Source organism: Streptomyces sp. NPDC050263, assembly GCF_040655955.1.
Taxonomy (GTDB): Bacteria; Actinomycetota; Actinomycetes; order Streptomycetales; family Streptomycetaceae; genus Streptomyces.
Genome location: NZ_JBFAKW010000081.1, coordinates 1 through 41,771, shown reverse-complemented (window position 1 = coordinate 41,771; position 41,771 = coordinate 1). Strand labels below are relative to the sequence as shown.

40 protein-coding genes and 1 pseudogene are annotated in these 41,771 nt (G+C 72.7%); 19 read left to right on the top strand and 22 right to left on the bottom strand.

The window, feature by feature from the left end; translation table 11 throughout:
* Nucleotides 1–51 precede the first annotated feature (51 nt).
* The 5 genes from AB0J04_RS30005 to AB0J04_RS29985 all read right to left on the bottom strand — a co-directional run bounded on the left by AB0J04_RS30005 (nt 52) and on the right by AB0J04_RS29985 (nt 5,842).
* Complete coding sequence (locus AB0J04_RS30005) at nt 52–2,454, bottom strand: M4 family metallopeptidase (protein WP_363171705.1); 2,403 nt, start codon at nt 2,452–2,454, stop codon at nt 52–54.
* 258 nt (nt 2,455–2,712) lie between these two features.
* Nucleotides 2,713–3,279, bottom strand: coding sequence for a hypothetical protein (locus tag AB0J04_RS30000; RefSeq protein WP_363171704.1), 567 nt, complete (start codon nt 3,277–3,279; stop codon nt 2,713–2,715).
* A 67-nt stretch (nt 3,280–3,346) separates the two neighbouring features.
* A complete protein-coding gene (locus AB0J04_RS29995) occupies nt 3,347–4,021 on the bottom strand; it encodes a response regulator transcription factor (protein ID WP_363171703.1) in 675 nt (224 codons plus the stop codon).
* On the bottom strand, nt 4,018–5,223 hold the full coding sequence (locus AB0J04_RS29990; RefSeq protein WP_363171702.1) for a histidine kinase: 1,206 nt from the start codon (nt 5,221–5,223) through the stop codon (nt 4,018–4,020). Before AB0J04_RS29990 ends, AB0J04_RS29995 begins: the two co-directional genes overlap by 4 nt.
* 40 nt (nt 5,224–5,263) lie before the next feature.
* Complete coding sequence (locus AB0J04_RS29985; RefSeq protein ID WP_363171701.1) at nt 5,264–5,842, bottom strand: hypothetical protein; 579 nt, start codon at nt 5,840–5,842, stop codon at nt 5,264–5,266.
* Nucleotides 5,843–6,049: 207 nt separating this feature from the next.
* Here AB0J04_RS29985 and AB0J04_RS29980 point away from each other — a divergent pair, with 207 nt between their 5' ends.
* From AB0J04_RS29980 to AB0J04_RS29970, 3 genes are all read left to right on the top strand, one after another.
* The gene (locus AB0J04_RS29980; protein WP_363171700.1) at nt 6,050–6,889 is read left to right on the top strand and encodes an MHYT domain-containing protein; all 840 of its coding nucleotides are present in this window, start codon (nt 6,050–6,052) and stop codon (nt 6,887–6,889) included.
* A gap of 119 nt (nt 6,890–7,008) precedes the next feature.
* A complete protein-coding gene (locus AB0J04_RS29975) occupies nt 7,009–8,514 on the top strand; it encodes a metallophosphoesterase (RefSeq protein ID WP_363171699.1) in 1,506 nt (501 codons plus the stop codon).
* A gap of 92 nt (nt 8,515–8,606) precedes the next feature.
* Nucleotides 8,607–9,635: an LLM class flavin-dependent oxidoreductase gene (locus tag AB0J04_RS29970; protein WP_363171698.1), complete on the top strand. Its 1,029-nt coding sequence runs from the start codon at nt 8,607–8,609 to the stop codon at nt 9,633–9,635.
* 2 nt (nt 9,636–9,637) lie between these two features.
* Here AB0J04_RS29970 and AB0J04_RS29965 read toward each other — a convergent pair whose 3' ends face one another.
* Nucleotides 9,638–10,606 (bottom strand): TauD/TfdA family dioxygenase, encoded by a 969-nt coding sequence (locus AB0J04_RS29965; RefSeq protein WP_363171696.1) that lies wholly within the window; start codon nt 10,604–10,606, stop codon nt 9,638–9,640.
* A gap of 116 nt (nt 10,607–10,722) precedes the next feature.
* Between AB0J04_RS29965 and AB0J04_RS29960 the strand changes: the two genes are divergently transcribed.
* On the top strand, nt 10,723–11,553 hold the full coding sequence (locus AB0J04_RS29960) for an aldo/keto reductase (RefSeq protein WP_363171695.1): 831 nt from the start codon (nt 10,723–10,725) through the stop codon (nt 11,551–11,553).
* Nucleotides 11,554–11,570: 17 nt separating this feature from the next.
* Here the strand turns inward: AB0J04_RS29960 and AB0J04_RS29955 are convergent, their stop codons facing one another.
* The 4 genes from AB0J04_RS29955 to AB0J04_RS29940 all read right to left on the bottom strand — a co-directional run bounded on the left by AB0J04_RS29955 (nt 11,571) and on the right by AB0J04_RS29940 (nt 15,705).
* Complete coding sequence (locus AB0J04_RS29955; protein WP_363171708.1) at nt 11,571–13,922, bottom strand: SpoIIE family protein phosphatase; 2,352 nt, start codon at nt 13,920–13,922, stop codon at nt 11,571–11,573.
* A gap of 88 nt (nt 13,923–14,010) precedes the next feature.
* Nucleotides 14,011–14,478 carry a peroxiredoxin gene (locus tag AB0J04_RS29950; protein WP_363171694.1) on the bottom strand — a complete coding sequence of 156 codons (468 nt, stop codon included), beginning with the start codon at nt 14,476–14,478 and terminating at the stop codon, nt 14,011–14,013.
* Nucleotides 14,475–14,876: a hypothetical protein gene (locus tag AB0J04_RS29945; RefSeq protein ID WP_363171693.1), complete on the bottom strand. Its 402-nt coding sequence runs from the start codon at nt 14,874–14,876 to the stop codon at nt 14,475–14,477. Before AB0J04_RS29945 ends, AB0J04_RS29950 begins: the two co-directional genes overlap by 4 nt.
* Nucleotides 14,877–14,907: 31 nt before the next feature.
* Nucleotides 14,908–15,705: a helix-turn-helix transcriptional regulator gene (locus AB0J04_RS29940; RefSeq protein WP_363171692.1), complete on the bottom strand. Its 798-nt coding sequence runs from the start codon at nt 15,703–15,705 to the stop codon at nt 14,908–14,910.
* A gap of 81 nt (nt 15,706–15,786) precedes the next feature.
* Between AB0J04_RS29940 and AB0J04_RS29935 the strand changes: the two genes are divergently transcribed.
* Nucleotides 15,787–16,938 carry an MFS transporter gene (locus AB0J04_RS29935; RefSeq protein ID WP_363171707.1) on the top strand — a complete coding sequence of 384 codons (1,152 nt, stop codon included), beginning with the start codon at nt 15,787–15,789 and terminating at the stop codon, nt 16,936–16,938.
* Here AB0J04_RS29935 and AB0J04_RS29930 read toward each other — a convergent pair.
* The 6 genes from AB0J04_RS29930 to AB0J04_RS29905 all read right to left on the bottom strand — a co-directional run bounded on the left by AB0J04_RS29930 (nt 16,928) and on the right by AB0J04_RS29905 (nt 22,181).
* The gene (locus tag AB0J04_RS29930; protein WP_363171691.1) at nt 16,928–17,440 is read right to left on the bottom strand and encodes a MarR family transcriptional regulator; all 513 of its coding nucleotides are present in this window, start codon (nt 17,438–17,440) and stop codon (nt 16,928–16,930) included. The genes AB0J04_RS29935 and AB0J04_RS29930 overlap by 11 nt on opposite strands.
* A 188-nt stretch (nt 17,441–17,628) precedes the next feature.
* Complete coding sequence (locus AB0J04_RS29925) at nt 17,629–18,825, bottom strand: FAD-dependent oxidoreductase (RefSeq protein WP_363171690.1); 1,197 nt, start codon at nt 18,823–18,825, stop codon at nt 17,629–17,631.
* Complete coding sequence (locus AB0J04_RS29920) at nt 18,822–19,025, bottom strand: ferredoxin (protein WP_363171689.1); 204 nt, start codon at nt 19,023–19,025, stop codon at nt 18,822–18,824. Before AB0J04_RS29920 ends, AB0J04_RS29925 begins: the two co-directional genes overlap by 4 nt.
* A 53-nt stretch (nt 19,026–19,078) precedes the next feature.
* The gene (locus AB0J04_RS29915) at nt 19,079–20,311 is read right to left on the bottom strand and encodes a cytochrome P450 (protein ID WP_363171688.1); all 1,233 of its coding nucleotides are present in this window, start codon (nt 20,309–20,311) and stop codon (nt 19,079–19,081) included.
* A 378-nt stretch (nt 20,312–20,689) separates the two neighbouring features.
* Entirely contained in the window at nt 20,690–21,448 is a 759-nt protein-coding gene (locus AB0J04_RS29910) for a response regulator transcription factor (RefSeq protein WP_363171687.1), read from the bottom strand.
* 214 nt (nt 21,449–21,662) lie between these two features.
* A complete protein-coding gene (locus tag AB0J04_RS29905) occupies nt 21,663–22,181 on the bottom strand; it encodes a MarR family transcriptional regulator (protein ID WP_363171686.1) in 519 nt (172 codons plus the stop codon).
* Between the two features lie 385 nt (nt 22,182–22,566).
* Here AB0J04_RS29905 and AB0J04_RS29900 point away from each other — a divergent pair, with 385 nt between their 5' ends.
* The 10 genes and pseudogenes from AB0J04_RS29900 (at nt 22,567) to hemC (ending at nt 31,377) form a co-directional block, all read left to right on the top strand.
* Nucleotides 22,567–23,526: an SGNH/GDSL hydrolase family protein gene (locus AB0J04_RS29900; protein ID WP_363171685.1), complete on the top strand. Its 960-nt coding sequence runs from the start codon at nt 22,567–22,569 to the stop codon at nt 23,524–23,526.
* A 58-nt stretch (nt 23,527–23,584) separates the two neighbouring features.
* Nucleotides 23,585–24,625, top strand: a complete 1,041-nt coding sequence (locus AB0J04_RS29895; protein ID WP_363171684.1) for a zinc-binding dehydrogenase — start codon at nt 23,585–23,587, stop codon at nt 24,623–24,625.
* Between the two features lie 156 nt (nt 24,626–24,781).
* Nucleotides 24,782–25,933 (top strand): histidine kinase, encoded by a 1,152-nt coding sequence (locus AB0J04_RS29890; protein ID WP_363171683.1) that lies wholly within the window; start codon nt 24,782–24,784, stop codon nt 25,931–25,933.
* Between the two features lie 218 nt (nt 25,934–26,151).
* Nucleotides 26,152–26,421, top strand: a pseudogene (locus AB0J04_RS29885) (helix-turn-helix transcriptional regulator); the annotation flags it as partial.
* An 82-nt stretch (nt 26,422–26,503) separates the two neighbouring features.
* Nucleotides 26,504–27,484, top strand: coding sequence for an ATP-dependent DNA ligase (locus AB0J04_RS29880; RefSeq protein WP_363171682.1), 981 nt, complete (start codon nt 26,504–26,506; stop codon nt 27,482–27,484).
* Between the two features lie 144 nt (nt 27,485–27,628).
* Nucleotides 27,629–28,405, top strand: coding sequence for an NPP1 family protein (locus AB0J04_RS29875; protein WP_363171681.1), 777 nt, complete (start codon nt 27,629–27,631; stop codon nt 28,403–28,405).
* Nucleotides 28,406–28,540: 135 nt separating this feature from the next.
* Nucleotides 28,541–29,059: a hypothetical protein gene (locus AB0J04_RS29870; protein WP_363171680.1), complete on the top strand. Its 519-nt coding sequence runs from the start codon at nt 28,541–28,543 to the stop codon at nt 29,057–29,059.
* A complete protein-coding gene (locus tag AB0J04_RS29865; protein ID WP_363171679.1) occupies nt 29,056–29,520 on the top strand; it encodes a GNAT family N-acetyltransferase in 465 nt (154 codons plus the stop codon). The genes AB0J04_RS29870 and AB0J04_RS29865 overlap by 4 nt, the downstream gene beginning before the upstream one ends.
* A gap of 11 nt (nt 29,521–29,531) precedes the next feature.
* Entirely contained in the window at nt 29,532–30,380 is an 849-nt protein-coding gene (locus AB0J04_RS29860; protein WP_363171678.1) for a hypothetical protein, read from the top strand.
* 61 nt (nt 30,381–30,441) lie between these two features.
* Nucleotides 30,442–31,377, top strand: coding sequence for a hydroxymethylbilane synthase (gene hemC / locus AB0J04_RS29855; protein ID WP_363171677.1), 936 nt, complete (start codon nt 30,442–30,444; stop codon nt 31,375–31,377).
* Between the two features lie 39 nt (nt 31,378–31,416).
* On the opposite strand, the gene AB0J04_RS29850 is transcribed toward hemC, so the two are convergent.
* The 4 genes from AB0J04_RS29850 to AB0J04_RS29835 form a co-directional block, all read right to left on the bottom strand.
* Nucleotides 31,417–31,938: a hypothetical protein gene (locus tag AB0J04_RS29850; protein WP_363171676.1), complete on the bottom strand. Its 522-nt coding sequence runs from the start codon at nt 31,936–31,938 to the stop codon at nt 31,417–31,419.
* Between the two features lie 192 nt (nt 31,939–32,130).
* Nucleotides 32,131–32,991 (bottom strand): ABC transporter permease, encoded by an 861-nt coding sequence (locus tag AB0J04_RS29845; protein WP_363171675.1) that lies wholly within the window; start codon nt 32,989–32,991, stop codon nt 32,131–32,133.
* Nucleotides 32,951–33,802: an ATP-binding cassette domain-containing protein gene (locus AB0J04_RS29840; RefSeq protein WP_363171674.1), complete on the bottom strand. Its 852-nt coding sequence runs from the start codon at nt 33,800–33,802 to the stop codon at nt 32,951–32,953. The genes AB0J04_RS29845 and AB0J04_RS29840 overlap by 41 nt, the downstream gene beginning before the upstream one ends.
* Nucleotides 33,799–34,266, bottom strand: a complete 468-nt coding sequence (locus tag AB0J04_RS29835; protein WP_363171673.1) for a MarR family transcriptional regulator — start codon at nt 34,264–34,266, stop codon at nt 33,799–33,801. The genes AB0J04_RS29840 and AB0J04_RS29835 overlap by 4 nt, the downstream gene beginning before the upstream one ends.
* A gap of 235 nt (nt 34,267–34,501) precedes the next feature.
* On the opposite strand from AB0J04_RS29835, the gene AB0J04_RS29830 reads away from it, so the two are divergent.
* Complete coding sequence (locus tag AB0J04_RS29830; RefSeq protein ID WP_363171706.1) at nt 34,502–35,329, top strand: SigB/SigF/SigG family RNA polymerase sigma factor; 828 nt, start codon at nt 34,502–34,504, stop codon at nt 35,327–35,329.
* Nucleotides 35,330–35,428: 99 nt separating this feature from the next.
* On the top strand, nt 35,429–36,232 hold the full coding sequence (locus tag AB0J04_RS29825) for a VOC family protein (RefSeq protein WP_363171672.1): 804 nt from the start codon (nt 35,429–35,431) through the stop codon (nt 36,230–36,232).
* A 44-nt stretch (nt 36,233–36,276) separates the two neighbouring features.
* Here the strand turns inward: AB0J04_RS29825 and glgX are convergent, their stop codons facing one another.
* Nucleotides 36,277–38,394 carry a glycogen debranching protein GlgX gene (gene glgX / locus AB0J04_RS29820; protein ID WP_363171671.1) on the bottom strand — a complete coding sequence of 706 codons (2,118 nt, stop codon included), beginning with the start codon at nt 38,392–38,394 and terminating at the stop codon, nt 36,277–36,279.
* Nucleotides 38,395–38,429: 35 nt separating this feature from the next.
* Complete coding sequence (locus AB0J04_RS29815) at nt 38,430–38,942, bottom strand: pep a2 (protein ID WP_363171670.1); 513 nt, start codon at nt 38,940–38,942, stop codon at nt 38,430–38,432.
* 308 nt (nt 38,943–39,250) lie between these two features.
* Here AB0J04_RS29815 and AB0J04_RS29810 point away from each other — a divergent pair, with 308 nt between their 5' ends.
* Together AB0J04_RS29810 and AB0J04_RS29805 are read left to right on the top strand one after the other, a co-directional pair.
* Nucleotides 39,251–39,550, top strand: a complete 300-nt coding sequence (locus AB0J04_RS29810; protein WP_363171669.1) for a DUF5133 domain-containing protein — start codon at nt 39,251–39,253, stop codon at nt 39,548–39,550.
* Nucleotides 39,551–39,622: 72 nt separating this feature from the next.
* Nucleotides 39,623–41,578 (top strand): alpha-1,4-glucan--maltose-1-phosphate maltosyltransferase, encoded by a 1,956-nt coding sequence (locus AB0J04_RS29805; RefSeq protein WP_363171668.1) that lies wholly within the window; start codon nt 39,623–39,625, stop codon nt 41,576–41,578.
* The last annotated feature ends 193 nt before the right edge of the window (nt 41,579–41,771 follow it).

Here is a 41,771-nt window from a genome sequence, read left to right as displayed (position 1 = left end):
CCCGCACCCGGAGGGAGCCCGGGTGCGGGACGGCGGTTCGGGCGGAGCCGATCAGCCGGTCGTGACGGCGGTGTCGTCGATGACGAAGCTGGTCTGGAGCGAGGAGTCCTCGACGCCGGAGAACTTCAGGGCGACGGTGCTGCCCGCGAAGGAGCCGAGGCTGAAGGACTTCTGGACATAGCCGGTGGCCGCGTTGAGGTTGGAGTAGGTGGCCAGGGTGGTGGATCCGGCGGTGACCGTCAGCTTGTCGTACGCGGTGCTGGTGGTGGTCTCGGCCGTGTCGATGTGGATGTAGAAGGTGAACGTGGTGTTGGTGCAGCCGCTGGGGATCGTCACCGACTGCGTCAGCGTGTCGGTGTGGGTCGATCCGTAGCCGTCGAGCCAGGCCTTGTAGGAACCGGTGCGGGCCGCCTGGCTGCTGGAGTTGGTGATGACTCCGCTGGTCGCGGTCCACGTGGTGTTGCCCGACTCGAAGCCGTTGTTGCCCAGCAACTGCGTCGAGGTGCAGGAGCCGCCGCCCGTCGAGCTGACCGTCCAGGTGAAGGCCGCGGTGCCGGTGGCGCCGGTGGAGTCGGTCACGGTGACGGTGGTGCTGGAGGAGCCGGCCGTGGTCGGCGTGCCGGAGATCAGACCCGTCGAGCTGCTGATCGACAGGCCCCCGGGCAGACCGGTGGCGGCGTAGGTCAGGGAGCCGCTGTTGGTGCTGCTGGCGGAGATCTGCAGGCTCACCGCGGTGCCGACCGTGGCGGACTGGCTGCCCGGGTTGGTGACCGTGACGCCGGTCGTCGGAACCGTGATGTGGCTGCCGACGTTGATGCCGGCGAAGGCGTTGCCGACCCCGGCGTACTGGGCCGAACTCGAGCCGTACAGCGCGGTGGCCGCGCTGAGGGCGGCGGTGCGGGCGCCGGCGTAGTTGGTGCTGGACGTCATGTACGTCGTCAGCGCCTTGTACCAGATCTGCAGGGCGGCGGCCCGGCCGATGCCCGCGACGGCCACGCCGTCCGAGGTCGGGCTGTTGTAGGTGACGCCGTTGATGGTCTTGCTGCCGCTGCCCTCGGAGAGCAGGTAGAACATGTGGTTCGCCGGGCCCGAGGAGTAGTGGACGTCCAGGTTGCCGACGCCGGAGTACCAGCTGTCGGCGGAGCCGCCGTCCTTGTCGGGCTCGTCCATGTAGCGCAGCGGGGTGCCGTCGCCGTTGATGTCGATCTTCTCGCCGATGAGGTAGTCACCGACGTCGGAGGAGTTCGCCGCGTAGAACTCCACGCCGGTGCCGAAGATGTCGGAGGTGGCCTCGTTCAGGCCGCCTGACTCACCGGTGTAGTTCAGGCCCGCGGTGTTGGAGGTGACGCCGTGGGTCATCTCGTGCCCGGCGACGTCCAGCGAGGTCAGGGCGTGGGTGCTGCCCGAGCCGTCGCCGTAGGTCATGCAGAAGCAGTCGTCGTCCCAGAAGGCGTTGACGTACGCGGAGCTGTAGTGGACGCGGCTGTAGGCGGCGACGCCGTCGTTCTTGATGCCGCTGCGCCCGAAGGTGTTCTTGTAGAAGTCCCAGGTGGTCTGGGCGCCGAAGTGGGCGTCGACGCCGGCGGTCTGGGTGTTGGAGCCGGAGCCCGTTCCCCAGGTGTCGTCGGTGTCGGTCATCAGGGTTCCGGTGCCCGACGTGCCGTTGTTGAGGCTGTACGTCTTGTGGCCGCCGCGCGTGGTGTCGTACAGCTGGTACGTCGAGCCGGACAGCGTGGTGCCGATGCTGACGGTGCCGCTGTACTGGCTGTTGCCGGTGCCGGTCTCGATGCCCTCGAAGCGGGAGAGCTCGGCGCCGGTGGCGGCGTCGGTGATGACGTGCAGCTTGCTCGGCGTGCCGTCGTCCTGGAGGCCGCTGACCACGGTCTCCCAGGCCAGCTTCGGCGTGCCCGCGCCCGCCCAGATCACCTTGCGGGCGCTCTGCGCGGCGGGGTTCTCCGCGTCGAGGGCCTTGGCGGCGGTCAGGGCCTTGGTCTCGGCGGCCGACTTGCTGAACGTGGCGGTCGTGGACTTGACCGACACGGTACGGCGGTTGTTGTTGAAGGTCGTGCTGACGGTGCCGGCGGCCAGCGAGGCCGGGGGCGTGTGCACGACGAGGTCGCCGCCGAGGACGGGCAACCCGGCGAAGGTGCGCTCGTAGCGCGTGTGCACGGTGCCGTCGTTGTCCTTCACGACGTCCTTGACGAGCAGCTTCTCCTGGGCGCCGAGGCCGAGGGAGTCCGCTGTCTGCGTCGTCTTCGCCTCGGCGCTCTTGATCAGCGTCGTGCGCTGGGCGGGCGTGAGGTCGGCGGGCAGGCCGTCGGCGCGCAGGGGGCTGGGGTGGGGGGCTGCGGGCTTCGCGGCTGCCGGGACCGTCGAGACGCCGACGGCCAGGAGGGCGGCGGTGGAGAGCAGGGCCGCTCCGACCGTGGTCCGCTTGCGGGGGTTGGGTCTCACTCGTTCTCCTACTGCGGCGGCCGCGGGGTACGGCCGGTGACAGACCGGGCAGACGGGTGTGCTGTCCGGGACGAGCTGAGTTGTGCGGGACCGTGAGTGTGTGCGGGTGACGTGCCGCTGCTGTGCGGCAGTTGGGAGGGAGAATGACAGGCTTGACAGTGGCATGTCAGCCACAGCGGGACGCTTCGAGGGTTATCCCTCGGTACCCGAGGGTGCGGGAGTCGTCACCCGCGGCCGGACTGTGCGCGGCCTGTGCGTTCACTGTCCGGACGAGCGGTCCGCGGGGGCGAGTGCGGGTGTCAAGTGCCTCTTCAGGAACCGCACTTGGTGGCGCAGAACCTCCCCCGTGCGCGCGGTGCCGATCGGCTGGTGGCCGGCGACAGCGTGGTCGGCCGTGCCGTCCGCCTCGACGACGCGCAGGGCGCCCTCGTGCACGTAGGCGACGCGCCGGCCGGTGGGGTCGGGGCGCGGGTCCGACACGGGGCGCGAGGTGGGCGGACGGCGGGGCTCGGAGCCCACGACCCAGAGGGCGCCGGCCGTGGTGAAGACGATCAGGCGGGCGGCGGCGTCGGTCGCATAGGAGTCGACGCCCGCACGAGGGGCGGCGAGGAGTCGCTCGACGCCGGTCTCCACCTCCAGCGCCCAAAGACAGTCCGCGGGGTCGTCGCCGGTCCGGCCGCGCCGGAAGAGGACGACCTCGCCGTCCGGCGTGAGCGTGAAGTCCCGCGGGGCGCCGCGGGCGAAGCGGGCGGTGCGGGCGGTGCGGGCCGACCGGGCCGGCAGATCGGGCGGCTCGGGGAGTCCGGGCGGGGGAACGGGAGGCACGTAGGGGCTTCTTCCACCCACCCAGCGACTCAAACGCGTGTTCGAATACGGGGAGGGCCGAGAGTTGCTAGAAGCCCTCCGCCATCCGCTGGCCGGGGACCACCAATCCGGTCTCGTAGGCGGCGATGACGGCCTGGACCCGGTCGCGCAGGCCGAGCTTGGTGAGGACGTTGCTGACGTGCGTCTTCACCGTGTGCTCGCTCACCACCAGCGCCCTGGCGATCTCCGCGTTGGACAGCCCGCCGCCGAGCAGCCGCATCGTCTCGCGCTCCCGGGCGGTGAGGACGTCCAGGCGTTCGGTCCGCGGCGGCCGCACGGCGGCGCCCGAGGTGAAGGCCGCGATCAGGGTGCGGGTGACGGAGGGGGCGAGCAGCGAGTCGCCGGCCGCGACCACGCGGACCGCGTGGACGAGGTCGTCCCGCCGTACGTCCTTGAGCAGGAAGCCGCTCGCGCCGGCGCACAGCGCGTCGAAGAGGTAGTCGTCCTGCCCCCAGGTGGTGAGCATGATCACCCGGCTGTCCGTCTCGCGGCAGACGATCCGGGCGGCCTCGATGCCGTCCATCCCCGGCATCCGGATGTCGAGCAGGACGACGTCGGGGCGGTGGGCGCGGGCCGCGCCGACCGCCTCGAACCCGTCCCCGCTCTCCGCGACGACCTCGATGCCGGGCTGCGCCGCCAGGATCATGGCGAATCCGGCGCGCACCAGCTCCTGGTCGTCGGCCACCACCACACGGATCGTCATGCCATCGCTCCCGCTTCCGGCGCGGCCAGGGGGAGCCGTGCCCGCACTTCGAATCCCGGGAGGCGGTCCTCCCGGGGGCCGGCCGTCGCACTCCCGCCGCAGGCTGCCGCCCGCTCGCGAAGGCCGGTCAGGCCGTTCCCGCCGGACGGAAGATCCCGTCCCGCGCCACGGCCGTCGCCGCGGCCGTCGTCGACGACCCGTATCTCCAGACCGTCGTCCCGCCAACGCAGCCGTACCTCGGCGCTGTCGGCCCCGGCGTGCTTGACGACGTTGGTCAGCGCCTCCTGCACGATCCGGTACGCCGCGGTGTCGCCGTCGGCGGGCATCGGACGCGGCTCGCCCTCGGCGGTGCAGGACACCTCAAGGCCCGCGCCCTCGACCTGCCGGGCGAGCGCGGGCAGGTCGAGGACCGTCAGCCGCGGGGCGCGCGGGTCGTGTTCGGCTGCGCCGTCGTCCTCGTCGTCCCTGAGGACGGCCAGCATCGAGCGCAACTGGTCCAGGGCGTCGCGGCCGGTGCCGGCGATCGCGCCGAACGCGGCCGAGGCGCGGGCGGGGTCGGTGTCCAGGACGACCGGACCGGCCTCGGCCTGGACGACCATCAGGCTGATCGAATGGGCCAGCACGTCGTGCATGTCCCGGGCGATCCGGGCGCGTTCGCGTTCCGCGGCGCGTTCCTCGTCCATCCGGCGGTCGCGTTCGAGGCGGGCGGCGCGTTCGGCCAGCACCACCGCCTCGGCGCGGAAGCCGGCGGAGGCCCGGCCGAGCGCGTAGGCGGCGACGTACAGGACGATTCCGCGGGTCGCTGTGTCCGGGGAGCCGACCGTGGCGAGGCCGACGGCGCACATCACCAGGAACACCGGGATCCGCACCTTGGGCGGGGAGACGGACGCCATCCCGTACAGCGCGATGAGGACTCCGTACCAGAGCGGCTGCGGAGCGACCGCGTCGACGAGGTCGTAGAGGCCGGAGACCACCGAGCAGGCCAGCAGGACCGGCACCGGCGCGCGCCGCAGCAGCGCCAGGGGAAGCGACGCCCCGACCGCCACGACATACCCCCACCAGTGCCAGGGGCGTCCGCTGTCGCTGTGCGCGAACAGCAGGGGCGCCGACTGGGCGACGGCGGTGACGACGGCGAGCGCGACGTCCGACCACGGCGAACCCGCGAGACGGCGGAGCGAGGCAGGTATGGGCAGCGCGGGCATGGCGACGGATTCTTCCACGAGGCGGTCCGGCGGCGGTCGTTCAGCTGCGGGCGGCGGCGGGAGAGACGCCGCGGCGGCCGGGGAGCGGTGCGAGTCCGAGGTACAGCAGCAGGCCGACGGCCGGCAGCATGTCGAGTCCCAGGAGGGAGACCAGCACGGCGAGCGCGACCGCGACGGCCCGCCACACGGGGACGGTGCGGGCCGCGGCGAGTCGGCAGAACAGGACGAGCAGACCGAGGAAGAGCAGTGCCGGGCCCGCGGTGTAGACGACGAGGGCCACCCCGGGGACGCTCTGGACGTCGGCGAACATTCCCCGCATGGCCGCGTGATCGTCGGCGCGCGCGCCGACGACGATGTCGATCGTGATCTGGGCCATGGAGCAGAGGGTGCCGACGACGCCGACGACGGCCGTGCCGGTGGCGAACGGGCCGCGGCCCGCGAGTCGGCGCAGTTCCAGGAACACCGGGACGAACAGGATCAGCGCGGCGAGGAACGCGAGGTGCCCGGCCGTCCAGGCCGGACCGGGACCGCGCTCGCCGTCCAGGCCGTCCAGGATGCGCAGGCCCGCGTAGACGATGACGAGGAGTGGGGCGGCGGCGAAGGCGATGGTTTTGTCCATGCCGTGGATCCTCGCCGCGGCGGCACCCCCCGGACATCGCCGACGTGACCCATCTCCGGCCTCCCCCGCACGAGGGAGGCCGCTCACCGCCGACCGGCGGTCCGTCGGCCGGACTTGACCCACGAATCGCAGGAAACGCTTGCGTTCACCTCGCTCTTGCCCGTAGACATGGCCCCACGAACGTCCGTCACTCTGGGGGGAGTTGGCGTGGAAGGCACGATCGACGGATTTCGGTACGGGTGGGTCACTCCGGTGGCGGCATTCGTGATGGCCTGTCTGGGAGGGGCGCTCGGGCTGCGCTGCATCGTGCGGACGCTGCTCGGCACCGCTTCATGGAAGCCCGGCTGGCTGGCGCTCGGGGCCGCGTCCATCGGGTGCGGCATCTGGACGATGCACTTCATCGCCATGATCGGCTTCCAGGTGGAGGAGACCCGGATCGGCTATCACGTCGGTCTGACCGTGCTCAGTCTCGCCGTCGCGATCGCGGTGGTCGGCGTCGGCGTGTTCATCGTGGGCTACCGGGGCGCCGGCCGCGGGTCGCTGTCGCTGGCCGGGGTGATCACCGGCCTCGGGGTGGCCGCCATGCACTACCTGGGCATGGCGGCGATGCATGTCAACGGGGACATCTCGTACGACCCGCGCACGGTCGCGCTCTCCGTGCTGATCGCGGTGGTCGCCGCGACCGCCGCCCTGTGGGCCGCCGTCACCGTCCGCGGGTTCCTCACCAGCCTGGGCGCCAGCCTGGTGATGGGCGTCGCGGTGTCCGGGATGCACTACACGGCGATGGCCGCGGTCAGCGTCCATGTGCACGACGACACGACCCCGACATGGTCCGGCGACACCGCGACCTCGCTGCTGCTGCCGATGCTGATCGGCCCGGTCGTCTTCCTGCTGCTGGCCGGGGTGGTGGTGATGTTCGACCCGCTGCTGGTGCTCGGCGACGGCGAGTGGAACCGCCCCTCCCGGGCCGGCCGGGCCGCGGCCGCGACGGAGGAACCGGTCGGCCGGCCTGCCCCCGGTCGGTCGTGGAGCGCCGGGCCACGGTGAGCCCCCGGGACCGGCGCGGGCAACAGGGCGACGTGCGGCTGCAGTTCACCGGCGGAGGCGGACGTCGTGGCCGGTCACCCGAGTCCTGACATGTTCGGGATGATTGCTACGGTGCACCGGTGTCTGACTCCTCACGCGATACCGCCGAAGGCGCCGGCTGGGGCGGCGCCGACCGCGGCGCGTACCAGAAGCTCATGCCGGCCAGGGTCGAGAAGATCTCGTGGCTGAACCCCAAGACCCTGTGGGCCGCCCGCAACGGCGTGCTCGCCTCCTGGTTCGGCGACCCGACGGGCCGTACGCGCGGCCGGTGGGTCGCGCAACGGGCGGCGTCCGGCGCACCGGCCGACAAGGTGATCCGGCGCACCGACCCGGATGACTTCTCCTTCATGGTCATCGGCGACACGGGCGAGGGCGACGATCCCCAGTACGCCGTCGTGCCGGGCTTTCTGAGGGCGAGTCAGGGCACGTCCTTCGCGGTCCTGGCCAGTGACGCCATCTACCCCGTGGGCAGTGCCGACGACTACGACAGCAAGTTCTTCCGCCCGTACCGCGACTACCAGGCCCCCATATACGCGATACCGGGCAACCACGACTGGTACGAGGACCTCGGCGCGTTCATGCGGGTCTTCTGCGACGACGCCCCCGCCCTGCCCGCCGAGCCCGCGCCGCGTCTGCTGAGCCGCGCCCGGCTGCGCTCGTGGCTGTGGCACCGGCCGAGCCCGCAGGACGGCCGACGTCTCGCCGAGGCACGGAAGTTGCGGTCGGGCACGGGTCAACAGGCCGTGCAGCCCGGGCCGTACTGGGCGATCGACACCGGACCGGTGCGGATCATAGGCATCGACACCGGGCTCCTGGGCTCCCTCGACGCCGAACAGGGCGCATGGCTGCGCGAGGTGTCCCGGGGGCCGCGGCCGAAGATCCTGATCACCGGCTCGCCGCTGTACGTCGACGGCGAGCACCACCCGTGCCCCATCGACGGGGGCGGCACCGTCGACGACATCGTCAGCGCGCCCGAGCACCACTACGTGGCGGCGATCGGCGGCGACATCCACAACTACCAGCGCTACCCGGTGCGGCTGGCGGACGGCCGGACCCTCCAGTACGTCGTCTCGGGCGGCGGGGGCGCGTTCATGCACGCCACGCACACCATCCCACGGGTGTCCGTCGCCGGTGTGACGGAGGAGGACTTCCGCTGCTATCCGCTGCGCGGCGACTCCCTGGCCTTCTACAGCCGGCTCTACGGCCGCCGGCTGCGGCTGCGCCGCTTCTTCGCCCTCACCGAGGCGCAGGGCCAGGCCGTCGTCGCCGAGCGGCTGGGCATCCCGGCGACCCGCACCCCGGGTCCGGAGGTGAGGCTGACGCGGCGGATCCGGCTCGTCGCCGGCCTGCTGGGCACCGGGAGCCGCCCGGACCGCCGCAAGCGGTTCCGGCTGCCCGTGCGCAAGATCTACACCCAGCTCTTCTCGCCGAGCTCGGCCACGTACAGCCCGCCGTTCTTCAAGTGCTTCCTGCGCCTGGACGTCTCACCGGAGTCGGTCCGGCTGCGCTGCTTCGCGGCCACCGGCAACCTCGCGCAGGAGCTGAACCCGCCGGTCGAGGACGAGGTCACCATCCCGCTGGGCTGACGCCACCTGGGACGACGCGGGGGAATGCCGTGCGGCCCGTACGACTTGTACGACTTGTACGACCGTACGTGCCGCGCACCATGGAGGAGCTCTTGTCACCGATCTCACGCCCGTTGCGCAAGCTGGGCTTCCTCACCATCGGGCTGTTCGACGGGGACGACCCGGCCCGGGGCCATGAGACCACGCTGGAGATCATCGAGCTGGGCGAGCGGCTGGGCTTCGACAGCGCGTGGCTGCGCCACCGCCATCTGCAGTACGGCATCTCCTCCCCCGTCGCCGTCCTGGCGGCGGCCTCGCAGCGCACCCGCCGTATCGAGCTCGGCACCGCGGTCGTCCCGCTGGGCTGGGAGAACCCGCTGCGCCTCGCGGAGGACCTGGCGACGGTCGACGTCCTCTCCGGGGGCCGGCTCAATCCGGGGGTGAGCGTGGGCCCGCCGATGCACTACGACCAGGTCAAGGAGGCCCTGTACCCGGACACGGCCGACGCGGAGGACTTCAGCTACGAGCGGGTGCGACGGCTGCTCGATCTCGTGCGGGGCAAGTCCGCGACCGACTTCAGCGGGGTCGAGGGCTTCGAGGTGTTCTCCGACCGGGTCCAGCCGCACTCCCCCGGCCTGGGCCGCCGCCTCTGGTACGGCGGGGGCAGTCTCGGCTCCGCGCGGTGGGCCGGCGAGCACGGCATGAACTTCCTCACGAGCAGCGTCGTCAAGGCCGAAGGGCCGGACGACGCGAGGGACTTCGCGCAGATCCAGCTCTCGCACGTCCGCGCCTTCCGCGCCGCGCACCCCGACGGCGAGGCCGCCCGGGTCTCCCAGGGCCTCGTGGTCATCCCCACCGACTCCGCCTCGCCCGAACAGCGCGCGAAGTACGAGGAGTTCGCCGCGAAGCGGCTCCCGCGCACCGCCTCCCCGCAGGGTCCGGCACGGCTGCTGTTCGCACCGGACCTGGTGGGCACCTCGGCCGAGATCGCCGAACGTCTGCACGCGCACGCCGCGTTCCGGGAGATCGACGAGGTCGCCTTCGCGCTGCCGTTCACCTTCGAGCACGAGGACTACGTGCAGATCCTCACCGACATGGCGACGAAGCTCGGCCCGGCGCTCGGCCGGCGGCCGAGCGCCTGAGGTCACCAGCGGCCGGGCTCGGTCCCCGTCACCGGCTCCGACGGCCTGCCGTCCACGCCTACGGGCACGTCGCCGGTGAGCATCACCCGGTGCATGGTGCGCGGGAAGTTCAGGTGGGCGTTGTCGCCGGGGGCGAGGTGGATGGTGGCCCGGTTGTCCCAGAAGGCCACGCTGCCCGGCTCCCAGCGGAAGCGGACCGTGTACTCGGGGCGGGTCGCCTCCTCCAGCAGCATGTCCAGGATCGCCCGGCTCTCCGCCCGCGAGAGGTCGGTGATCTGCTCGACGTAGTAGCCGTTGACGTACAGCACCCGCTCGCCCGTCTCCGGGTGGACGCGCACCAGCGGGTGCACCGAGGCGACCTGGTGGTCGAGGAGGTGGCGGAGGTAGGCGTCGTCGCCGGGGCGGGGCTGGTAGCCGACGCCGAGCCGGTGCTCGGCGCGCAGCCCGGCCACGAACTCCCGTACCGGCGCGGAGAGTCCGGCGTACGCGGCGGCCAGGTTGGACCAGGTCGTGTCGCCGCCGTAGGGCGGCACGGTCTCGGCGCGCAGAATCGTCGCGGCCGGCGGGTCGATGCGGGCGCCGTGGTCGCAGTGCCAGCCGCGCAGCAGGGTGTGCCGACGGCGCCGGAGCCACTCCTCGTGCTCCATGCCGAACTTCCCGCCCAGTTCCAGCCGGTCGGCGGTGGTCTCGATCTCCGGGAAGTCCGGCGGCGAGGCGCTGCCGCGCCTGCGCGGGACGACGGGTTCGCCGAACCGTCGGGCGAACGCCACCTGCCCCGTGTGGTCGAGGCGCTGGCCGCGGAAGAACACCACCTTCCAGCGCAGCACCGCAGCCCTGATCGCGGCGACCTGGGCGTCGTCGAGGCCGGCGGCCAGGTCGACGCCGCCGATCTCGGCGCCTATGTGCCCGGCGACCGGTCTCACCTCCACTCCGGCCGACTCCGTCGCCCGGCTGTCGAAGTCCGTCGTCATGCGCGCTCCGCTCGTCGTGGCTCGTCCGAACCCACCCCTGCCCGGGTGTCCGGTTGATCAATCCGCCCTCCGTCCCCGAGGCTGGAGGGACGACACAGTCGAGGGAAGGCCGCACGGTGATCAACATCCCGCAGCACACGCTCAACGACGGTACGCGGCTCCCGGCCCTGGGGCTGGGCACCTGGCCGATGGACGACGCGGAGGCGGAGCAGGCGGTGGCCGAGGCGCTCGGCCTCGGATATCGACTCGTCGACACGGCGACGAACTACCGCAACGAGACCGGGGTCGGCCTGGGCGTGGCCCGGGGCGGGGTGGCGCGCGAGGAGCTCGTGGTGACCACGAAGCTGCCCGGCCGCCATCACGGGTACGAGGAGACCCTCACGTCCTTCGAGGAGTCCCGGCGGCGGCTCGGTCTCGAATACGTGGACCTGTATCTGATCCACTGGCCGCTCCCCCGGGTCGACAAGTTCGTCGACTCCTGGCGCGCCATGATCAAGCTCCGCGAGGAGGGCCTGGTCCGGTCCATCGGCGTCTCCAACTTCACCGCCGGGCACATCGAGCGGCTGGAGAAGGAGACCGGCGTCCTGCCGTCCGTCAACCAGATCGAGCTGCATCCGCTGTTCCCGCAGGACGAGCTGCGCGCCTTCCACGAGGCCAAGGGCGTCCGCACGGAGAGCTGGAGCCCGCTGGGCCGTGGTTCGGCGCTGCTGCAGGATCCGGCCGTGGTCTCGGTCTCCGAGGCGCTGGGCGTGACCCCCGGCCAGGTCGTGCTGCGCTGGCATGTCCAGCTCGGTGCGGTGCCCATCCCGAAGTCGTCCAGCCCGGAGCGCCGGCGCGCCAACCTCGACGTCTTCGGCTTCGAGCTCGGTCCGGCCCAGATGGCGGCGATCGCGGCGCGGGCGCACCGGCGTCTGGGCGGCGACCCCGAGGCGCACGAGGAGTTCTGAGCGCTCACGCCGTCGGCTCACTCGGGTTCCAGCGTCTGCTCCGCCCAGATCGTCTTGCCCCGGCCGGTCTGCCGGCTGCCCCAGCGCTGGGTGAGCTGCGCGACGAGCAGCAGGCCGCGCCCGCCCTCGTCGAAGGCGTGGGCGCGGCGCAGATGGGGGGAGGTGGAACTGCCGTCGGACACCTCGCAGATGAGGGTGCGATCGCGGATCAGGCGGAGCTGGATGGGGGCCGCGCCGTAGCGGATGGCGTTGGTGACGAGTTCGCTGACGACGAGTTCGGTGACGAACGCGGCCTCCTCCAGGCCCCAGGCGGCGAGTTGCTCGGTGGCGGCCTGTCGGGTGGCGGCCACGTGGGCGGGGTCAGGGGTGACGTCCCAGGTGGCGACCTGGTCGGCGCCGAGGGCGCGGGTGCGGGCGAGCAGCAGCGCGACGTCGTCGCCGGGCTCCTCCGGCAGGACCGCCTTGAGGACGGTGTCGCACAGGGCGTCGAGGGTGGCGGCGGGTGCGGTCAGGGCGCTGCACAGTTCGCCGGTGGCGCGGTCGACGTCGCGGTCGCGGCCCTCGATGAGGCCGTCCGTGTAGAGGGCGAGGACCGATCCCTCGGGCAGTTCCAGCTCGACGGCCTCGAAGGGCAGTCCGCCGACGCCGAGCGGCGGTCCGGGGGTCATGCCGACCAGTCGGGTCGTGCCGTCGGGCAGGACGACGGCCGGCGCCGGGTGACCGGCCGCGGCGGCGGTGAGGCGGCGGCTGACGGGGTCGTAGACCGCGTAGAGGCAGGTCGCCCCGAGTTCGGCGACCTCCTCGCCGCTGTCGCCGCCCTCGTCGTAGGCCGCCAGATGGGTGACGAGGTCGTCGAGGTGGGTGAGGAGTTCGTCGGGCGGCAGGTCCACGTCGGCGAGGGTGCGCACGGCCATGCAGAGCCGTCCCATGGTCGCCGAGGAGGGGATGCCGTGTCCGACGACGTCGCCGACGACGAGGGCGACCCGGCTGCCGGAGAGCGGGATGACGTCGAACCAGTCGCCGCCGATGCCCGCCGTGGAGCCGCTGGGCAGATAGCGGTGGGCCACGTCGACGGCGGCCTGTCCGGACAGGCCGCGGGGCAGCAGGCTGTTCTGGAGGGCGAGCGCCGTGGTGCGCTCGCGGGCGAAGCGGCGGGCGTTGTCGATGCAGACGGCGGCCCGGCTGGCGAGCTCCTCGGCGAAGACGGCGTCGTCGGCCTCGTAGTCGTCGGGGTGGGCGACGCGGATGCCGACCAGGACGCCGAGGACGGTGCCACGGGCCCGCAGCGGCACGGAGATCATCGAGTGGACGCCGCGCCGGAAGCGGCGGCCCTCGGGGGCGCGCGCGTCGCGTTCGGCGAGCCAGCGCATGAAGTCGGGCTCGCCGGCCCGGCTGCGGATCGCGTGCCCTTCCCGCAGGGCGCGGGCGGGCGGGCTGAACGGCGGATGGCTGTCGGTGTCGCCGAGGTGGACCGCGGCCTCGGGGGTGCCGTCCCGGCCGGAGCCGTGGGCGACGCGGCGCAGCACGATCTCGCCGTCGGGCACCGGGGGCGGCTCGTCCGCGCCGAGGACCCATTCGAGGAGGTCCACGCTGGCGAAGTCGGCGAAGTTCGGCACGAGCAGTTCGATGACCTCCTCGGCGGTGCGCACCACGTCGAGGGTGGTGCCGATGGAGGCCGCCGCCTCGTTGAGCAGGGCCAGGCGCTGGCGGGCCAGGTACTGTTCGGTGCTGTCGAAGGCCGCCAGGGCGACGCCGGCGACCTCCCCGAAGGCGTCCCGCACGGGCCACATCTCGGTGGTCCAGGCGTGCTCCCGGTTGAGGGAGGGCGCGCCGGTCCAGCTCTCGTAGCGGATCGGGCGGCCGGTCTCGGCGACATGGCGGAGGTGCCAGTTGAAGCCCTTGCTGTGCTCGGCCTCCTCGACGGTCTCCGGGAAGTAGCGGCCGAGCAGAACGTCCTCGGAGACGCCCATGACCTTGCAGGCGACCTCGTTGAGGCGCAGGTAGCGCTGCCGGGGGTCGAAGACGGACATGGACATGGACGCCTGCTGGAAGGCGCGTCCGGCGAGGGTGGGCTCCGGGGCTGCGGGCCGTTCGGCGGTGAGCGTCCAGCCGGTGGGGCCGCCTTCGGGGCCGAGTATCGGGCAGGCCGTGACGGCGAGGGCGACGGGGTGGCCGTCGCGGTGGCGCACGACGACGGGGCCGGTCCACTCGCCGTCGGCGCGTCGTGGCAGTTTCTCGGCGAGCAGGTCGACCGCGGCCCGCCCCACGGCCTCCTGGGCCGCATGGCCCGTCAGCAGACGGGCACCCTCGCTCCAGCCCGTCACGATGCCGCGAGCATCGACGACCGCCGCAGCGACGACATGCTCCATGTCGTCCATGTCGTCCAGAATGGTCCCTTTGGCCCGGTGCATCAACCGCGCCGGACCGGTCGGGCCGGTGCGGCCCGGCTCCCGCCGGTCAGGCCCGGTGCGTCCGCAGCACGTCGAGGGCGCGGTCGGCGTGGGTGTTCATCCGCAGCTCGCTGCGCACGACCTCCAGGACGGTGCGATCCCGCCCTATGACGAAGGTGACCCGCTTGGTGGGGGCCAGGGAGAAGCCGCGCTTCACGCCGAACCGTTCCCGCACCGACCCGTCCACGTCCGACAGCAGCGACATGCCGAGGTTGTGCCGGCCGGCGAACTCCTGCTGACGGTCGACGGCGTCCCCGCTGATCCCGACCGGCCGGGCGCCGACGGCGGCGAACTCGGCCGCCAGGTCACGGAAGTGGCAGGCCTCGGCGGTGCAGCCGGCGGTGAGGGCGGCGGGGTAGAAGAAAAGGACCACCGGTCCGTCGGCGAGCAGTTCGGTGAGGCTGCGCACCGTGCCGGTCTCGTCCGGCAGCGCGAAGTCCTCGACGAGGTCGCCGGTCTCCAGAGCCTTGGTCATGCCCGTCCCTCCATGATGTTCGCGGTGGTGGTGGTGCGGTCGGCGACGCTGCGGGCCCACAGCACGAGGGGCACCTGCAGGGGAAGCCGGCCGACGGCGGCGGCCTTGAGCGGGGTGGGGCGGTGCCGCCAGTCCCAGGCCATCTTGACGTTGGCGGGAAAGACGCCGACGAAGAACGCGGCCGTGGCCAGCGCGGCCGGCTTCCGGGTCCGCGGCCACGCCACTCCGGCCGCCAGCGCGAGTTCGGCGACGCCGCTGGCGTACGTCCAGGCCCTGGGCGAGCCCGGCAGCGCCCGCGGGACGATCGCGTCGAACGGGCGCGGCACGGCGAGGTGGGCTGCTCCCATGCCGGCCAGCAGGCCCGCCAGCAGCAGGGGTGAGCGTTCGGACCGGGGCACGGTTCCTCCTCTGATGACCTGGACCCCGACATTACTGGAGGGTAGGCGGGGGCCCGGCGGCGGGGTCCCGCGCCGGGCTCTCCCCAACTCGCCCCTGGTGGCGGCCGGGTGTGTACCCGTACGCCTTGCGGAACACGTCGATGAACGCGCTGGCGGAGGACCAGCCGCAGCGGTGGGCGACCGTGGTGACGGCGGTGCCGTCGGCCAGCATGCGCAGGGCGTGGTAGAGGCGGGACTGGGTGCGCCACTGGGGGAAGGTCATGCCGAACTCGCGGCGGAAGAGGCGGCTGAGGGTGCGTTCGCCGACGCCGGTCGCGGCGCCGAGGGCGGCGAGGGTGCGCTGGTCGGCCGGGTCGGCGTGGACGAGTGCGCAGACCGCGGCCAGCCGGGGGTCGGCCGGGGTGGGCAGCCGCGTCGGCGCGTGCGGCGAGGCGCGCAGCTGGTCGCGGAGGACGGCGAGCAGCCGGACGCGTTCGGGGCTCGTGTCCTCGGGGGCGCGGGTGTAGGCGCGGATCAGCTCCCGCAGGAGGGGGCTGACGGCGAGGACGCTCGGGGCGTCCAGGCCGAGCGGGTTGTCGCCGGCGGGCAGGCCGACCAGGTGCAGGTCGAGGTGGCCGTACGCGCGATGCGCGTGGACGGTCCCGGCGGGCACCCACAGGGCGCGGGTGCCGGGGGCGAACCAGGTGCCGGCGTCGGTGGTGACGGCGAGGACGCCGGAGCCCGCGTAGACGATCTGGTGGTCGTCGTGCCGGTGCGCGTCGATGCGCTCGCCTGCGGCCAGGACCTGGGCGCGGGTGGGGGCCTGCGGGGTGTGGCGGATGTTCGACACAAGTGGGCAGTTTATCGGAAGCACGACAGTCGTCGAGGCCGTGACGATCGCTGGGTGCCGAAAGCCCGATCCATCGCCCTGATGTCCGTCGCCCATGCCTGCGTGGACGTGTACCAGGGGGCCGTGGCCGCCCTGGTCCCCTTCTTCGTGTCCGAGCGCGCCTATTCCTACGCCGCCGCCTCCGGGATCGTCCTGGCGGCGTCGCTGCTGTCGTCGGTGGCGCAGCCGCTGTTCGGGCTGTTGACCGACCGGTGGGCGTTGCCGTGGCTGCTGCCGCTCGGCGCGGCGGCCGCAGGCGCGGGCGTCGCGGTCTGCGGGGTCGGCGGCTCGTATCCGCTCACGCTGGCCGCGGTGGCCGTGTCCGGGATCGGCGTCGCGGCCTATCACCCGGAGGCCGCGCGGGCGGCCAGGGTGACGTCGGAGGGCCGGCACACGGCGATGGGCTGGTTCGCGCTCGGCGGCAACGTCGGCTTCGCGCTCGCTCCGCCGCTGGTCGCAGCCGTCGTCGCCACGTGGGGACTGCGGGCCTCGCCGGTGCTGGGGCTGCCGGCGCTGGCGGGTGTGGCACTGTGCGTGGCCGCGGCGCGCTCGGCGGCCGCCGCCCGGGCCGTGCCCGCCCCGGCGACGGCCGCCGGGACGGCCGCGGAGGCCGTGGGCCGGGACGACTGGCCGGCGTTCCTGCGGCTGTCGGGCGCCGTGGTGTGCCGCTCGGTCGTCTTCGTCGGCCTGAGCGCGTTCGTCCCGCTGTACGTGCGGGAGCGCACCGGCGGTGGGGAGGCCGCCGGTACGGCCGCGCTGTGCGTGCTGTACGCGGGCGGCGCGGTGGGGACGCTGGCCGGGAGCCGGCTGGCCGGGCGGCACGGGCGGCTCACGGTCGTCCGCCGCTCGTACGGGGTGACCCTGCTCGCGGTCGCGGGCGTGCTGCTCGTGCCGGGCCCGCCGCTGTACCTCTTCGTGGCCCTGGCCTCGGCGGGGCTCTACGTGCCGTTCTCGCTGCTCGTGACGCTGGGCCAGGACTGTCTGCCCCGGCGCGTCGGCACCGCGAGCGGCGTCACCCTCGGGCTGACGGTGAGCGTGGGCGGCGCGGCGGCGCCGGCGATCGGCGCGCTGGCGGACGCCACGTCCCTGCGGACCGGGCTGCTCCCCCTGCTGCTGCCTCCCGTGGCGGCCTGGTTCCTGCTGCGCGGACTGCGCGAGCCCGCGCCGATCCCGGTCGCCCGGGTCAGGCGGTGACGGGAGGCTGCTCCGGCTCGTCCTCGATCGCGTAGGAGAGGAAGTCGTCGACCATGCGGTGGAAGAGCGTGGCGAGTTGTCCCAGCTCCTCCGGGGACCATTCGGACAGCGCCAGCTGCATCCCCCGGGCGCCCGCGTCCCGGACCCGGTCGACGGCGGCGCGGCCGGCCTCGGTGAGCTGGATCCGCTGGGCGCGGCCGTCGTCGGGGTCGGGGACCCGGGTGACGTACCCGGACTTCTGGAGCTGCTGCACCGTGCGGGTCACATGGGAGGCCTCCACGCCCAGGCGCTGGGCCAGTTCCCCGGGCCGCAGCGGCTCGGTGTCGGCGACCTGCCGCAGCAGGGCCACGGCGGCGCGGTCCAGGGGGACGCCGGCCGCCGACATCAGCCGGTCGTGCTGGCGGGCGCGGGTGCTCAGGTAGGTGATGCGCGTGAGCGCGCGCTCGATCTCGATCACTTCCGGAGTGGCGACGGAGGGCAGGGGGAGCGGTTCGGTGGACATGCGACCCACTTTACCATCTTATTGCGTAACTCAAGTAAGTTACTGCGTGGGTTTACGGCGATCCACTGCGGACGGACGACGCGCGGCCGCTCGCCTGCGGTACGCGGACGGTACCGACACCACCACCTGCACGACCGGGCCCCGACAGGCTCGCACCGCCTGTCGGGGCCCGCCGGCCGACCGCCGCGCTACGCGGGCACGCGCACGTGCTCGGCCCAGGCCGCGCCGGCCGCGATCGTCTGGCGCCACAGCCGGATCGCCTTCGGCGGCATCCCGACCGCGAGCGCTCCGCTCACCCGGTCGCCCGTGCGGTACACGGCCAGGAACCGGCGCTCGACGAGGTCGCCCTCGACGACCGCGACCTCGTCGTGGCCGCGCAGGAACCCGTAGGCCTGGATCTTCAGGTCGTACTGGTCGGACCAGAAGTACGGCACGGGCGCGAACGGCTTGCGCGCCTCCGGGGCGGCGAGCAGGTTGCGGGCGGCGGCCATGCCCTGCTCGGCCGCGTTGGTGCGGTGCTCGATCCGCATCGACGTCCCGAACAGCGGGTTGTACCAGCGGGCCACGTCCCCGGCCGCATAGACTCCCCCGGCCTTCGGCCGGGGGGACCCCCAGGCCGCCTCGCAGTACTCGTCGCACACCACTCCGTCGCCCACCGCCAGACCGCTGCCGACCAGCCAGTCGGTGTTGGGCCTGGAGCCGATCGCGACGAGCACCTCGTCGGCCTCGACGATCTCGCCGTCGCCGAGCCGGACGCCGTCCTCGGTCACCTCGGTCACGGTGACCCCGCAGCGCAGGTTCACCCCGCGGTCGAGATGGGCCCGCGACAGGACCCGTCCGACCTGCTCCCCGACGGCGTGGGCCAGCGGCACCGCGGCCGGTTCCAGGAGGGTGACCTCCGCCCCGAGCCGCCAGGCGACGGCCGCCGCCTCCGCGCCGAGGAAGCCGGCGCCCACGACGACCAGCCGCCGTCCGGGCGTCAGCCGCTCGCGCAGCGTGAGCGCGTTCTCCAGGGTGCGCAGCACATGCGCGCCCTCGCCGGGCAGCCGGCGCGGCCGGACCCCGGTGGCGAGGATCAGCCCGTCGTAGGGCGCCTCGGTCCCGTCGGCCAGCCGTACGACGCGTCCGGCCACGTCGAGGCCGGTGGCCGCCACGCCGAGCCGCAGGTCGAGGTCGAGGGCGGCGAGATCGCCGGCCGGACGCAACGGGAGCCGGTGCTCCTCCCATTCGGAGGCGAGCACCTGCTTGGACAGCGGCGGCCGGTCGTACGGGAGGTGCGGTTCGTCGCCGACCAGGGTGAGGGGACCGGTGTGGCCCTGGCGGCGGAGGGTCTCGACCGCCGCGAGTCCGGCGGCCGAGGCTCCGACGACGACGATCCGGTTCACTGCTCGACCAGCCGGATCGCGGCGGCGGGACAGACGGCGACGGCCTCGCGGACGTCGTCGAGGAGTTCGGACGCCGGCCGCTCCTCCAGCAGGATCGCGATTCCGTCGTCGTCCTGGTCGAAGACCTGCATGGCGGCGACCACGCACTGGCCCGAGGCGACGCACTTGTCGGCTTCCAGCTCCACCTTGACGGCACTCATGGGATTCCCCTTCTTCACGGTCTGTGGTGGTTGCGCTGCGGGACGGGGAGCCGTCACCAGGTCACGGGCAGGGCGTGGACGCCGTAGATGAAGGCGTCGTGCTTGAAGCGGACGTCGTCCAGCGAACCGGCCAGTTTCAGGGTGGGGATGCGCTTGTAGAGCGTGCCGTAGACGACCTGGAGTTCCATGCGGGCCAGCGGCTGGCCCAGGCACTGGTGGACGCCGAAGCCGAAGGCGACATGGCGGCGGGCGTCACGGGTGATGTCGAGCCGGTCCGGGTCGGGGAAGACCTCGGGGTCCCGGTTGGCGATCTCGTTGGCCATGATGAGGCCGTCGCCGGCCTTGACGACCTGTCCGGCGATCTCGATGTCCGCGACGGCCGCGCGGCGCCGCCCCAGATGAGTGATGTGCAGGTAGCGCAGCAGTTCCTCGACGGCGGAGGCGACGACCTTGGGGTCGTCGCTCTCGCGGAGCAGGGTGAGCTGGTCGGGGTTCTGGAGGAGGGCGAGCGTGCCGAGCGCGATCATGTTCGCGGTGGTCTCGTGTCCGGCGATCAGCAGGAGCAACGCCATCTCGGTCGCCTGCTGGTGGTCGATCTCTCCGGCGGTGATCCGTCCGGCGATGCTCGACAGCAGGTCCTCGCGCGGGTCGGCGAGCCGTGTGCCGATGAGCGCGGCGAGGTAGCCGGCCACTTCGCGGCCGGCCTGTCCGCGCTGTTCGGGGGTGGCGTCCCGGTGGACCATCGTCTTGGTGTTGTCCTGGAAGAAGGCGTGGTCGTCGTAGGGCACGCCGAGCAGTTCGCAGATCACCAGCGAGGGCAGCGGCAGGGCGAACTGCTCCACCAGGTCTGCCGGTTGATGGCCGGCCAGCAGCTCGTCGATCAGGTCGTCCACGATGCGCTGGACGGCGGGGCGCAGGGCCTCGACCTTCTTGATGGCGAACGGCGCGGTCACCATCCGGCGCAGCCGGGCGTGTTCGGGGTCGTCCATCATGATGAAGCTGAGCTTGCCCTCGCCGCCCTCGGGGCTGGCCTTGGTCGGATAGCCGGGGCTGTCGGTGTCCGCGCTGACCCGGGGGTCGCCCAGGATCGCCCGCTGTTCGGCGTAGCGGGTGACGAGCCACGACTCGCTGCCGTCCCAGAGCCGCACCTTCGTCAGGGGCGCCTGCTCCTGGAGGTCCTTGAGGGCGGGTGGGGGGTCGAAGGGGCAGCGGGCCGCCCGGGGCATCGGGAACTCGGGGACCGAGTCCGGGACTTCGGGCACCGCGCCGGCCAGGGTGTCGGCCATGGGCTCTCCTCGGTGGTGGGGGGCTCCGGGGAGGCCGGAGCGCCGGGGGGGAAGGGGTCGAGGCCTCGATGAGCACATGCAAACAGAGGGGGCTGACGCGTTCCGGTCAGTTCCCTGACAGAAGGCTGACGTGGCGTGGATCACATGGGGAGTTGAGGTTCGTCGCGCGTGCGAAACGTTTCCTCAACTCGCCTGCAGAACCTGCCGATTCACCCGATCACAACAGGTTCGCCACGAACGCGAACGCGCGGCGCCGCAGCCTCACGACACCGCCAACCGTCCGTCCGCACATCGCGCCCTGGACGTTTGCACCGTCGGGGGTCAGCCGCCAGGACTTCAGCCGTCAATTCGCTGCCGCCAGTTCGCTGCCGCCGGGTCTCAGCCGGCGGCGTCCGCCCTTCCCAGCCAGTAGCCGAAGCCCCGGCGCGTATGGATCAGCACGGGTGCGTCGCGGTCCACCTTGCGCCGGAGCCGGGAGACGAGTTGCTCGATCGCGTTGTCGCCCCGGAAGTCGCCCCAGACATAGCGGCTGATCTGCTCCTTCGACAGCACCCGGTGCGCGTTGACCAGAAGGTGGCGCAGCAGACGGTACTCGGCGGGCGTGAGGTCGAGGTTGCGGGCGCCGCGCCGGGCCCGGCACAGGGTGTCGTCCAGGACCAGGTCGCCGTAACCGGGGGCGCGGTCCGGGCGACGGTCCGGGCGACGGCCCGGGTCGGCCGCGCGCAGCAGCAGCAGCATGCGGGTCAGCACTTCGGCCACCCGGAACGGCTTGGCGACGTAGTCCTTCTCCCCCAGGCCGAGTTCGGGCAGCAGGCGGTCGAGGGAGTCGTAGGCGGTGAGGTAGAGGACCGGGGGCCGGTGGGCGATCACCGGGCGGCCCGCCGCGCCCAGCCCGGCCAGGTCCGGCAGATCGGCGTCGACGACCAGCAGGTCGAACCGGAGCGCGTCGAGATGGACCAGCGCCTCGACCGCCGCGCCCGTGAGAGTGATCCGGTAACCGGCCAACTCCAGGGTGGTCGCGAGCAGTTCGGCGATGTCCGGCTCACCGGCGAGGACCAGGACATGCTGTCCGGCACCGCGGGCGAGGGACGGTTTCCCACTCGGCCAGGACGTTTGCTCACTCGCGTCGCCGTACATGGACGCAACCGTTCGTCGGGGACTCGGGGTCGGGCTCGGATTCCCGGGCTTCGGGCTCAGGGTCGGGTTCGGGCCCGGGCTCGGGTTTCGGGGATTCTGGCTCGGGTTTCGGGGATTCGGGTTCAGGTTCAGGTTCAGACCCGGGCTCGGGTGGGTTGACGGTCCGGGGAGGTCGGTCGCGCCCGTGGGGTCCGGGAGGCCGAACCGCCGGTCGTCACGCCGTGGGTGACGTGATGTCCGCATCGGACACGCGCCTTTCGCCGTCAGGGTGGTCGAAGACGTCCACCCTGCGGTGGAACAGGTCGGCGAGCCGCCGCGGTTCGCACGGCGACCAGTCGGCCGGGACCGGCCGCATGTCCCGGGCGCCCGCGTCCCCCAGCCGCGCCACGGCGTCCTCGCCGAGCGGGGTGAGGCGGATGCGCCGGGAGCGGCTGCCCTCGGGATCGGCGACCCGGGTGACACAGCCGGCCTTCTGTAACCGCCGCACCTGGCGGGTGACATGGGAGGCCCGGACGGCGAGCGCCTGGGCGGGCTCCCCCGGGCGCAGCGGGTCGCGGTCGGCGATCCGGCGCAGCATCGCGACGGCCGCCCGGTCGAGCGGCACGCCCGTCATGGCGACCAGCCGGCCGTGCTGCCGCGCGCGGACGCCCAGACAGGCCGCCCGGGTCAGGGCCCGCTCCATCTCGACCGCCGCGGGCGAGGCGGGGGGCACGGCGGGCGGTGAGGGGGACATGACTCTCACCCTACCTTTCTGCTTGCCTGACTCAAGTAAATCTCGTCACTTGCTTGACTCAAGTAATCCAGATGTGGTTGCCTAACTCAAGCAATCCCCGCGGCGAAGCCGTACATAACCGCCGCGAACTGACCCGAACCGACCCGAACAGACCCGAACAGACCCGAACCGAACCACGCCGCATCACCCTGCAGCGCACCGACCGGAGCCGCCTTGAGCGGAGGCAGGCTCCCAGGCGCCGAACCCGTGGGGACGGGGATCGGCGCTGTCCCTGGGCCCGGCAGCCGGCTCACCCCCCCTGCCGGCGCCGGGCCCCGGGACGCCCCTTCCGCCCCTTCCGCCCCTACCAACCGTGGATCACCCGGGACGACAGACAGGACCACCCATGAAGACCTCGGTACGAGCGGCGCTGGCCGGGGCGCTCGCCTGCGGCGTGCTGACCACCGTGACCGTGGTCGGCCGACCCGACGGCAGCCCCGAGCCCGACCCGCCGAGCGGCCCCTACGTCGCACTGGGCGACTCCTACACCGCCGGCCCCGAGATCCCCGGCCAGACCGGCAGCCCGGCCGGCTGCGACCGCTCCGACCGCAACTACCCGGCGCTCGTCGCCCGACGGCTGGGCCTGACCGCCGCCGACTTCCGTGACCTCAGCTGCAGCGGAGCGACCGTCGCCGACCTGACCGCCGCCCAGCCCACGGACCGGGGCACCAACCCTGCGCAACTGTCCGCCCTGTCGGCCCGGACCCGGCTGGTCACCCTCGGCATGGGCGGCAACGACATCGGATTCGCCTCACTCGTGAAGACCTGCGTGAAGTCCGGAGTGCTGAATTTCGCGCTGAGCGGCCTCAAAGACGTCAAGGATCTCAAGGATCTCAAGGATCTCAAGGCGGACGGCGGCGACGCCCCCTGCAAGGACCGCTACGTCTCCGACGGCGCCGACGAGGTGCAGCAGCGGATCGAGACGGCGGACGCGCGGCTGGCCCGGGCACTCGCCGACGTCAGGCGCCGCGCGCCGAAGGCCCGGGTCTACGTGGTGGGCTACCCCGCGATCCTGCCGGCGCACACCACCGGCTGCGGCCGCGAGATGGGCCTCGCCGCCGGTGACGTCACCTACCTCCATGACAAGGAGCGGCAGCTGAACGGCATGCTGCGCGAGCGGGCCGAGAAGGCGGGGGTCGACTACGTCGACACGTACACGCCCTCGGTCGGGCGCGACGCCTGCGCCGACCATCGGGTGCGCTGGATCGAGCCGCTCGTGCCACGCGCCCCGGCCGCCTCCGTCCATCCGAACGAGCGCGGCGAGCAGGGCATGGCGGACGCCGTCCTGAAGACGCTCGGCGCCTGACCGTCCCACCGATGTCCAAACAACCGATACCGATGTCCGATACCCGAAAGAGGCCCCCATGAGCACGATGAAGTCCGTCCGGACCGGCGGCGTCGACAAGATCGAGGTCGTGGACGTCGAGCGACCCACGCCCGGTCCCAAGGACGCCCTCGTCCGGATCCGCGCCTGCGGCATCTGTGGCACCGACGTCACCTTCCTGCACACGGGCGGCATGCCGGCCCGTGCCCACCTGGGCGGCGAACTGATCCCGGTGCCCCTCGGCCACGAGCCGGCCGGTGAGGTCGTGGAGGTCGGCGCCGAGGTGGCGGGCCTGAAGGTGGGCGACCGCGTGGTCGTCAATCCGCAGGACGCGCCCACCGGCATCATCGGCTGCGGCGGCAGGTTCGGCGGGATGAGCGAGTACCTGCTGATCGAGAACGCGGAGGTCGGCAGGAGCGTCGCCGTCTTCCCCGACACCGTGCCGTTCGACGTGGCCTCGCTCAACGAGCCGATGGCCGTGTCCCGGCACGCCGTCAACCGCTCCGAGGCGGGGCCCGGCGACAAGGTCGTCGTGTTCGGCGCCGGGCCGATCGGTCTGGGCGCGGCGATCTGGCTGAAGCTGCGCGGTGTGCAGCACGTGGTCGTCGCGGACGTCATCCCCTCCCGGCTGGAGAAAGCGCTGGCCGTCGGGGCGGACGCCGTCGTCAACTCGGCCGAGGAGGACGTGGCCGCGCGGCTGACCGAACTGCACGGCCAGAGCGCCAACGCCCTCGGCCAGCCCCGACCGGGCACCGACGTCTTCATCGACGCGGCCGGCGCGCCCGTGGTGTTCAACACCGTGGTGCAGTCGGCGAAGTGGCACGCGAAGCTGGTCATGGTGGCCGTGCAGAAGAAGGGCGAGATCGACCTCGGCGGCATGCTGCGCAGCGAGCTGACCCTGATCGCCTCCCAGGGCTACCCGACCGAGATCTTCGAGGTGACCCCGGAACTGGTCGAGCACCAGGAGCGGTTCGCCGAGCTGATCAGCCACCGAGTCCCGTTCGCCGAGGCCGAGCACGCCTTCGAGCTGGCCCGGACGCCGGGCGCCGCGGAGAAGATCGTCGTCACGCTGGACGACTGACGCTCCGCCGGACGTGCCGCGAGGCGCCGCAGTTCGTCCGCGGCGCCTGCGTGGCCGGTCGGGCGGTTCCCCGCGCCCCTTCAGGACGCGGCTCACCGCCTGCTCCTCACCACCTGTTCCTCGTCACCTGTTCCCCATCACCGGAAACGGCACTCCATGCGCGCGACCCTGCGACAGGCGGCGCGGGCCACGGTCCACCTCTTCCTGGCCGCGGCCATGGCCTTCGGGTCGTACCTCTTCATCACCGTCCTGCTGATCGCCGCCACGGGCGCGGTCGTGGTGGCCGGGATCTGGCTGTTGCCCGAGACCGTGCTGCTGATCCGCCGGATCGCCGGGGCCAAGCGGCGGTTGACGGCGCACCGGACCGGCCGCGAGATCCCGGAGGCGTACCGGCCGATCACCGGGCCGGTGCGCGAGCGGGTGCGGACGGCCGTCACGGACCCCGGGACGCTGACCGACGTGCGCTGGCTGGCGGCGTACTACGCCTACGGCTGGCTGACCGTGCTGATGCTGCCGCTGTGGCCGGCGGGGCTCGTCGTGGACGGTGTGTGGAGCGGGCTGCTGGGGCGCGAGGCGCTCGTCCTGCCGTTGATCGTCAGGCTCGCCGACCTGGAGGCGCGCTGGTCGGCCGCCCTGCTGCGGCCCTCCCCCAAGGCGCTGTTGGCCGGGCGGGTCGAGCAGCTCACCGCGACCCGGGCGGACGCGGTCGCCGCGCACGGCGCCGAACTGCGCCGGATCGAACGGGACCTGCACGACGGCGCCCAGGCCCGGCTCGTCGCGCTCTCCCTGCGGATCGGGCTGGCCCAGCGGGCGTACCCGGCCGACCCGGGGACGGCGCGCAAACTCCTCACCGACGCGCAGGACCAGGCCGAGGAGGCGCTGACGGAGCTGCGGCACGTGGTGCGCGGCATCCATCCGCCGATCCTCACCGACCGAGGGCTGGTGGGAGCGGTCCGGGCGCTCGCGGCGAGCAGCGGACTGCGGGTGGCCGTGCGTGCGGACGATCCGGCGGACGGGCCCCGGGCGCCGGCCGCGGTGGAGGCGGCCGCCTACTTCGTGATCGCCGAGGCGCTCACCAACGCCGCCAAGTACAGCGGCTGCGACCGGGCGGAGGTGGTGCTGACCCGCACCCGGGCCGGTCTCGGCGTGCGGGTGCGCGACGAGGGGTGCGGCGGGGCCGACGAGAGCGCGGGCTCGGGCCTGTCGGGCATGCGGCGCCGGGTCGCCGCGCTCGACGGCACGGTACGGGTGAGCAGCCCCGTGGGCGGGCCGACGGTGATCGAGGTCGAGCTGCCGTGCGTGTGGTGAACGGCGGGCCCGTCGGGCCTTCCCGGCGCGAACGTGTGGTCCGAGCCCCGACCGGAGAGCCGATGATCATCCCCTGGCAGCGTTACGCGGCCGACCACGCCCGCACCGTCGACACCATGACGGCCGTCCTGCTCTTCGTCGCCTTCCTCTTCGGCAGCGAGATCAACGTGCCGCCGGCCGGTGGCGGCGGGCCCGACGATCGTCCTCGGGCTGCTCTCCTGGCCTCCCCGGCGGAGGGCGCCCGGCTCGCCGCCCCCGCCGACCTGACGGCGCTGACCGCCCGCGAGCGCGAGGTGATGGCCTGGGCCGCGGCGGGCTGCTCCAACGAGGAGATCGCCGAGAAGCTCTTCGTCAGCCCGCTCACGGTCCGCACCCACGTGCACCGCGCCATGACGAAACTCGGGGCCCGCGACCGCGCCCAGCTGGTCGTCATCGCCTGTCGGACGGGCCTGGTCCAGGCTCCTGCGCCCCCGACCGGCGACGGCTGACGGCGCGTCGGGCACAGCGCCGTTCAGGCGAAACCGGGGCGTCGGCCGCGTGCGGCGGCCCGGCGGCGTCCACAACTCACCCGTGACCCTCCCGCGCATCGCCCCCATGCTCGCCACTGCGGGCCGGCTGCCGCCCGCCGCCCAGGACGCCCGGTGGGCCTACGAGACCAAGCAGGACGGGCAGCGGGCCGTCGTGTACCTCGCCGGGGACGGGAGCCTCACGCTGCGCGCCCGTTCGGGGGAGGACATCACCGGCGCCTATCCCGAGCTGCGGCCGCTCGGCGCGGCGCTCGGCGCGACGCCCGCCGTGCTGGACGGCGAGGTGCTCGCCCTGGACGAACACGGCCGGGCCGACTTCCAGTTGCTGCAACAGCGCATGGGGCTGGTCCAGGCGCCGGGCAGGGCGGCACGGCTGGCCGCCGCGGCTCCCGTGCACCTCGTCCTGTTCGACGTGCTGCACCTCGGCGGGCGTTCGCTGCTCCCCCTGTCCTACACGCGCCGCCGGGCCCGGCTGGAGGCGCTGGAGCTGGAGGGGCCGTGCTGGTCCACGCCGGGCGCCCTGGTCGGCCACGGGCGGGAGGCGCTGGAGGCGACCCGCGCGCACGGCCTGGAGGGGCTGGTCTGCAAGCGCCTCGACTCGGTGTACGAACCGGGCGTGCGCTCCCGGGCGTGGATCAAGATCCGGAACATGTCGGTGGCGGACGTCCTGGTCGGCGGCTGGCTGCCCGGCAAGGGGCGGCTTGCCGGGCTGCCCGGCGCCGTCCTCGTCGGACAGCGCGCCGCGACCGGGCTGCGGTACGTCGGCAACGTGGGTACCGGCTGGAGCGAGGCGGAGCGCGTCGAACTCGCGGGGCTGCTGCGGACCGCCGCGACCGAGGCGTGCCCCTTCGACGCCGTGCCGCGGACGGCGGGCGCGCGCTGGGTGGTGCCCCGGCTGGTCGGCGAGGTCCGCTACAGCACGCGCACCCGGGCGGGGTTGCTGCGCCAGCCGTCGTGGCTGCGGCTGCGGCCGGACCTGACACCGGAGGAGTCGGCGGCGGACCTTCCGGACACATCCGCCTGACACGGCACCAGGTGGCCAAGTATTGGGCTGTGCTTCACCACCGATACGCCTGCGACCTCTTGGCGCGGAAGTGAAAACCCTGGAAGCTGAACTTCCTTTTCCCCCACAGCCGTTCGGCTGCGCCCGCATCTCGAGGAGAAAGCCGTGTCCTCAGCCACGTTCAAGGCCCACCGCAGGAGATGGCTCACCGGTCTCGCCGGTGCCGCCGCGCTCGTCCTCGCCGTTCCCTCGGCCGCCTTCGCCGCTCCTCCCCAGGCGCTGCCGCAGAACGCCGAGGCCGCCGAGCTGACGTACCAGCCCGCCTTCGACTACGACACGGACGGGTGCTACCCCACGCCCGCCATCGGACCCGACGGCACGATCAACGGCGGTCTGAAGCCGACCGGTTCGCTCAGCGGCGACTGCCACGACGCCTCCGACCTGGACAACACCAACAGCTACTCGCGCTACAAGTGCAACAACGGCTGGTGCGCGTACATGTACAGCCTGTACTTCGAGAAGGACCAGGCGCTGGCGAACAGCAGCATCGGCGGGCACCGGCACGACTGGGAGCACGTCGTGGTCTGGGTGCAGAACGGCGCCGTGCAGTACGTCTCGACGTCCAACCACGGCTCGTTCACCGTGCACGCCGCGTCCGCGGTCCGGTTCGAGGGCACCCACGCGAAGGCCGTCTACCACAAGGACGGCATCAGCACGCACTGCTTCCGGCTGGGCAACTCGGGCGACGAGCCGCCGGAGAACGCCAAGGGCACCTGGCAGTACCCGCCGCTGGTCGGCTGGAACGGCTACCCGTCGGGCCTGCGGGACAAGCTGAGCGCATACGACTTCGGCAGCGCCAACTTCGGTCTGAAGGACGCCAGCTTCGCCGGCAACCTGTCGTCGGCCAAGCCGTCCGGGATCTCCTTCGACCCCAACGCGTGACCCCGGGACGGGATCGGCCCCGCGACCGGGACCCCGGATTCGGGGCCGCGCCGGGGCCGGTCCCGGGCCGCACTGAACCGACCGGTCCGTACCTCGACCGTGGACGGCGGCGCACGGACGCCGCATGATGTTCGGATGGATCTTCACGACGAACTGCCGTCGGCCGTCCCGGCCAAGGAGCTGCGCGCGCTCGCCGAGGGTCATCACGCCCGCGCCGCCCGCCCGTTGGGCGCCCAGGAGGTCGCCGGGCACCTGGTCAAGACGTACGCGATCGAGGCGCCGGGCCGGACGGTGACGGAGCGGGACGCCCAGGAGGCGTTGCGGATCGCCGAGGGCCATCTGGCGCTCGGCGCGCTGCGGGGCTCGCTCGGCCTGGCCGTCGTGCTGGTGCACGCGGGCGGCGACGGGGACTACCTCCTGATCCACACCTGGATCGAGGGCCATATGTCGGACCTGGCGGTGTTCACCGGTCCGCCCGGCCGGCCGGAGGCCCTGCGGCCGGGGAGAGCGGGGCTCGCCCCCTGTGTGTGGGAGGCCGCCGTCCTGGCCCACGAACGCGACGCCTACACCCGGCAGGTCCTGGACGGCGCCGGCTCCCTCGCGGAACGGCTCGCCGCGTGGGGCGCGGACACGGTCGAGGGAGACGTCAGGTGAGCGCCGCCCGGGTCCGGCACGCCGAGCGGTCGGATCTGCCGCGCGTCGCCGAACTGGCCGCCCAGCACGCGCAGTACGAGCGCGCCGCCCCGCCTGCGTCCGACCTCGCGGGACGCCTGGCCGTGCTCCTCTTCGACGACCCCGCCCCGCGACTGTGCTGCCTGGTCGCCGAACTGCCCGACGGCGAGCTGGTCGGCTACGCCACCTGCGCGCCCGAACTGTCCACCTGGGAGGGCCGCGAGTACCTCCACATGGACTGCCTGTTCCTCGCCCCCGGCCACCGCGGCCTCGGTCTGGGCCCGTTGATGATGGACGCGGTCGCGGACCGGGCCCGCAGCCTGGGCCTCGGCGAGGTGCAGTGGCAGACCCCCGCGTGGAACGACAGCGCGATCCGCTTCTACGCCCGGATCGGCGCCCTGGGCACCGACAAACGGCGCTTCAGCCTGCGGGTGAACCCCTGAGGCGCGAGGGAATGGGCGCCCGTCGGCTGTACGAGGCGCTGCGCGACGGAACGGCGGACCGCGACCCCGCCCCGGTCATCGCGGCCTGGCTGGCCCGCGCCGAGGGCGCCTACCGCACCGAACTCCTCGCGGGAGCAGACGTGTTGGCCGCCCGCACCGGCCCGCAGGAGCGACGGGCGGAACTGCTCTGGGAGCTGTACGCCCTCAGCCGGGTCAGCGATGTGCTGCTGCTGTCCGGCCAGCCGCCGCCCGCCCCCGGCGAGGAGGACCGCCTCCGCCACTGGCCCACGGTGGGACCGGACGAGTACACGACCCTGTTCGCCGGGCTCGGGATGACGCCCTTCGAGGAGAACGGGGCGTTCGACCCGTTCCGGCACGAGATCGTGGAGGTCGAACAGGCCGAGGACCCGGACGAGCCGGTGCGGATCACCGGGGTGCTCTGGCCGGGGCTCCGGCTGGGACCCGTCCTGTTCGGCCGTGCCGGGGTCCGGGTGCGCGCGGGCGCCCGGCACGCCGAACGCGGGGTCGCCGACCGCTCGCCCCTGTACTGGACGTTCCTGCGCCGGCACCGCCCGACCGTCGACGAGTCCCTGGGCTGGGGGCACAACTCCCAGTGGCGCACGGACTTCAGGGTGGACGTCCGCACCGCCGAGGGCGACCTGCTCAACGCCGAGGGACGCGACGACACCCACGCGGCGCAGGACGACCCCCACACGGCCCTGCTGACACCCGCCGAGCGGAGCGACCTGCTGCGCCATCGCTGTCTGCTGCGCACACCGTCGCGGGTCGCCGAGCTCGACGCCGTCTCGCCCCACTGGGCCACGGACCTCTACCCCTTCGACTGGCGGGCCAATCGTTGACGCGTGGCCGAAACCTGCAAGCGGTGCGGGGCACGGGCCGCGAGGGTCTATCGTGTCCCGCATGTCCGTTCCGGAACTGATCCGCATCGTCTCCCGCGACTCGCCCATGGCCCTGGCCCAAGTGGAGCGGGTCCGCGCGGAGTTGACCGCCCTGTATCCCGCTGTGCGCACCGAGGTCGTCCCCGTGAAGACGACCGGCGACAAGTGGATGGGCGACCTGTCCAAGGTCGAGGGCAAGGGCGCGTTCACCAAGGAGGTCGACGCCGCACTGCTGGCCGGTGAGGCGGATCTCGCGGTGCACTGCGTCAAGGACGTCCCCGCCGACCGACCGCTGCCCGCGGGCACCGTCTTCGCCGCGTTCCTGCGGCGCGACGACATCCGGGACGCCCTCGTGCACCCGGGCGGCCTCACCCTGGACGAGCTGCCGGCCGGGACCCGCGTCGGCACCTCCTCGGTGCGCCGGATCGCCCAGCTCGCCGCCACCCACCCGCATCTGGAGTGCGTGCCGTTCCGCGGCAACGCCAACCGGCGGCTGGAGAAGCTCGCGGCGGGCGAGGCGGACGCGCTGCTGCTCGCGGTGTCCGGCCTGGAGCGCATCGACCGGCGTGACGTGATCAGCGAGGTGCTGTCCCCGGAGACGATGATGCCGCCGATCGGCGCGGGCATCCTCGCCCTGCAGTGCCGTGAGGGCGACAGCGAACTCATCGACGCGGTCAGCGGGCTCGGCGATCCGGCCACCCATCGGGAGGCCACCGCGGAGCGCATGTTCCTGCACGTCCTCCAGGGACACTGCAACAGCCCGATCGCGGGCTTCGCGCAGGTCGACCGCAGCGGCGAACTGTCCCTGCGGGCCTGTGTGTTCACCCCGGACGGCAAGACCCGGCTGAACGCCCACGAGTGGGCGGGCCGCCTCGACCCGGCGACGCTCGGCACTTCGGTGGCGGTGTCGCTGCTGCGTCAGGGCGCGCGCGAGATCATCGACGGCATCCCGCACTGACCGTTCGACAGCCGCACCTGCACGAGAGGGCGTCGCCGGTCAGGCGGTGCCCTCTTCGGCCTGGTCGCGCAGGAAGTTGCTCACCTGGCGGGCCAGGCTGTCGCGTGCGGCGCCGGCCGGCGCGCCGCCGGCCCCCTCGTGCAGTCCGATGCCGCCCGTCCACAGTCGGCGGTCGGCCCAGTCGTCGTCCACCCGCAGCTGGATCTGGACGTCCACCTGCCCGAGGGACGCCTCGGGTCCGGCCGCGTAGAGCACGGCGGTGACCCGGCGCAGCGGATACACGTCGAAGCCCTCGATGAACTGCGAGTTGCGCCAGTCGATGAACGCGCTCTCGCCGTCCGGCCCCAGCCGCACGTCGATCTGGCCGTCCTCGAGGTGGATCGTGGGGTTCAGGCCGCCCCGGTTCTCGACGGTCACCCGCAGGCAGAAATAGGTCAGCCCCTCGGCTGCGTCGTCGCGCCCCCGCGGCGGCTCGCTCGGCTCCATGCGGTGGACGCGGACCCGCAGACCGGCGTACTCGTCGTACTCGTGCCAGTCCCCGACCACGTTCGGCTCGTACACAGTCCACCTCTCGACTTGCTACCGGCTGCTTCCTATCCGTGTGCCGAGCGCACTGTCAAATGAGCAGAATGCGCTGTGGCCAGGGAATTCGCCCCCTTTGATCACTGATCAAGCCGTGCGCAGGGACAATCCGCCGACCGGCCCGGAAAGGGCTTGCCACGGGCGTGCCGCACATCACGTCTTCGGCCAAGATCAACGGGCCAGCCGCCCCAGGAGCGAGGAGGCCGCCGTGATGCCGAGCGCCGCCGCCACGATCAGCACCCCGAAGTCGAGGGCGAGGTGCGCGGGCGTGCCGAGGAGCAGCCCCCGCAGGGCGTCCACTTCGTAGCTGAGGGGGTTGACCTTGCTGACCGCCTGGAGCCAGCCCGGCATGATGTCGACCGGGTAGAGGGCGTTGGAGCCGAAGAACAGCGGCATGGTGATCGCCTGCCCGATGCCCATCAGGCGGTCGCGGCTGAGGACGATGCCCGCGATGGTCATCGACAGACAGGAGAAGAAGGCCGAGCCGAGGACGACGATCGCGACGACCCCGAGCAGCTTGAGCGGGTTCCAGGTCAGGGCGACGCCGAGCAGGGCGGCGATGACGACCACGACGACCGCCTGGATCACCGACTTCACCCCGGCCGCGAACGCCTTGCCGGTGATGAGCGCGGAGCGTGGAGTGGGCGTCACCAGCAGCTTGTTGAGGACGCCGGCGTCCCGCTCCCAGATGATCTGGATGCCGTAGAAGATGGCGATGAACATCGCGGACTGGGCGATGATGCCGGGCGCCAGGTAGTCGATGTAGGGGATGCCGCCGGTGGGGATCGCCTTGATGCGGGTGAAGGTCTGACCGAAGATCAGCAGCCACAGGGCGGGCTGGACGGCCCGGGTGTACAGCTCGGTGCGGTCGTGGCGCAGCTTCTGGAGCTCGACGGCGCACAGGGCGGCGATCCTGGCGGGCAGCAGGAGCCGGCCGTCGCGGGGCCGGGGCGGCACCAGCAGCAGCTCGATGCCCTGTGCGCGGGCGCGGTCAGCCGACGCGCTGAGCGGTGCGGCGGGTGCTTCGGACATCGCGGAAACCTCCTGCCTGCTCGTCGAGGCCGCTGCCGGCGACCTCCCGGAAGACGTCCTCCAGGGTCGGCAGCGGTTCCGTGGCCGCCGCGTCCTCGGCCCGTCGGCGTTCCCCGAGCCCCTGCCGGAGCTCGACGGGGGTGCCGAGGGCGCGGATCCGGCCGCGGTGCATCAGGGCGACCCGGTCGCAGTACTGGTCGGCCTCGTCCATGTAGTGCGTGGTCACCAGGACCGTCATGCCGGTGGCCTCGCGGACGGCGGTGATGTGCTCCCAGACGCTCGTTCGGGCGATCGGGTCGAGGCCGATGGTCGGCTCGTCGAGGATCAGCAGCCGGGGCGCGCTGACCAGGGCCTGGGCGAGTTCGAGGCGGCGGACCATGCCGCCGGAGTAGGTGCCGGCCAGCCGGTCGGCGGCGTCCGTGAGGTCGACGGCGGCCAGCGCCTGTCCGACGCGTGCGGCGCGCTCGCGCCGGGGCACGTCGAAGACCCGGGCGAACAAGGCGACGTTCTCCCGGCCGGTCAGGCCCGCGTCCGCGGAGAGCTGCTGCGGCACATAGCCGAGCAGCCGGCGAACGGCCATCCGGTCCCCGGCGGCGTCGTGGCCGAAGACCCGCACCATGCCGGAGGGGACCGGCAGCAGCGTGGTGATGCAGCGGATGGCGGTGGTCTTGCCGGCTCCGTTGGGTCCGAGCAGGCCGAAGACCTCGCCCTCCCGGACGGTCAGCTCCAGCCCGTCGACGGCCCGCGTGTCGCCGAACGCGTACGCGAGCTGCGTACAGGCGACGGCGTCCGGGGCGGTGTCGGTCGTCATGAGTCCTCGGCCTCCTCGTGCAGGGTGACGGCGAGTGCGCGCAGGGCCGGGAGCGCCGCGCGCAGAGCCTCCCGGTCGGCGGCGTCGAGACGGGCGACCTGCCGGCCGACGAGCGCCGCGCGCCGCTCCTGCCAAGCCCGCAGCCGGGTCTCGGCCGCCTCGGTGAGCAGCAGCCGGGCGGCCCGCCGGTCGGCCGGGTCCCGTTCCCGGACCAGGTAGCCGTCCTTGACCAGCTGGTTGACGAGGGTCGAGACGGAGTTGCCCGCGAGGTGGAGCTCCTTCGCCGCCTCCGAGACGCCGATGCCGGGCCGGGTCTCGACCAGGCGCAGCAGTTCGACCTCGGCGCCCCGCAGCCGCGGCACGGTCAGACCGGCCCGCAGCCGCCTTCTGAGCAGCCGCTGGACGCCGACGAGCGCGTCGGCGAGCTCTTCCGGGAACGTCTCGTCCTCCGCGTCGCCTGCCACACGTCCGACGTTACCTCTGTGTCAGAGGTAACGACCCCAAGGCGAGGTCAAGAGTGGGGGCGGGAGCGGGGGCGGGGCGGGGAGGCGAGGGGGCAGTCGCGGGGCGCCAAGAGCAACACTGTATAAATAGGACGAAACCGTTTCAAAATGCTCGATGCCGGGAATCGGGCACGAAGTGCTTCGGACAGGAGGCACGTCCGTGGAACCCGGCACCCTCCTGAGGGAGGCGCGCGTGATGCGTACGACGACCGTCCGAACCAAGCGGCACCCCCACGACGACGCCCCGGACACCACCGATGCGTTCGCACGGCTCGCCGGGCTGCCCGACGGGCCGGAGCGCCAGGCGCTCAAGGACGAGCTGGTCCGTCTCTGGCTGCCGATGGCCGAGCGGATCGGCGTCCGGTTCCGGGGGCGCGGCGAGGCCCTGGAGGACCTGTACCAGGTCGCGGCCCTGGGGCTGGTCAAGGCCGTCGATCACTATGACCCGGACCGCGGTCGCGCCTTCGAGGCGTACGCGGTGCCCACGATCACGGGTGAGATCAAGCGCCACTTCCGCGACCACATGTGGACGCTGCACGTGCCGCGCCGGGTCCAGGACCTGCGCAACCGGGTCCGGCACGCCGCGAAGGAGCTGTCCCAGACGACGCCGGGCCGGTCGCCGACCGACGCCGAGATCGCCGCGTACGCGCAGCTGACCGAGGACGAGGTGCGCACCGGCACGGAGGCGCTGGAGTGCTTCTCCGCGCTGTCGCTGGAGGCCGAACTGCCCGGCACCGACGGCTACTCGCTGGAGGACGCCCTCGGCGGCCCCGACCCCGGCTTCGACACGGTCGTCGACCGGGTGGCCGTGGCGCCCTGTCTGCGGGCGCTGCCGGAACGCGAACGGACCATCCTGTATCTGCGGTTCTTCGCGGGCATGACACAGAGCCGGATCGCGCAGCAGCTGGGCATCTCGCAGATGCACGTCTCGAGGCTGTTGAGCGGCTGCTTCGCGCGGCTGCGCGAGGAGATCGAGGAGATCGCGGAGAGCACCGCCGAGACGAGCCGGCCCGCGCCGAACTGACCTCGCCCGGATCACTCGGCAGGCGCCCCGGACGGTTCCGGCCGGACACTGGTGGTGGACCGCCCGCCCGCCGACCGAGAGACCAGGAACGCGAGTGCCATGAACCATCGCCCGACCTCCGCCTCCGGTGCGCGGAGAGCCGTCTCCACGCAATCCGTGTTCGGTGCGCCCTGCTGGGTGAGCCTGACCAGCCGCGATCTGGAGGCCACCCAGGACTTCTACGGGGCCGTGCTGGGCTGGGAGTGGCGTCGGGGCGTGCTCGGCGACCACTTCCGCACGGCGCTGGTCGGCGACGTCCCGGTCGCCGGGGTGGCCGCCGTCGCGTCGATGTGGCAGATGGCGGTCGCCTGGACGCCCTACTTCGCGGTGCCCAGCGCGGACGAGGCGGCGTCCCGGGCCCGGGAGCGCGGCGGGACCGTGGCCGTGGGCCCGATCTCGCTCCCGCCGGGCCGGGCGGTGCTGCTGGCCGACCGCGACGGCGCGACCTTCGGCGTCTGGGAGGGGGAGCTGATCGGCAACTGGGAGGCCTGGCAGCAGGCGGCGCCCGCCTTCATCAGACTCCACACGCGCGACGCCTTCGACTCCGCCATCTTCTACGGCGAGCTCCTCGACTGGGCCACCGACCGCCCCGGCGCCTGCGAGGTCCGCTACGAGGGCGGCGAGGTCGTGCTGCGCAGCCGGGGCGAGGTCGTGGCCCGGATCGAGTCGGGCGCGCTGGAGGCGGCCCCCGACCCGACGATCCGTCCGCACTGGCAGGTGCACTTCGCCGTGGCGGACGTGGCGGCCTGCGCGCGGGCCGCGGAGAAGCACGGCGGCAGCGTGCTGGTCGAGTCCGAGCACGAGGCGGTCCTACGGGATCCGGACGGCGCCCAGTTCACCGTGACCTCGCACCGCGAGCACTGAGGTCCCGCTCCGGGTCCGGTTCCGGGTCCGGCTCCCGGTCTCTGCTACTCGGAGCGCCTCGGGGGCCGTGCCAGCACGATCAGGCTGCGGGCCTCCAGCGTGACTTCCGCGCCCGCCTTGTACTCCGTCTCGTCGGGGACGCCGTCCGGCTCCACGGTGTCGGCGCACACCGTCCAGCGCTCGCCGTACGCGGCGCCCGGCAGCCGGAAGACGACCGGTTCCCAGTAGCTGTTGAACAGCAGCAGGAACGAGTCGTCGACGAGCGGCCGGCCGCGCGGGTCGGGTTCGGCGATGGCGTCGCCGTTGAGGAAGACGCCGACGCTGTGCGCGTCGGCGCGGTGCCAGTCCCGGGCCGTCATCTCGCGCGCGTCCGGCAGCAGCCAGACCAGGTCGGGCAGGGGCTGCCCGGCGCGTCGGACGGTCTCGCCGCGGAAGAAGCGCCGCCGCCGCAGCACGGGGTGGGCGGCGCGCAGCGCGACGAGACGCCGGCAGAAGTCGGTGAGGGCCCGCTGCTCGCCGGTCAACCGCCAGTCGGTCCAGGAGACTTCGTTGTCCTGGCAGTAGGCGTTGTTGTTGCCGCGCTGCGTGCGGCCGAGCTCGTCGCCGTGGGACAGCATCGGAATGCCCTGCGACAGCAGCAGCGTGGCGAGCAGGTTGCGCTGCTGCCGGGCGCGCAGTTCGAGGACCGCGGGGCGGCCGGTGGGGCCCTCGGTCCCGCAGTTCCAGGACCGGTTGACGCTCTCGCCGTCCCGGTTGCCCTCACCGTTGGCCTCGTTGTGCTTGTCGTTGTACGAGACGAGGTCGAGCAGGGTGAAACCGTCGTGCGCGGTGACGAAGTTGACGCTGGCGCGCGGGCGGCGCCTGCTGTGGTCGTACAGGTCGGAGGAGCCGGTCAGCCGGGAGGCGAACTCGCCCAGTGAGCCGGGTTCCGCACGCCAGAAGTCCCGTACGGCGTCCCGGTAGCGGCCGTTCCACTCCGACCACAGGGGCGGGAAGTTGCCCACCTGGTAGCCGCCCTCGCCGACGTCCCAGGGCTCGGCGATGAGCTTGACGCGGCTGATCACCGGGTCCTGCTGGATGAGGTCGAAGAACGCGGACAGCCGGTCCACCTCGTGGAACTGGCGGGCGAGGGTGGCGGCCAGGTCGAAGCGGAAGCCGTCGACGTGCATCTCCGTCACCCAGTACCGCAGCGAGTCCATGATCAGCTGAAGGACGTACGGGTGCCGCATGAGCAGGCTGTTGCCGGTGCCCGTGGTGTCGTAGTAGTGCGCCCAGTCGCCGTCCACGAGCCGGTAGTAGGAGGCGTTGTCGATGCCGCGGAGGGAGAGGGTGGGCCCCTTCTCGCTGCCCTCGGCGGTGTGGTTGTAGACGACGTCGAGGATCACCTCGAGTCCGGCCGCGTGCAGCGCCTTCACCATGGTCTTGAACTCGGTGACCTGCCCGCCGCGGCTGCCGTGGGCGGCGTAGGCGTTGTGCGGGGCGAAGAAGCCGATGGTGTTGTAGCCCCAGTAGTTGGACAGCCCGCGGTCCTTCAGCACGCCGTCCTGCACGTACTGGTGCACGGGCATCAGCTCGATCGCCGTCACGCCCAGCGAGGTGAGGTGCTCGGTCACCGCGGGGTGCGCGAGGCCGGCGTAGGTGCCGCGCAGGGCGCGCGGCACGTCGGGGTGGGTGCGGGTCAGCCCGCGCACATGGGCCTCGTAGATCACCGTGTCGGCGTAGGGGCGCTGCGGCGGTTCGTCGTCGCCCCAGTCGAAGGCGGGGTCGGTGACCACGCCGAGCAGGGTGTGTCCGGCGCTGTTCGCCGGGTCGGGGCCCTCGCCGGCCCGTTCGAGGAGCGAGGCGTGGTTGTCGATCTGCCCGTCGACGGCCCTCGCGTAGGGATCCAGGAGCAGTTTCGCCGGGTTGCAGCGGTGGCCGGCGGCGGGGTCCCACGGCCCGTGCACCCGGAAGCCGTAGCGCTGCCCCGGGCCGGTGCCGGGCAGGTAGGCGTGCCAGACGAAGCCGTCGACCTCGGTCAGCGGGACCTCGCGGGCGGTGCCGTCGTCGTCGACGAGGACCAGGTCGACGCGCTGGGCGACCTCGCTGAACAGGGCGAAGTTGGTGCCCTGTCCGTCGAAGTCGGCGCCCAACGGGTAGGGGTGCCCGCTCCAGGCGGGCACCCCTGCACTGCGGTGGGTCCGGTTCGCCCGTGAGGTCACCGGGCGGCCGCCAGGACGCCGCGGGCCTCGCCCGCCGGGGCGGCCAGGGCCGCCACCGGCAGTTCCCGCGGCACCCGCAGCACCTCGCGCAGGCTCGGCGTCGGCACGGTCGGCACCAGCGGCACACGTTCGCCGGAACGGGCCCGCTGGGAGAACCAGATGACCTTGCTGCCGGTGTCGGTGGCGCAGCAGCCCCAGCCGTCGCTCATCGCGGCGATCCGCTCCAGACAGGAGCGCAGGTCCTGGTCGGGGCGCAGCCGGCGGTCGCCGCCGCCGACGGCGGTGATCAGATGCTGGCCGTTCCACCACATCTCGATGGAGATGTGCTTGTCCGTGGCGTGTTCGTCGATGGCCCGCAGCAGCAGCTCGGCGCCGCGGCAGACGGGCTCGACGAGCGTCTCGAGGTCCCAGTACTTCAGATGGGCGGCCAGGATGCGCCTGACCTGTGCGACCCGTTCCGGACTCACGTCCACGTCGAGGTGGTAGTAGCAGGGGACTGCGGTCTTCATCTCGTTCGCTCCTCACCGGCGAGGCTCCCGCTCCTCCTCGGCCCGACAGGTCGAGTTACCCGACACGAAGCGTGAGCGGAAATCGCTTCTGAGTCACAACCACAGTGGGGCTGCTACGCCATTCGTGCAACACGAGCACACCACAACCAAGATCCAACAGGACGTTGGGTGATGCGCCGTGCACCATAAGTGAAGGCCTCGGGAGGTTGGACGCTTTTCGCGCCTCTGTGTGAAGGGCCTCGACGCATGAGCCGACCCGCTCGCCTCGAGCGACGTACCTCTTGAACTCCCGGAAGGTGAACCGCGCGATGCTGCAACCAGCGAAGACCGAAGTCGCCAGAACCCTGCGCAGTTACCGCGCCTGGGAGCGGGCCATGCTCGCGCGCCCCGGCGACCGCACGGCCCGGGCGACCTTCGAGGACTGCGGCTACACGTTGTGCGTGCTGATGGGCAAGCGCTGCGCCCGGGAGGCCGCCGAGGCCGCCGAGCAGTATCTGCGGGCCGGTACGGACGCCCCCCTTCGGCAGCGCAGGGCGCCGAGCCGGCGCAACGGCGTCGCCCGCCTCGCCGTGGCCCGCCCCCTCCGCTGTCTGCCGGCGGAGACGTAACGCCGGGCGGGTGCAGGTCGTTCGCCCAACATCGGGCGAACAACGCCATTTTCAGCAAGCGGAGGTGCAAGCGTGAAGTCCACCAGGGCGATCGGCCGTATCCCGGTGCGGGACGTCGAACCGCGCGTGGAGTGCGGCAGGCGGCCGGCGAAAGCCGTGACCGGGGAGACGGTGCGGATCTCCGCGACGGTGTTTCGCGAGGGCCATGACGCCATCGGCGCCAACGTGGTCCTCAAGAGCCCGGACGGCGATCGCGGGCCCTGGACGCCGATGCGCGAACTCGCCCCCGGCAGCGACCGCTGGGGCGCCGACGTGACCCTGGAGGCCATGGGCCGCTGGACGTACGTCGTGGAGGCCTGGAGCGACCCGATCGCCACCTGGCGCGGCCACGCGGAGATCAAGATCCCGGCCGGGATCGACACGGGCCTGGTGCTGGAGGAGGGCGGCCACCTCTTCGAGCGCGCGGCCGCCAAAGCCCCGCGCGGGCCGGAGCGCACCCTGCTGCGGGACACGGCGAAGCGGCTGCTCGACGACTCGGCGCCGGTCGCCGAGCGCTACGCGACGGCATCGACGCCGGAGGTGACGGCACTCCTCGCCCGGCGCCCGCTGCGGGAACTGGTCACCGCCTCCGAGCCGCTGCCGCTGCTCGTCGAGCGGGAGCGGGCCCTGTACGGCTCCTGGTACGAGTTCTTCCCCCGCTCCGAGGGCACCCCGGAGCGCCCGCACGGCACCTTCCGCACGGCCGCGCGCCGACTGCCCGCGATCGCCGAGATGGGCTTCGACGTCGTCTATCTGCCGCCGATCCACCCGATCGGCACGACCTTCCGCAAGGGCCGCAACAACACGTTGAACGCCGGGCCGGACGACGTCGGCGTGCCGTGGGCGATCGGCTCGCCGGAGGGCGGGCACGACGCGGTCCACCCGGAGCTGGGCACGCTGGAGGACTTCGCCTGGTTCGTGGAGCGGGCGCGCGAGCTCGGACTGGAGATCGCCCTCGACTTCGCCCTCCAGTGCTCCCCCGACCACCCCTGGGTGCACAAGCACCCCGAGTGGTTCCACCACCGGCCGGACGGCACGATCGCCTACGCGGAGAACCCGCCGAAGAAATACCAGGACATCTACCCGATCGCCTTCGACGCCGACCCGAAGGGGCTGATCTCCGAGACCGTCCGTGTGCTGCGGCACTGGATGTCGTACGGGGTGCGGATCTTCCGCGTCGACAACCCGCACACCAAACCGGTCGTGTTCTGGGAGCGGGTCCTCGCGGACGTCAATCGCACCGACCCCGACGTGATCTTCCTGGCCGAGGCCTTCACCCGGCCGGCGATGATGCACACCCTCGCCCAGATCGGCTTCCAGCAGTCCTACACGTACTTCACCTGGCGCAACACCAAGCAGGAACTGACGGAGTACCTCACGGAGCTGTCGGGGGAGGCCGCCTCCTACATGCGGCCCAACCTCTTCCCCAACACCCCCGACATCCTGCACGCCCACCTCCAGCACGGCGGCCGACCCGCCTTCGAGTCCCGCGCCGTCCTGGCCGCCACCCTCTCCCCGACCTGGGGTGTCTACAGCGGCTACGAACTCTGCGAGAACACCCCGCTGGGGCCGGGCGGCGAGGAGTACCTCGACTCCGAGAAGTACCAGCTCAAGCAACGCGACTGGGCGGCGGCCGAACGCGAGGGCCGCAGCCTCGCCCCGCTGATCACGAAGCTCAACGCGATCCGGCGGGCCCACCCGGCGCTGCACCGGCTGCGCAACCTCCGGTTCCACGACACGGACAACCCCGCCGTCATCGCGTACAGCAAGCGGGCGGGCTCGAACACGGTTCTGGTGGTCGTCAACCTCGACCCCCACCACACCCAGGAGGCCACGCTCTCGTTGGACATGCCGCAACTCGGCCTGGACCACGACGCCACCCTGTCCGTGCACGACGAACTGACAGGTGAGACGTACGCCTGGGGCAGCACCAACTACGTGCGCCTGGAGCCCGGCCGGACGCCTGCCCACGTGTTCCACGTCCGGTGACCCGCACCGCCGATCGGAGGCTCCAGACCGCCATGACCGTCAACTCGCCTGTTCCGGACACCTTCGAGGACACCCCCGCCAAGGACCGCGACCCCGACTGGTTCAAGCGCGCGGTGTTCTACGAAGTCCTCGTCCGTTCCTTCCAGGACAGCAACGGCGACGGCGTCGGCGACCTCAAGGGCATCACCGCCAA

Coding starts and splice junctions, on each gene's coding strand:
- AB0J04_RS29995 (WP_363171703.1), bottom strand. CDS start 4,021: ATGACGATCCGTGTGGTGGTGGCCGACGACCAGGAGCTGGTGCGCGCC.
- AB0J04_RS29990 (WP_363171702.1), bottom strand. CDS start 5,223: ATGCCCGCGCTGCCCATACCTGCCTCGCTCCGCCGTCTCGCGGGTTCG.
- AB0J04_RS29985 (WP_363171701.1), bottom strand. CDS start 5,842: ATGGACAAAACCATCGCCTTCGCCGCCGCCCCACTCCTCGTCATCGTC.
- AB0J04_RS29965 (WP_363171696.1), bottom strand. CDS start 10,606: ATGACGACGGACTTCGACAGCCGGGCGACGGAGTCGGCCGGAGTGGAG.
- AB0J04_RS29955 (WP_363171708.1), bottom strand. CDS start 13,922: ATGGAGCATGTCGTCGCTGCGGCGGTCGTCGATGCTCGCGGCATCGTG.
- AB0J04_RS29950 (WP_363171694.1), bottom strand. CDS start 14,478: ATGACCAAGGCTCTGGAGACCGGCGACCTCGTCGAGGACTTCGCGCTG.
- AB0J04_RS29935 (WP_363171707.1), top strand. CDS start 15,787: ATGTCCGTCGCCCATGCCTGCGTGGACGTGTACCAGGGGGCCGTGGCC.
- AB0J04_RS29930 (WP_363171691.1), bottom strand. CDS start 17,440: ATGTCCACCGAACCGCTCCCCCTGCCCTCCGTCGCCACTCCGGAAGTG.
- AB0J04_RS29920 (WP_363171689.1), bottom strand. CDS start 19,025: ATGAGTGCCGTCAAGGTGGAGCTGGAAGCCGACAAGTGCGTCGCCTCG.
- AB0J04_RS29915 (WP_363171688.1), bottom strand. CDS start 20,311: ATGGCCGACACCCTGGCCGGCGCGGTGCCCGAAGTCCCGGACTCGGTC.
- AB0J04_RS29910 (WP_363171687.1), bottom strand. CDS start 21,448: ATGTACGGCGACGCGAGTGAGCAAACGTCCTGGCCGAGTGGGAAACCG.
- AB0J04_RS29905 (WP_363171686.1), bottom strand. CDS start 22,181: ATGTCCCCCTCACCGCCCGCCGTGCCCCCCGCCTCGCCCGCGGCGGTC.
- AB0J04_RS29900 (WP_363171685.1), top strand. CDS start 22,567: ATGAAGACCTCGGTACGAGCGGCGCTGGCCGGGGCGCTCGCCTGCGGC.
- AB0J04_RS29895 (WP_363171684.1), top strand. CDS start 23,585: ATGAGCACGATGAAGTCCGTCCGGACCGGCGGCGTCGACAAGATCGAG.
- AB0J04_RS29890 (WP_363171683.1), top strand. CDS start 24,782: ATGCGCGCGACCCTGCGACAGGCGGCGCGGGCCACGGTCCACCTCTTC.
- AB0J04_RS29870 (WP_363171680.1), top strand. CDS start 28,541: ATGGATCTTCACGACGAACTGCCGTCGGCCGTCCCGGCCAAGGAGCTG.
- AB0J04_RS29860 (WP_363171678.1), top strand. CDS start 29,532: ATGGGCGCCCGTCGGCTGTACGAGGCGCTGCGCGACGGAACGGCGGAC.
- hemC (WP_363171677.1), top strand. CDS start 30,442: ATGTCCGTTCCGGAACTGATCCGCATCGTCTCCCGCGACTCGCCCATG.
- AB0J04_RS29845 (WP_363171675.1), bottom strand. CDS start 32,991: ATGTCCGAAGCACCCGCCGCACCGCTCAGCGCGTCGGCTGACCGCGCC.
- AB0J04_RS29840 (WP_363171674.1), bottom strand. CDS start 33,802: ATGACGACCGACACCGCCCCGGACGCCGTCGCCTGTACGCAGCTCGCG.
- AB0J04_RS29830 (WP_363171706.1), top strand. CDS start 34,502: ATGCGTACGACGACCGTCCGAACCAAGCGGCACCCCCACGACGACGCC.
- AB0J04_RS29825 (WP_363171672.1), top strand. CDS start 35,429: ATGAACCATCGCCCGACCTCCGCCTCCGGTGCGCGGAGAGCCGTCTCC.
- AB0J04_RS29815 (WP_363171670.1), bottom strand. CDS start 38,942: ATGAAGACCGCAGTCCCCTGCTACTACCACCTCGACGTGGACGTGAGT.
- AB0J04_RS29810 (WP_363171669.1), top strand. CDS start 39,251: ATGCTGCAACCAGCGAAGACCGAAGTCGCCAGAACCCTGCGCAGTTAC.